A 57,671-nucleotide genomic window follows, 5' to 3' on the forward strand; every position below is an offset into this window, starting at 1 on the left:
TCATAGCACAAAGATATTATTTTACACTTTCCTCCCCAACTTTTAACGTTGATCCATTATAACCCTATAAATACTACATAATTATGAAGCGTGTATTTTCTTTTCTTTTATTATTTGTTTTAGTTAGTTTTCAGTGTATTGCTCAAGATATTAATGTATCAGGGAAAAGCTTATTATGGGAAGTTTCTGGAAAGGGCTTGAACAAGCCTTCTTATGTTTTAGGTACATTTCACATTTTGTGTAAGGATGAATTAATTATTAGTGACAAAGTTCAAAAAGCTTTAGATAGCGCAGAGCAATTAGCTTTAGAGGTTAACTTTAGTGATCCTGTTGAATTGGCATATATGCAAAAAATGTTTGTTTCAGAGCAATCTTTATCTTCTCAATTGTCCCAGGAAGAGTTAGCTGTGTTTGGGGCTATTCTGAAGGAAGAATATAATTTAGAACTAGAGCAAGTAAATAACTTTTCAACTATAGCTTTAGTTGGATTAATGATGTCTAAGTTAGTGTCATGTGAAGTTAAAGGATATGATTTAGAACTTTTTGAGAAAGCATTGCAAGCTAATAAATCAATAATTGGTTTAGAATATTTCATTGATCAACAGAAAGTGATGGAAAGTATGTATTCTCCTAAAGAATTGGTCAATCAATTTAAAGAAGTTAACGCATATAAGGAGAATTATAACGAGATGAAGCAATCTTTCTTAGATGAGGATATTGAAGCATTGTATGAGTTTGGAACAGACCCTAAGTTTGTACCAATTGAGTTTAAGAAAGACTTATTAGATAATAGAAATATTAAATGGGTAGCTAAGATGCCAGAAATAATGAAGGAGAAGTCAACAGTATTTGCAGTAGGAAGTGCACATCTTGGTGGAGAGTATGGAGTTCTGAAGTTATTAGAAAAAGAAGGATATCAAGTAAAAGCTGTTTATAATTAGTTAATGTGAGCAAGATTTTAGAACGAACCTTTCTAGATCAAATTGAAAAGCATAAAGGTATTTTATATAAAGTATCTAAGATGTATATGGATAACCAAGAGGATCAAAACGATTTGTATCAAGAAATTGTTTTACAATTGTGGAAGTCTTATACTCGTTTTCAAGGGCAAAGTCAATTCTCTACTTGGATGTATAGAGTGGCTTTAAATACAGCTATTACTTATTTTAAGAAAGCTAAGCAAGTAGTTGAACGTAATGAAGCTTTTGATGAGAAAATGAAGAGTATACAATCAAGTGAAGTTGACATGGTTGTAGAAAGCCAAGTAGAATATTTGTACAGAGCTATCTATTTATTAAATGACGTAGAGAAGGCACTGATATTTCTGTATTTAGAAGGATTCTCTCATCAAGAGATAGGTAGTAATCTTGGTATTTCTGAGGGAAATGCTAGGGTGAAGTTGAATAGAACTAAAAGTAAATTACAAGAAATTATTAAAAATCAAGGCTATGAATTTAGATGATTTAAAAAAATCGTGGCAAGAACAAGATACCTCTAATGTAAAAGTTGGTTCAAAAAAAATAGATGTTACAGCAAGTCGTCTACCATTAGAAAAAATTAGAAAGAATGTTGTAAAAGACATTTGGGCACAGGGATTAAGTATATTGGTTTTGGCTTTTATGCCGTTAGGATATTCCTTATCAGTTGAAAGTTTACACTTCTATTATGTCATATATTTTCTATTTGCTGTTATTACGATTTATTTTTTAGTCAAAATGTATTTGTTTTATCGTACTTCAGAATCTTTTGCAATGAATTCTAGAGATAGTTTGTATGAGGTTTATTTTAGTGTACGGATGTACATTCAACTGTACGAGAATTTTTGTTATTCACTATTACCATTTGTTTGTGTATTTATTCCTCTTTTTGTTGGAGCAAAAAATGATAGTTATTCTGATCTATTTATGAATAAAATATTTATTATAGTATTTGTGATTTTTTTTACTTTAACTTTAATGCTAGTCAAGTATTGGATTAAAAAACTATATGGACAATACTTAAAACAGATAGAAGATACCTTAAATCAGTTTAAGGAACAAGAATAAAAAAATCCCGATTACTATCGGGATTTTTGTTTGTATTAAGGTTATATAAACTTCATCTTTTGAATTCTTACAGCATTAAGGATTGCTAGTAAGGCAACTCCTACATCTGCGAATACAGCTTCCCACATCGTAGCTATTCCACCTGCACCTAGTATAAGTACTATGACTTTAACCACTAAGGCTAGTGTAATATTCTGAATGACTATTTTACGTGTTTCCTTACCTATATGCATTGCAGTCGCAATCTTAGAAGGTTGATCAGTCTGTATCACGACATCAGCTGTTTCTATAGCTGCATCACTTCCTAATCCTCCCATTGCAATACCTACATCACTTAGCGCAAGTACAGGTGCATCATTTATTCCATCTCCTACGAATGCGATTGACATATTCGGATGTTCTTTTTTAAGCTTTTCTACTTGCTCTACCTTACCTTCAGGTAGCAAACCTCCTAATGCTAGATCTATATTGGTTTCTTTGGCTACTTTTTGAGTGATAGTATTTTTATCACCGCTTAGCATTACAGTTTTCTTCACTCCAAGAGATTTCATCAGCTTGATTGCATCCTTAGAGTCAACTTTAATCTGATCAGCAATTGTTATATATCCACTGTATTCTTTATTTATAGCAACGATAACGATACTTTCTACTATATCGTCTATCTCCGTTGGGTAATTAATGTTATAGTGCTTTAAAAGAGCTGTATTACCAACTAGTACTTCTTTGCCATCTACTTTACCCATTAATCCTTTTCCAGATATCTCATGTACCTCTTCTGCAGTTTTGGAAGTAGGATAAGCTTCTACAATTGCCTTCGCAATAGGGTGTGTAGATTGTTTTTCAATAGCAGACACAATATTAACGAATTCAGTTTGTTCAACAGTAGTTTCTACTTTTTGAACTTTGAATACTCCTTCTGTTAGTGTCCCTGTTTTATCCATTACTACGATGTCTAATTTAGCCATTAGTTCTAAGTAATTTGATCCTTTAAACAAGATACCGTTTCTAGAAGCAGCCCCTATTCCTCCAAAGTATCCTAATGGAACGGAGATTACTAAAGCGCAAGGACAAGAAATTACTAAGAATACTAGCGCACGCTCTAACCATGTTTTAAACTCATATCCTTCTCCTAATACAAAATAAGGGATAATCGTCAAAGCAACAGCTAGAAAGAATACGATAGGAGTATATACCTTAGCGAATTTTCTAATATAAAGTTCAGTTGTAGCCTTACGAGCACTTGCTTCCTGTACCATTTGAAGGATTTTAGCAAGAGAACTATCTTGATATAACTTTGTTGTTTTAACCTCGATTACATTCTGTAAGTTAATCATCCCTGTAAGAACAGTTTCTCCTTTCTCGTAAGTACTTGGCTTACTTTCACCTGTTAAGGCAGAAGTATTAAAGCTACCTTTATCCGTTAATAACTCTCCATCTAATGGAATCTTTTCACCTACTTTTACTTGGATAATCTCTCCGATACTTACTTGTTCAGGATTGACAACAGTGTATTCATTGTTTCTAAATACTGTTGCTTCATTAGGACGTATGTCTAGTAGAGCCTTGATATTACCTTTAGCTTTATTTACAGCGCTCTCTTGGAATATTTCACCGATGGTATAGAATATCATTACAGCTACTCCTTCAGGGTATTCACCTATAAAGAAAGCTCCTAACGTAGCTACTCCCATTAACGAGAACTCATTAAAGAAATCTCCTTTGCCTCCTAACTTCACAGCTTCTTTTAGAACAGGGAATGCTACTGGTAGATAAGCGACGATATACCAAGATAACCTCAGTGTATTATTGTTGATAAACCAATCTGCTTTTATAATATTAGCAAGAAAGACTCCTATAAGTAACATAACTAAACTGAAGCCAACAAAGAGCTTCGTGTTTTCTCCTCCGTGGCTGTGGTCATGATCATGGTCGTGTCCATGATTATGATCACTATGGTTATGCGAGTGATTATGATTTGAATGTTCTTGACACATAATTTGATGATTTTTTGTTTTTGTTTAAAGCAAATGTACCACCTTATAATCATTATAAATAATGTCAAGCCATGTTTGCAATGCTGTTGCATTGCTTACTTATCTACGTAATTCTTTTTAAATAAGTACATTAAAGGGAAGCTTCTACAGCACATCCACACTCCGAAAGCAATCCACACACTGTATAATTTGAAATCTAAGTAATCAAACAGTAAGAGGGTAGGAATGAATCCACAGAAGGTGGCAAACAGTAAATTATTGCGAAGTACTTTAGCATCTCCCATACCTTTAAAGATGCCGTCAAAGATATAAGCGAGAGAATTGATAGGTTGCATAAATAGGACTAGCCAAAACACGCTTATAAATACCTTGATAACTTCTGGATCTTGATTGAATAGTAAGCCAATTGGCTTATAAAATGCTGCACAGATAGCTATTAATATCAGAGAAATAATAATAGCGTATTTACTGATACTTTTAGAGAGTGACCACATGGTTTGGTAGTTTTTTTCACCTGCTAGCTTTCCAGACATAGCATTACCAGCACTTGCATAGCCATCTATAAAGAAAGAGAAGAATAACCAGATATTCATCAGTATACTTTGTGCCGCGATGTAACTCTTGCCATAACCTGTGGCATAAGCATTAGCTAAATATATGGCTACATTAAGTGTTGCAGTACGAATAATGAAGTTAAAGCTCATAATGATTAATGGCTTTAGCGAAGGGTTAATCGTTCTTCTTACTCTTAGGTTAAAAGGAGTATGTTTAAAGAAGTAATAGAATGCCATAAGTAACATAATCGTCTGTGCAATCACACTAGCATAAGCTGCCCCTTTGATATGCATAGCGGGCAATATCCCCTCTATACCAAAGACAAAGTAGTACGTTAATACAACATTGATAATAGCTCCAGTTAAGCTACATTTCATTGCCCACATTGTATTCTGTAATCCCCTAAAAACCCCATATAGAGCGAAGGTAATTAGAGTAAGCGGAAATCCCCAAGCACGTATTAAGTAATATTCTTTAGCATAGGTTAGTAATAAGCCTTCTGCATTATAAGCGATAAAGATTTCGTGTACGAAGAAAGTAGTGAATATGAATAGCAGAACACTAAGACAAAAGTTAAACAATATAGCCTGTGGTACTAGGGTCTTTACAGCGAATATTCTATTGGCTCCTAGATGTTGAGATACGGTAGCAGATATAGAAGTTTTAGTTTGTGCTACGATCCATATTATCGCAGATAGAAAAGAACCTACTAAGCCTACAGCACCTAATGCCTCTACACTATTTTCCTTTACATTACCGATGATGGCGATGTCAGTTAGAGAAATTAAGGACTCTGATACCCCTGCAAAAATAGCGGGTATAGCTAGTTTATTAATTTCTTTAAAACTGATTGTAGTTTGCATATCTTATTGTTTTCAATAAAGTTGCAAAGGTCGGTTAAATAATAGACAATAAAAAACCAGCCTCCTATGCAGTACATAGAAGGCTGGTAAAAAAAAATGTCTCATTAAATAATTAAAAACGCATTCCTACACCAAAACCAATTAACATTGGATCTAATTTTACTTTTGCAGGAATATTTAACTGATCAACACCTGTTACACCTGGAGCCACTAAGTTAGTAGCATCAACAGTAACATCTGTTTTTAAGAATAACTTTTTGAAGTCAACGTTGATAAAGAATTTCTCTGTTAAATCAATATCAAAACCGAATTGGTAACCCCAACCAAATTTGTTGTCATATTTTATATCTTTCGCTACACCAGATTTTTCGTTATAGAAAATAGTGTAGTTTACCCCAACCCCAACATAAGGTTTAAATACTTCACCAAATTTGTGGTGGTATTGGAACATTAATGTAGGAGGTAATAAGTATACACTTCCTAAATCTACGTTAGCTGTGCTAGGCCCTTGAGTAATTGGGTTGTCTAAACTTGACCCAATAGTTCCTACAGTATGTCTAGTAGTACCTAAGATTAACTCAGCAGCTAAGTTTTCTGTGAAGAAGTAAGTGAAATCTAATTCTGGGATAAAGTTGTTATTTACATCGATTTGTCCACCGATGATTCCGATATCTGCTCTGTTATGAGGAATAACACCTACTCCACGTAGACGCATTTGCCATTTATAATCTTGTTTCTCAGGTGCACTAGTCGTTTCTTGTGCGAATGTAGAACCGCTTACGAATAATGCAGCTCCTAAAATTGAAAGTAGTAACTTTTTCATAATTGAGATTTTAAATTTCTAGAGTAAAATTACTGTTAAATTTATATCTGAAATATGACTTTTATCATTTATATACTTTTTGTTGTAAAAAAAGTTTAAATATTAGCTAAATTTATAAAATATAATTTATTAAACTAAGTAGATTAGCTTCTAAATATAATATGTTTTGATATATCTATGGTTTAATTTATGTATTTGTGTGATTAATCTGTTAAAAATATAAAAATTATGAAAACATTAGTTGTAGGTGCTTCTTTAAAAGAAGAAAGGTATTCTAATAAAGCAATAAAGATGCTTAGAGAATATGGACATGAGGTAATAGCCCATGGACTAAGAGAAGGAATGGTAGAGGATGTCAATATCCATACTAAATGGTACACAGGAGAAGATATCGATACAGTGACCTTATATCTTAATCCTGCAAGGCAAGTAGAGTACTACGATGAGATTATAAAACTAAAGCCTAGACGTGTAATCTTTAATCCAGGTACGGAGAATAATGAGTTTGTTCAGAAACTATCTGATGCTGGTATTAAGTCTGAAGAAGCCTGTACATTAGTATTACTACGTACAGAGCAGTTCTAGGGATAAAACAATAAAGGTCTTATGAATGCATAAGACCTTTATTGTTTTAATTTATTTTATTTAATGCTTTGCTTTGACTAGTGGAGAGTAATAATAGTACTGTGATTAATCCATTGACAAGTATTAGCTCATTGTCAAAAACATATCCACCTAATAAAGTAGCAGAGTTGTTACTCAACCATAACGTTAAAAACGGCGCTAGTATACATATAATAGGTACTAACTTATCTTTGACAGTTCTATTATTAAATAGAATGGCGAAGGCAAACAGACCTAATAGTGGTCCGTATGTATAAGAGGCTATCTTGAAAATCATACTTACTACAGAGGCATCGTTAATAGTATTGAATAATATAATCACTAAGAACATTAATAAAGAGAACACTAGGTGTACTACCTTTCTCTTCCATACATTAGACGCATCGTCTTTCTTCTTATCCATGTGCAAGAAGTCTATACAGAATGAGGTAGTCAATGCCGTCAGAGCAGAGTCTGTAGTAGCAAATGTAGCCGCTGTCAACCCTAATAAGAATATGATAGCAGGTACTATATTTAGATAGTTAAAAGCAATCTCTGGGAATAGTAAATCTGTTCTAGGCTTACCAGTAGCTAGATCTAGTGGTACTTGGATGCCGTTCTTCTCTGCGTAGATGTATAATAATGCTCCTACACCTAAGAAGAATAGGTTAATCACCACAAAGATGGCTGTGAAAGAATACATATTCTTTTGTGCTTCTTTGATGTTTTTACAACTTAGATTTTTCTGCATAAGATCTTGATCTAATCCTACCATCGCTAGTGTTACAAATATTCCTCCTATAAATTGCTTTAAGAAATGGTATCTAGAAGAGATGAAATCCTCAAAGAAGAATATCTTAGAATAATTGCTGTTTTTTATGGTTTCGAAGGCTTCTACGGCCGAAAGGTCTAGACTGTGACAGATAAAAATAATGGTAAAGATAACAGAGGCAATTAAGAAGAAGGTCTGTAACGTATCTGTAACGATAATGGTTTTTAACCCACCTTTATAAGTATAAGCATAGATCAGTAATAGGGCGATCAGTACCGTAGCAAAGAAAGGTACTCCGAAATAATCGAATACATAGCGCTGTAATACGATAACGACTAGGTATAGTCTAAATGCAGAACCAATCGTTCTACTCAACAAAAATATAGAAGCCGCAGACTTATAACTATAATGCCCAAGCTTCTTCTCTATATAGGTATAGATAGAGACTAAGTTATACTTATAATATAAAGGAAGTAAAACAGAGGCAGTTAATAGAAAACCGACAGCATTACCTAAAACAAATTGAAAATACTTAAACTGTTCACCGTTAGGAGAGCCTACTTCTCCTGGCACGGATATAAAGGTTACCCCTGATAAGGCTGTCCCTATCATCCCAAAAGCGACTAAATACCATTTAGCATTTTTATTAGCACTAAAGAATGCGTCATTACTACTATCTTTTTTACTGATATAATGAGATATACCTATCAGTATTCCGAAGTAGATAATAATAATCGTGATAATGGTTATTGGAGTCATAATAAGTTAATTGTTTTATATGCTTAGAATCCAAAAGTAATTCTTTTTTAGAAATATCAACTATTGCTTTTACAGCTATCAATTATAGAATAGGGCGAGTGCATAAGTCTAGTAGTAGTTTAGAGGAGTAGAGTTATTTATTAGTTTATTTTTTATCTTTGCAGTTATGGAATTTCCTTCAAAATTATTAGAAAAAGCAGTCGAAGAAGTATCACAATTGCCTGGGATAGGTAAGCGTACCGCATTACGACTAATGTTACATATATTAAAACAACCAGAGGAACAAACTCTACACTTAGCAGAAGCCCTATTAAAGCTTAGAAAAGATATTATCTTCTGCAAGAGTTGTTTTAATATATCAGATACAGAGCTATGTGATATCTGTGCTAACGAAGCACGCGATCACCAGACGATATGTGTCGTAGAAGATGTACGCGATGTAATGGCGTTAGAGAATACTCAGATATTTAAAGGAATATACCATGTGCTAGGAGGTAAGATTTCTCCTATAGATGGTATCGGACCTAGCCAGTTAAATATTCAATCTCTAGTAGAAAAGGTAAAAGCAGGGGAGGTAAAAGAAATCATCTTTGCGTTGAGTTCTACTATGGAGGGAGATACGACCAACTTTTATATCTATAAACAGATAAAAGATACGGGTGTCATCACCTCTACTATCGCTAGAGGTATAGCAGTAGGGGATGAGTTAGAGTATGCAGATGAAGTGACCTTAGGTAGAAGTTTAGTACACCGTGTACCTTTTGAGAATGCATTTAAGGCTGTATAGTAGTACAATTTTTAAAAGTTAATCATAGAAGAGTAATTAGTAATTCATACCAATTACTCTTTTTTTATGGATTTAAGTCTGAGATACACGTTGTCTCGTTTAGAAAAGTTTTTTTAGAGCATAGATACATTGAGATTAGTAAGTAATAATATACTTTATCCTAACTTTATATAGGTTGTTTTGTAGATCATAAGATTATAAAAACAAGTGTACAGTTAAAAGCAGGATTATAAACAAGATCTGTACAGCTATAGTAGGACGTGACCCTATTTTTCAGGCAGTGGTCGCATAGTGGTCGGCTTGTGGTCGCATAATGGTCGCATAGTTTTGGCTATTTTTAATGCGACCACTATGCGATCATTACCCTATAAGTATGGTAGAATATAAAGTAGCTTTGTAATGATGTGTATAATGGTAGAGTAATAAATTGTATTATAATAAGATAGTATGAAAGGCTTGTTTATGATAGCTGTATTGGCTTTCTAGCTTATAAATAGACTCATAACCTTAAATTAGAATGTTTTTATATAGAGGTTTTAACACTAAATTAATTGTTAGGCTTGTCTAATTTTGTAATTTTACACATCTAAAGAAAATTGTAATGAATTTATCAGAACTAGCTAAAGGAGAAAAAGCTACTATACAAGGTATAAAGCGAGGATGTCCTGTGGAGGTACATCAGCGTTTCTTAGACTTAGGGTTTGTTCCTGGTGCTGAAATATATATCCATAATATCAGCCCACTAAAGGATCCTGTAGCTTATTCTATCTATAATACTATCATTTCGTTGAGAAAAGAGGATGCAGAGATGGTATTAGTGACTTTAGCTAATTAAATTATAAAAGAAGGGAAAAAAATTATGGCGCAATCAGCCTGTGATATTTGTGATCTTAATGCAACAGCAGAATTAAAAAAACTAGGGGAGTCATCTGGTAAGTTTGATTATACTATCGCTCTAGCAGGAAATCCAAATACAGGTAAGAGCACAATCTTCAATGCTCTTACTGGTCTAAAACAACATACTGGAAACTGGCCAGGAAAAACAGTTACACGTGCAGAAGGAAACTTTCAGTTTAAGGATAGTAAGTATAAGATAATCGACCTTCCGGGTACTTACTCACTGATGTCTACTTCTGAAGATGAAGAGGTAGCACGAGATTTTATTTTATTTGGTCGCCCTAATGTCACTGTAGTAGTGGTAGATGCTGGTCGACTAGAACGTCATCTTAGCTTAGTAGTACAGATACAGGAGATTACGAATAAGGTGGTGGTGTGTCTGAATCTGATGGATGAGGCTCAGCGCCATGGTGTAGAAATAGACGTGAGAGGGTTATCTCGTGATCTAGGAGTACCTGTGATCCCTACTTCTGCAAGAAGAAAAGAAGGTATTACAGACTTATTAGTAGCAATAGATCAAGTAGCAACAGGTAAATATGTGCCTGAGCATAAGACAATATCTGGTATATCTGGAGAATCTCGTGAGGCAGTACAGCAGGTAGCTTCTAAGTTATTAGCTATAGATGCGGATTTGCCTAGTCCGTCATGGCTAGCGATGAGATTGATACAACAAGATACTACTATTCAGTCCGCTTTAGTGAACCAAACGTTATCTACTAAAGTCAATAATGAAAATATAAAAGAGGTGATAACGTTAGCAGCTCATTATCATGAGAAGCTAGGATTAGACTATTCTGATAATGTGGCTGGGGCTATCTTCACTCAAGTATCGAAGACAGTGAAGAGCACTGTAAAATCAGATATGAATCAGCGCGCGTTCAGAGTAGATCGAATGATCGATAATGTAGTGACGAGTAAGCGATTTGGCTTTCCTATTATGTTATTGATGCTTGGAGGTATTCTATGGCTGACTATTATCGGGTCTAACTATCCATCTAGTGCATTATCAACATTGTTATTAGAAGAGTTATATCCTATATTAAAGAGTGGAGCAGAGAGTCTTCATTTTCCATGGTGGTTATCAGGGTTTTTAGTAGATGGAGTATATCTAGCTACAGCTTGGGTTATAGCAGTAATGTTACCACCTATGGCTATATTCTTCCCTCTGTTTACCTTATTAGAAGATTTTGGGTATCTACCAAGAGTAGCATTTAACCTAGATCGACTTTTTAAAGGGGCAGGAGCACATGGTAAGCAAGCTTTGACAATGAGTATGGGATTCGGATGTAATGCTGCTGGAGTGGTCTCTACTCGTATTATTAATAGTCCTCGAGAAAAGCTAATCGCTATCATTACGAATAACTTTTCGCTGTGTAATGGTCGTTGGCCTACACAGATATTGATGGCAAGTATCTTTATCGGAGCCTTAGTACCATCGTATTTGTCTAATACTATCTCTACGCTTGCAGTAGTGGGAATCGTGGTATTAGGAATAGGATTTACATTCTTTACTTCATGGATGCTGTCTAAGACTATGCTAAAAGGGCAGGCTTCTTTCTTTACCTTAGAATTGCCTCCTTATAGACCGCCGAGAGTATTACAGACGATCTATACATCATTAATTGATAGAACACTTATTGTATTATGGAGAGCTATTGTATTTGCAGCACCTGCAGGAGCAGTTATTTGGTTGATCTGTAATATTGATATAGGAGATAAGAGTATAGCATTATGGACTATACAAGGTTTAGATCCTATCGGTATCTTCTTAGGGTTAAATGGAGTTATTCTATTAGCTTATATCGTAGCTATTCCTGCTAATGAGATTGTTATTCCTACGGTATTAATGTTGACTGCTATGGTATTAGGAGATGCTTCTATCGGTGAAGGCGCTGGTGTGATGTTTGAGGTATCGGATGGAGAGATAGCGACTATCTTGCACATGGCAGGGTGGACTACATTGACAGGAGTGAACTTGATGTTGTTCAGTTTACTGCACAATCCATGTAGTACTACGATATATACGATATATAAAGAAACGAATAGTGTGAAGTGGACTACTATAGCTTCATTATTACCAGTTCTTTTTGGAGTTATTGTGTGTTTTGTCGTAGCGCAGTTATGGTATTTATTTACCTAATTTAGTAAGAGTATAATTATATTTATTATAGTATCCCCTTCTTCATTTGATATGGAGAAGGGGATTTTCTTTATATGATTATAGAATTACTTTATTATTGGGCGAATCACGAGATTATATGATGGATAATATAGGTTCTCTTAGTGTAAGTACATATTTTATGTGAATTAACTCTTTATGTTTGTCACCTTGTATGCGAATTGTTTTATTTGACTAATGATCTTTATAGAGATAGAGGTCATTTTTTAATTTTAAAAAAATGAGCTATGAGACGAGTTTTAGTATTAGGAGCATTGCTAGTCTTTACTAGTATATATGCGCAATCACCTAAGAATAGTAAACAGACAGATTATGAAGTAAGTGCTTCGGAGTTATTAGATAAAGGAGAGTATTACAAACTAACAGAAAGTCAAAGGACTAAGATTATAGAACGAAAGCGTACTATCGGTAGAGAGTTTGAAGCGATAGGACGTGACCGTTCACTGTCAGGTAGAGAAAAAGGTTTAAAAAAGAGAGAGTTAGCAAGGAGTTTTAGACAGGATATTTATATTATCCTTAATGACTCTCAGAAGGTGAAGTGGGATAAGGCATCTCATCATAAGTATCAAAATAAAAGCTATAAGAATGATATAGAGCACCAGTTAGATATGTTAGAGATAGAGTATGAAAGAGATATTAAAAATATCGAAATCATCTATAAGGACAATGATTCTAAAAGAAAGATAGCAAAGAATAATAGAAAAGCGGAATATAAACAACAGAAAGCGACACTTAAGAGACAAAAAGATAAGCTGTAATACTGTTTTTATAATACAACATGTTAGAAATACCCCCTTAATAAACGGTTTGTTTGTTAAGGGGGTATTTTCGTTTAAGAGATATGTAAAAAATGTACAAAATGTAAAGGTGTGATAAGGAGATTAGTCAGTATTGAGATTTTTGTGATAGGTCGCTATCATAACAAAATGAAGTAAATCAAATATCAAGTAGGTATGCTTCTAATTTGTTTTGTGTAAAATAGTTGATTAATACTAGCAAAGAGTTGAATAGTAGTATGGTTGCCTCATAAAAAATATTCTTTCACCCATTTATTTATGGTTTTATTGACTTTGGCACGATGTGTTTGAATAGTATAAGTGTTTTTTGAATTTTATTTATTTATATGATCTAAATTTGTGTTAAAAATACACGATAAAATATTTGTATAACATAAAGTTTTGAAAAATGAATAGATATCTACTTGTTTTAGTATGTGCAGTATTAACTTTCTCTGCTCATATAAGTTTCGCTTCTAGTCCTAAAAAAGAAGCAGCTCAATGGAAATATGATATTGAGTGTGCAGGTACAGGAAGTGAAGGAACATTCTTAGTAAAGATATGGACGTACAGTAATAAGGCTGTGATTCCTAATGAAGAGGCTAAGAAAAATGCTGTACACGGAGTTTTGTTTCGTGGTTTTGCAGCGAATGGAGTAGGGTGTGTTTCTCAACGTCCTCTTATAAAAGATGCTTCAGTTCAACATGAAAAAGCAGATTACTTCAATACTTTCTTTGGTAAAGAAAGTCCTTATTTAAAATATGCTTCTATTTCTTCTTCAGTTCCAGAAGTAATCAAGGTAAGTAAAAAAGAATACAAAGTAGGATATGTGGTATCTGTATCTAAAGATTTATTACGTAAAGACTTAGAAGTAGCAGGTATCGTTAAGAGTTTATCTGCTGGATTCTAATCAACTTATATGTACGCTGGTACTACTAATTAAAAAAATAATAGGATGATCAATAAAGTAATTCGGTTATCCGTACTATCTCTAATACTCTTAGTTCTGTCGTGTAAAAGCAAGCCTACTAATACTATGGCTAGCTTCTATACTGGTAAGACAGTAGAGTGTGTGAGTGCAGATATGTACGGTAATGAAGTAGTACAAGTATATGCTACTGGTAAGAATAGGAGTGCGGCTATCGCTGAAGCTAAAGAGATGGCTATAAAAACAGTAATGTTTCAGGGAATCGTAACGGATAAAAGAGAGTGTTCTGTAAAACCTATCGTAACTGAGCCTAATGCTGAAGAGAAGTATAAAAAGTACTTCGACAAATTCTTTAAAAAAGGAGGTAAGAATAGAAAGTATACCTCTGTAAAGAGAGCAGCATTTCAAAGTAATGTGGTTAAACACGGAATCAGTTATGAATCTTATAGTGTAGAGGTAACTGTAGCTCGCAAAGAGATAATTAAAAAACTTGAAAAAGATAAAATTGTAAAAATAAAAAGCTATGAAAAATAAATTTTTGACTATTTGTCTATGCCTTTTGAGTGTAGGAATGTTTGCACAAGCTAAGAAACCATCTTTAATGGTGGTTCCTTCTGACTCATGGTGTACAAAGAATAGAGTAATGGAAGTATATTATAACCAAGGGGTAGAAGAATATATTCCAGATTATAAATTAGCACTTTTACATTCTGATTTGATGAATGTAATTTCTAAGATTAATATTCTAATGGCAGATAGAGGATTCCCTCTTAAAGACTTATCTGCAACGATGAAAGCTATTAATAAAACTAATGCTGAGAATAACTTGATTACAAGTAAAGCTTCTGGTGCAGCATTAGCAGAAAGCCCATTAGATAGAGTAAGACGTACAGCTAAGTCTGATATTATATTAGAGGTAGATTGGACTATCAATGCTACAGGACCTAAGAAGTCTATTACTTATAACTTAAGAGCTTTAGATGCTTATACAAGTAAACAAGTAGCAGGTGCTCAAGGTACTGGAGCACCATCTTTCTCAGCTGATGTAGCTGTGTTATTAGAAGAAGCTGTATTAGTGAATATGGACAGTTTCGTTAATCAGTTACAAGCTCACTTCGATGACTTATTAACAAACGGAAGAGAGGTAACACTAGATATTTTAGTATTTGACAATGGATCAGGTGTTGATTTAGAAACTGAGTTTGATGGAACTGAGTTAACAGAGGTTATTGATAACTGGTTAGCAGAGAAAACAGTTAATCACCGTTTTAGTAAAGCAGATGCTACAGAGACAATGACTTTATATGAGAGTGTACGTATTCCTCTTTATAAAGCTAATGGTATGGCTCAGGACACCGATGGTTTTGCTCGTGAGTTAAGAACTTTCTTAAAGAAAGCACCATATAATTTAGAAGCTAAATTAATCAACAGAGGATTAGGAAGAGCTGCTTTAGTCATCGGAGAGAAATAAGAAGTACAATGAATAGAGTTATAGGAAAAGTATCTGTAGCCTTATTGTTATTCACAAGTTTGTTTACGTATGGACAAACGGATAAATGTGAGATATCATTAATGGCTTCTATACCAGAGCAGACAGATGGTTTGTACTCTGGAGCCGAGGGGCAACTAAAGACTAAGTTAAAAAGTATAGTTGCAGCTAATGGATTAGGTTCTTCAGATGGTTATGCTCAGTTTGCTATTACACCTGAGTTTAATGTAGTAGAAAAGAATATACTACCTGGCCCACCCAGATCTTTTGTATTAGACTTAGAGATGAATTTGTTTATTGGTGATTCTTTTGGGCAAAAGGTATTTGCATCAACTTCAGTAAACTTAAAAGGAGTCGGTGAGAGTGAAACTAAGGCTTATATCAATGCATTTAAAAAGCTAAATGCAAAGAATAAAGATGTAGTTGCTTTTATAGAAGATAGTAAGAAGAAGATTATAGCATACTATGATGGGAATTATACTACTATAATCAAGAAAGCAGAAAGCTTAGCTAACCAAAAAAACTTTGAAGAAGCGATGTTTTTATTAACAGCGATTCCAGAGTGTAGTAAAGGTTATGATGCAGGTATGAAAGCTGCTGAAAAAGTTTATCAGTTGTATGTAGATCATGCTTGTATGGAAAACTTTAATAAGGCTAAGGCTGCATGGAATGCACAGCAAGATGCTTATGGAGCACATGAAGCTGGTCAATACTTAGTAACTATTTTCCCAGAATCTAAGTGTTATTCAGCTGCGATAGCTTTACAACGCGAGATGAAGGCACAGGTAAAAGCTGATCTAGACTTTGAAATTAAAATGTACAATGATGCAGTAAGTTTAGAGCAACAAAGAATCGAGGCATGGAAAGCTGTTGGTACTGCATTTGCTAAAAGAAAAGGAGACACTTATGTTGTCTTAAGAAGATAATACTCAAAAAAAAATACTAATATGAATAAAATAACATTTATGATTACTGCTTCATTAGTAGTATCATCAATTGCAGCTTTTGCTCAAGATAAAAAACAAGTAGCTGATGACTATATGCGTAGTTCATTATATACTATCATCGTGGATGACCACGGTATTAATGGAAATGGGAACTTAAAAGGACAAATCATTAAAGAGACATTCTTTAAAACACCTCTTCCAGAGAAGTTTAATGACCATAACTTAGATAAGTCTTTACGTTCTTTTAAACCTAGTCAATATCCAGTAACAGAAGCAGAGATTGCTGCTGTTGGAGGAAAAGAAGACTCTGGTAAGAAAAAAGGAGGATTAGGTAAGTCTCTAGGTAAATTCGGTAAGAGTGTAGCTAGTGATAACACTGCAGGTGTGGTAGATACTACTAGTACTGATAAAGTAACAGCTCAATTTATCAAGTTCTTAGCTCAGAATAATGTTGGAGATAAGTTAGTTGCTAAATGGTTTAATGCAGGTAAATATGATGCGTCTACTCAATCTCCTTATAATATGGAGTTGATCAAAGAACGTGGATTATACAATGCTTCTGTATTTGATAAAGATATTGCTGATAAATCAACTAGAGGTAAAGCAATGTTAGAAGATGCAGGAGAGAACTTAATTTCTAATACATTCGTAGTAGGAGTACGTTTTAACTATATCAGTAAAGAAGAAATGGCTAGACAATTGTCAGCTACGACTGCTGCTGTTACTGGATTAATTGGAGGTAAAGCAGCTGCAACTACTAACTCTGCTGTACAATCAGGAGCTTCTGTAGCAGGTAAAGGATATGTAGTTAAAGCAACAGCATTCTTATTCCAATTAGATTGGACTGAAGAAGCTGCAGCTACATTCTATACAAAATACTACAATGCAAACAGCGCTGATCAGTTTATCAAATCAGGATTATTTAAATTAAAATTAGTAGGAACAGAAACTGCTTGGGCAGATATTCAATCTACTACTTTCTCTAAAGTTTCTGAAAAAGAATTGGTAGAGCGTGCAGCTGTTCGTTCTATTGATAATGTAATTGCTAAATTACAGAAGAAATATGAGCCTTTCCGTACTAAAACTCCTCTTGCTACAACTGAGTCTGAAATTACAGCATTCATTGGTATGAAAGAAGATGTAGAGGCTGGTGATAAATTTGAAGTATTAGAGAAAACAGAAGATCCAGAAACTAAGGTTACAAAATATAAAAGAGTTACAGTTATTAAAGCTGAGAAAAATAAAATATGGGATAACCGATTTGAAGCTGATGTAGAACAAGCTGAGAATGCTGCAAATAATGCAGGTGAAGTACAAAAGATTAAAGCTACTTCATTCTCTGGTAACGCTAAGAACATTTACCCAGGTATGTTAATTAGACAAATTAATTAACATTCGAGTATTTTGTTAATATTTTTTTGCGCACAAAGTCCCTGATCTTTCAGGGACTTTGTTTTTATAGAAAGAGCTCAAGGTTATTTATCTTGAGCTCTTTCTTGTATTATACCTTCTCCTATTTGAACAGGAGCTCCTAGGTGTTTAGGCTTTTTGTTGATTAGGTTATCTAATAATACCTTTACTCTAGCGAACTTTTCTCTAAGCATGGTTTTAAAACCAAAGTTACGAGAGACATCTTGTGCGTTATAAGCAACTGTTTTAAGATCAAGATGGTTAGCTATGTAGACAGCTCTTTCATTGTGAAAGGGTTGAGAGATAATTGTAAAACTATCTTGTCCAAAGATAGCTTGCATTCGATAGACAGAGTCTAATGTACGTAGTCCTGCATAATCTAGGTATATCTTTTCTTTAGGAACACCCTGTTCTATTAGGGCTTGTTCCATATCTTTAGGTTCGTTATAGTCATTGCGACTGTGGTCACCACTTACTACGATATAATCTATTTTGCCTGCTTTATAGAGAGCTGCTGTAGCTTCTATTCTATAGGTGAAGTAGTAGTTTACATAACCACTAGCAAGCAACTTAGTAGTTCCGAGTACCATACCCACTTTGTTGTGAGGTATTTCATTTACAGAGCTATACAGTTGTTCTTTGGTAGTATTAGTTACTCTATAGTTTGCAAACCATATAAGGAATAAGGCGAGTAGTGCTAAGTAGAAAGTGTATTTAAAGATCTTTTTCATAGTTGTATAATAGCAATTGTTAAGATCAAATATAAAGCAAAAAACGTTAGTACTAATACCAACGTTTTTTATTCTTTTTAGAGTTTTCTGATTTACGAGAATTGTTTTGTCCAGGTTTTTTTCTGTAATCTTTTTTAGGAGTTTGACCATCTTTAGTGGTAGTCTCTTTCCAAGGGAAAGGATGATCCGTAACAATCTTTGGTTGTAATCTACCGAACTTACAAATAGCCTCCCAATAAGTCTTCTCAGATTTATCACAGAAAGAGATAGCTACTCCATCATTACCAGCTCTACCAGTACGCCCGATACGGTGTACAAAGGTTTCTGGGATATTCGGTAAGTCGTAGTTAATTACAACAGGTAGATTATCTATATCGATACCACGAGCAGCTATATCAGTAGCTACTAGTACTTTTGTTTCTTTGTTTTTAAAGCTATCTAAAGCAGCTTGTCTAGCTGTTTGTGACATATCTCCATGGAATGGCTCTGCATTGACGCCATTCTTTTTAAGTGATTCTACTACAGTATCAGCACCTGCCTTTGTACGAGTAAATACCAGTACATCAGATAACTTTTCGTTACGGATGATATGGTATAATAGCTTTTTCTTGTCTCCTTTCTCTACGAAGTATACTTTTTGTTTAACAGATTGTGCCGTTGAAGAGATAGGATCTACTGCTACATATTCTGGTTTTTGTAAGAATTCATGAGCTAACTCTCTAATAGGGAGTGGCATCGTAGCAGAAAATAATAAGGTTTGTCTATTAGAAGGAGTAAGTTGTATTAACTTTTTGACATCATCAATGAACCCCATATCTAACATTAAGTCAGCTTCATCTAATACTAAGAAGTGTAGATGATCTAAGTCTAAATGTTTTTGTTTGTATAGATCTAATAATCGACCAGGAGTACCAATGATAACATCTGCTCCTTTGTTTAATTGTTCTATTTGAGGTTTGATAGACATACCCCCGTATAGTGTAATATAAGTCACATTTGTATACTTAGCATACTTTTCGAAGTTATCACCTATCTGAACAGCTAGTTCACGAGTAGGAGTTACGATCAGTACTTTAGCTTTCTTTGCTTTTTTAGTATTTCCAAGTTTGTGTAAATAGTGAATAATAGGCATTGCAAAGGCAGCTGTTTTACCTGTACCAGTTTGTGCACATCCTATCAAATCCTTTTCAGCTAAGATAAAAGGGATTGCTTTTTGTTGAATAGGAGTAGGTTCTTTGTAACCTAGCTCATCTATGGCACGTAATATATTCTTATTTAATTGTAAGTCTTCGAATGTCATATACTTCATCTATTTATGAATACAAAGGTACTTTATTTTATTTTTATTACACGAAGTGCTATTGATAAGCTTTTTTCTTTTTGTATTGTATGTAGAGGAATGCTCTTTATTGTCAGTATGTATAGTAACTAGTCTATTTTCTAAGCATCTATTTTTCGTATTAATAAAAAAATGATTAAATTGTAATGTAAATTACTTTATTATGGTCAGACAACTTGAAAAAATATACTATCCTGCAGCAATTATTATGATTGTCATAGTTATATATGCAGCTATTCAGGATATGATTTATCTATTATTATTTATACCTGTATTACTACTTTTAGCAATGATTAAGGTCTACACCACTAATCAGCGTTTAAAATATGCAGGGATAACCACAACAGCTAAAATAGTACAATATGAATCATACCTAAACTTCGATGAAGACCTAGCTACTAGCCGTAGAGGAGATGTGAAAAAAGAGATTCTTATCGTAGAGTTCACTACTAAAGACAACAAAATAGTGCGTGGTAAACCTATGCAGTATAAATTGAATAAACCAGAACTAGAAGATACTGACTTCGAGTACCCTTATAATGAAAAATACATAGCTCTACGAGACTATAACCCTGTAGGAGAAGAGTTCGATATTACTTACGATAGAGATAGACCTGATACTTTTACAGCAAAACAGTTTGTAATGGAAGATTTAGGATGGATGCTTAAGTTTATCTATATCTTAAGTGTTATCGTAGTGATATGCTTAGTATCTGTATTGATAGAATATAATGTAGTAGATACTATAAAAGGCCTTTTCTAAAGAAGATAATCAGGGAGACAATCTATTAGTACTGTAAAGTCTAACTACTAGTATTATATTTATTTTATGAAAGACTTATTCTACGCTGTAGTTTATGTACTATTATTCTACTTCCTTGTTATCGTTAGTTTTATACTTGGTCTTAGTGTCTTTGTTGAGGCATCAGGTATACTTTTTTGTTTATTGCTTACATTAGTGGTAAGTGTTGTTATTCTAACCCTATATAAACTTAACAAAAAGTACCTCGTTTATAGTCTGGCAAAAGTATCAATGAAAAAAAGATGGTTGTGGATAGCTGTATTATTATCTCCATTTATAGTTGCAATTATTTTGGCTATAATACAGTATAAAATTTTAGTCATACTGATATATACAAGTCCATTGTTTATCACGAATATAGTTTTTATTCGGATGAATTATAAAAAAGTAAAAGCTCTTCAGAATCACTGAAGAGCTTTTACTTTTTATAACCATATGATGATTACATATCATTACCTAATAGTATTTCTAACATTGTAATTGCTGCATCACTGATTTTAGTACCAGGGCCAAATACAGCTACTGCGCCAGCATCGAATAAGAATTGGTAATCTTGAGCAGGAATAACCCCACCTACGATAACCATAATATCATCTCTACCGTATTTCTTTAACTCCTCTATTACTTGAGGAACTAACGTTTTATGACCTGCAGCTAGAGAAGAAACTCCTAATGCGTGTACATCATTTTCTACAGCTTGTTTAGCAGCTTCTGCAGGCGTTTGGAATAACGGACCTATATCCACATCAAATCCAACGTCAGCATAACCAGTAGCAACTACCTTAGCTCCACGGTCATGACCATCTTGCCCCATCTTCGCAATCATAATACGAGGACGACGACCTTCTACTTCAGCGAATTTATCAGCTAGTTCACGAGCTTTCTTAAAGCTCTTATCATCTTTTATTTCTTTGCTATACACACCACTTACAGATTGGATTTGTGCTTTAAATCTTCCGAATACGCTTTCTAACGCGTCACTTATCTCTCCTAATGTAGCTCTATGTGTAGCAGCTTCTACTGCTAGAGCTAGTAGGTTACCTTCTCCAGTCTTAGCTGATTGTGTTAATGCAGCTAGTGCTTCAGCTACTTTAGTATTATCACGAGTAGCTTTAATATGGTTTAGACGATCTATCTGAGCCTTGCGCACAGTCTGATTATCTACTTCCAAGATATGTAATGGATCTTCTTTTTCAAGACGATACTTATTTACTCCTACGATAACATCTTGTCCACTATCAATACGAGCTTGTTTACGAGCAGCTGCTTCTTCTATACGAAGTTTAGGAATACCTGCTTCGATAGCCTTAGTCATCCCACCTAACTCTTCTACTTCTTCTATCAGCGCCCACGCTTTCTCAGCGATCTCTTGTGTAAGACTCTCTACATAATAACTACCTGCCCAAGGATCTACTGTTTTACATATTTTAGTCTCTTCTTGTAAGAATATCTGTGTATTACGAGCAATACGCGCAGAGAAATCTGTTGGTAAGGCGATAGCCTCATCTAGCGCATTCGTGTGTAGAGACTGTGTCCCACCGAACGCAGCCGCAGCAGCTTCTATAGCAGTACGAGCCACATTGTTAAACGGGTCTTGCTCTGTAAGACTCCATCCAGAGGTCTGACAGTGTGTACGCAGAGCTAGTGATTTATCAGATTTAGGTTCGAACTGTTTTAGCAACTTAGCCCATAGCATACGACCTGCACGCATCTTAGCGATTTCCATGAAGTGGTTCATTCCTATCGCCCAGAAGAATGACAGTCGAGGAGCGAAGTCATCTATCTTCATACCAGCATTAAGTCCAGTACGGATATATTCTAGTCCATCTGCCAAGGTATAAGCTAACTCAATATCTGCTGTAGCACCTGCCTCTTGCATATGATATCCAGAGATAGAGATAGAGTTAAACTTCGGCATATGAGTACTCGTGTAGTCAAAGATGTCAGCGATGATCTTCATAGAAGGAGTAGGAGGGTAGATATATGTATTACGCACCATAAACTCTTTTAGAATATCATTCTGTATCGTACCTGACAATAGTCTCTTATCTACTCCTTGTTCCATAGCAGCTACAATGTAGAAAGCCAGAACAGGAAGCACAGCTCCGTTCATCGTCATAGATACAGACATCTCACCTAGAGGTATCTGATCGAATAAGATCTTCATATCCTCTACGCTATCTATCGCTACTCCAGCTTTACCTACATCACCTACTACGCGCTCGTGATCCGAGTCATACCCACGGTGAGTAGCTAAGTCGAAGGCTACAGATAGTCCTTTTTGTCCAGCAGCCAAGTTACGTCTGTAGAATGCATTACTCTCTTCCGCAGTAGAGAATCCCGCATACTGACGTATAGTCCATGGGCGGCGTACGTACATGGTAGCATAAGGACCACGTAAGTTAGGCGCAAACCCTGCTCCGAAGCCTATGTGTTCTACTTTATCTAAGTCAGCTTCACTGTAGACTTTATTTATATCGATACCTTCAGCAGTAGTGAAGTCAGATGCTTCTGACTGTGTTCTCACTGTTGAGGTATTTATAGTCAAATGTTGTAAGTCCTTTCTTTTCATGCCTTATTGTTTAGTTGATTTTTCTTCCTCTAATCTATTTTGTTCATAGCTTTCTGCCAGTCGTTTCTCTATAATCGGAACGATAAGCGTCTTACGAGGATTCTGTTTAACAAAAGGGAATAACTCAAGGTCGTGACTCATCACATCTTGAGGATTAGGATACTTATTAGTACCTAATAGGACTTCTTTACCATTGTTGAAAAGCTCTTGTTCTTTTTGAGCACTTTCATTTATTTTTTTCTGGATTGTTCCTTCGATTAGAGAAGTGATTAATCCATCTGCTTTTTCTATTGATTTAAACAGCTCTAATGCTTTCTCAGCTAATTGAGCAGTAAGTGATTCGATATAGTATGCCCCTTCAGCAGGATTGTCCACTGCATCGAAATAACTTTCTTGTTTTAAGATTAAGAGTTGGTTACGAGATATACGATCTCCGAATTCATTCTCTTTGTGATAGATAGCATCATAAGCTAAGTTACTAATCAAGTCAGCACCTCCTAATACAGCACTCATACACTCCGTAGTAGTACGTAGCATATTCACATTATAGTCATATAATGTTTTGTTTCGTTTAGTAGGGATAGCGATGATGTGTATCTTCGCATCTGTGTTGTATTCTTTAGTTACTAGCTCTGCTAGTAAGCGAAGTGCACGTAGTTTTGCTATTTCGAAGAAATAGTTGGTTCCTACAGCTGTTTCTATATAAATAGGAGTATTCTTTAGCTCTACTCTGTTGAGGTACTCATTTAGATGAGCTAGTGCGTATGCTAACTGCTGCGTCATATTAGCACCAGCATTTTGGTACACAGTAGCATCCACATGAATAGCTACATTATTAGCTATACCTACACATTCATTTAGATTACTTAGGTCGCTGTTCAGGTTAGTGTACCAGTTACCATCAGTTGTTAGTTGGTGTATAGGGTCTAATAAGATTGTTATCTGATATCCATTGCTAGTAGCATAGGTAGATAACTTTCTAGTATATGCAGTATCTAGGAAGTTAAATACGAAGAAGTATTGGTGCGTTTTTGGTAGTGCAGTTAATAATTCTGTAGCATCTATAGAAGGATTGTCTATCGTGAAGTAGATCACTTCAGCTCCTCTATTAAGTGTATCAAGCGTCTTTGCTATCGATCTCTCAATATCAAAAACGTATACCCTCTGTACAATGTTAAAATGAGAGGTACTAGTCTGTACAGGAATCGGACGGTGATCAGCATCATTGTGATAGAATGGCTTTACCTTAATTCCCTCTAAACTTTCCCAAACAAGTGTTTCATTGTAGTCAGCGCCTTTTAACTCAAACTGTATTTGGTTTTTCCACGCCTTAGAAGAAACTTTTTCAAATTCTTCGAATAATTGGTTAGTCATAATTTTTGGTTGGTAGTGAAACTTATTGTGCAGACAGTGTGTCAAACTCTATAATAAAGACATCTTCATTCTCCCGCTTCATATAATAATTTTCACGAGCATATTTTTCTGTAGCGTCTCCACTTTTTAGACCTTTGATAGCCTGTCTATCTTTTGCTATTTCGTTTTCGAAGTACTTCTTATTGTCCTCCAGCTTGTTAATCTCTTGATCTATAACCCGCTGTTCTAATAAAGAAGAACTGTCAAAAAATATTATCCAAATTACAAATAAAAGACCTACTAAAAAAAAAGGATTTTTTAGTAGGCTTACATATTTATAATTTTTTAGGGTCTCAACTATTTTCATAGCCTAAAGATAGTAAATTAACCGATTTTTTCATTAATAACTGTACGAACAATATCGATAGCAACAGTATTATAGGTATCATTAGGGATAATGATGTCTGCGAATGCCTTAGAAGGCTCGATAAACTGGTCGTGCATCGGCTTTAAAGTTGTTTGATATCTGTTTACCACTTCCATCATATCTCTACCTCTATCAGCTATATCTCTCTTTAATCTTCTAATCAGACGCTCATCAGAATCTGCGTGAACGAATATCTTAATGTCACACATATCGCGTAGCTCTGGATGACATAGAATAAGAATACCTTCTACGATCATTACTTTACGAGGGTGAGTTAAGATATAATCATCAGTACGATTGTGTTTCACGAACGAGTAAACAGGTTGGTTAATACTGTTTCCTTCTTTTAATTCTTTTAGGTGTTTTACCAATAATTCAAAGTCAATTGAACGAGGGTGGTCAAAGTTAATTAACGTTCTTTCTTCTAACGAAAGATTATCAGTCGCCTTGTAGTATGAATCCTGTGATATAACTCCAACTTCGGTTTCCGGTAGTTCATTTATAATTTGTTGAACTACTGTAGTTTTACCACTTCCAGTACCTCCTGCAATTCCTATAATAAGCATGTTATAATATATTTTTAGCAAAAGTATAAATTAATAATCTTGCATAGAAACATTTTTTATCGATTCACTGTTTTTTGGCTTTTATTATCAAAAGTTTAATAAGCTTCTATATGCTGATTCAGACTCCTTATATTGAGCTGTATTTTAAAAAAGGATTGTTGTTTTTTTGTTTTTAATTCCTTTTTGAGCTTTAAAATCTTCTTTTTATAGAATGTATACCCTCTTTTTTTTCTAAAAAGTAGTTTTTAGTGGTCAATATGATTGTTTTTCAAAATAAATGATATGCTTTTTTTTAAGTATATATTTTGTTAATTAATTGATTTATAGTTGCTTGCTTTGTTTTTGTGTTTTTTTACTGTATTGATTATATGTTGCTTACCCCTTGTAAAATATAGGGTTGTATAGAAATTGCTCGACAATACATGGACAATAAGCCGAGTTTAGTGGAGCTGAGGTATTGTTTGTCGAAGGAGTGATCTTTTAGTATCCAAGTATTCTCCTCTAAGGATTATATAAAGGATACGAAATGGAAAATAGAAGTAATTATAAGGTAGTATAGTAATGTCATTAAGGATAGTGATAGAGAAAAAGAAGAATAGATCAGAAGGAGAGTTAGCGTATATACTGAGGTAAGTAATAATAGGAGGATACTACTAGTGCTTCTAGATTAGAACGAATTGGACAATAAGAGGGTAGTATTGGATAAAATACTGATTTAACTAGTTGTTTATATTGAATCTAAATAAAAAAGCTATATTTGTGTGATTTAAAGAAATAGAACCAAAGAATAAAACAACAATATGGCAAAGAAAGGTAACATACAGCGCAAAGTATTTACATTAAAGAATAGAGAGTATATCACGCCACATTATATACGTATTACATTAAGTGGTAATGATGTAGCAGATTTTAAGAATACAACGATAGGGGTAAATAATAAGATATTTATCGCTCCAGAAGGATGTGCTGAGGTACACTTACCAGAGTTTGACTTCGAGAAAGGGGCATGGAAGCCTCAAGAGGAATCAATCAAACCTTATGTACGTACTTATACACATAGAGGGATAGATTTAGAAAAAAATGAGTTATACATAGATTTCGTAGCACATGGTGATGAAGGGCCAGCTTCTAACTGGGCTATTAATGCTGAGATCGGTGATCCGCTAGGTGTAGCTATGGGATGTGATCCTAGTGAGTTATATCCTGAGGCAGCATGGTATATACTAGTAGGAGATGGTACAGCTATACCTGTATTAGGAGCTATATTAGAGTCTCTACCTGTAGATGCTAGAGTGAATGCTGTGATAGAGGTAGAAAGTGCAGAGGATATACAAGAATTACCTACTCATGCAGAGTCTAAAATCGAATGGCTGATCAACCCTACTTCGGGGCAAAACTCTGAATTAGCGAAGAGAGCAAAAGAAATCATAACAGAGCACAGTGATGAGATGTCTAAGTTCGGATATGTAGCGGCTGAGTTTGATACAGTAAAAGAATTGAGAAACTACCTTCGAAAAGAATTAAACTGGACAAAGGATGAGTTGTACGCTTATTCTTATTGGAAGTTTGGTAAGGCAGAGTCTGCTTCTGAAGCTGACCGTAGAGCTGAAAAAGCGAGCCTAGAATAATCAATTTCTGATAGAAATACTTCATCTTTGTTGTCTTAAAAAATAGAATGATGAAAAGAAGTGTTGTGGTAATATTAACCGCTTTATTAGGCGTGTTTTTCTCACAGTGTAAGGATAGTAAAGAAGTAGAGCAAACTATAGAAGTGCCTACTCCAACAGAACAAGGTAGTATAACTCCTACTGAAGAAGGAGTAGAGGAGAAAGAGGTGCTATATGGTACTTATGCAGGAAAGTTTCCTTGGACAGAAGAAGGAGAAGATATGGAGGTACTCCAAGTATCTGCTCAGATTAAAGAAGGTAATAAGTATGTCTATAGAGTCATTAGCTCTACAGGTACACATCATGAAGAAGGAGAGTGGGAGCTAGAGCAGGATAGGCTGTACCTGAGAGAAGATGAGTATAGTGCTGCACATGCGTTCTTAGTAAAAGAAGGCAAATTATACTTTCTAGATAGTGAAGGAGATGTGGTGAATGAGCATGAATCTGGAGATTATATATTAGTGAAGAAATAAAATAGTTTTCCATAAATTGAACAAAAAGAGATGATACGATATTGTTGTATTGTCTCTTTTTTTTGTTTTAAAGAGGACACTACTTTATTAACTAAGAGTAAGGTTATTCTTTTTAGTTATCTCTTATATGAGAATAGAGAAGAGATATTATGGTAAGATTTTTTAAAACATATGGGATTAAGCTTTACAGTTTATTTAAAAAAGTTGTTTTAAAGTATTGGTTATTAAATAAAGTGTTTATATTTGTCCCAAATCAATGAAGAAAATGTTTATATCAATTATAAAGAAGGGAAAGAAACAGTACTTACGTCCGACGTCGTGAGCAGCTTTCCTATGGATATGAATTAAAGATATACTAAAGGGGCTTGTCATCACGACAAGCCCCTTTTTTTGGTTTATGGTCAGAGGGTATTACAGAATAGTATAGTTTTTGATCTGAGTAAAGAGAATACATTTAATAACAAATTAATTTTATATGAAAGTTTTAAAATTTGGAGGTACTTCAGTAGGAAGCCCAGAAAGGATGCAACAGTTGTTGCCGATTATTCATTCGCAGCAAAGCGATCGTCATTTAGTAGTCTTATCTGCTGTGTCAGGTACTACTAATGCCTTAGTAGGAATAGCAGAAGCGTATACTAATGGCAAAAAGGAGGATGCAAAGAAACAAATCGATAACCTATATGCTACTTATAAAACTTTCATAAAGCAATTATTTAAAACAGAGGAGGGTCTGCGGATGGCGACAGAAGTGATAGATCACCACTTTAATTTGTTAGAGTCTTTTAGCAATGATCTATTTACTGCCATAGAAGAAAGAATAGCATTAGCACAAGGAGAGTTACTATCTACTACGCTATTTCACTTTTACTTAAAAGAGATTGGGGTAAGCTCTGTATTACTTCCAGCACTTGATTTTATGCGTATCGATGAAGAACAAGAACCTAATCTTGACTATATCCGTACTCAAGCAAGTGCTCTATTAGCACAGTATCCTAAAGATACCTTATTTATTACACAAGGGTATATCTGTCGCAATGCTTTTGGGGAGATTGACAACCTAAGAAGAGGTGGGTCTGACTATACAGCTTCTCTAATAGGGGCAGTGTTACAAGCAGAAGAGATACAGATCTGGACAGATATAGATGGATTCCATAATAACGATCCTCGTTATGTACCGAATACCAAGCCTATTGCTAATCTGAGCTTTGATGAGGCAGCAGAGTTGGCTTATTTTGGAGCAAAGATTTTACACCCACAGAGTGTATTCCCTGCGAAGAGATTTAATGTGCCTGTACGATTATTAGATACGATGGAGTTAAGTGCACCAGGTACTTTAATCTCAGATAATTGTCAGAACGATGATCAGATTGTAGCGATAGCAGCTAAGGATGGTATTACGGCTATACGTATTCACTCTTCGCGTATGTTATTAGCATACGGATTTTTAAGAAGAGTATTCGAAGTATTCGAAAGATATAAAACGCCGATAGATATGATCACTACGTCTGAGGTAGCTGTATCACTAACCATAGATAATACGCAGTATCTAAAAGAGATCATAGAAGAGCTAAACTTCTTCGGTCATGTAGAGGTAGATACAGATCAGGCTATCATCTGTATCGTAGGAGATTTTAGAAATAATAAATTAGGACATGCTACTATTGTCTCTGAAGCAGTGAAGCACTTGCCTATCCGTATGATATCGTATGGTGGAAGTGAGCATAATATTTCTATTTTAGTTCCAGCTAGTCAGAAGTTAGAAGCATTGAGATCATTACACAGTAGATTATTTTAAACAAGGAATAGGATGACAAGAGAGATAATACAAGAATTAGAAGGAGTAGAGACTCCTTTATATTACTACGATTTACCACTTTTAAGAGAAACACTATCTGTCGCTAAGAGTGCAGCAGATCGTTTTGGTTATCATATTCACTATGCTATAAAGGCTAATAATAATCCGCGTATCTTAAGAGAGATTAGTGCTCACGGCTTCGGTGCAGACTGTGTGAGTGGGCTAGAGATAGAGCGCTCCATAGCAGAAGGCTTCTCTCCATCAGATATCGTGTTCGCAGGAGTAGGTAAGACTGATAGAGAGATATTAATCGGGTTAGAGAATCAGATTATGTCGTTTAATGTAGAGTCTGTACAAGAGTTACAAGTGATAGGTAATTTGGCTACTAAGCATCAGCTAAAAGGGCGTATCGCTTTGCGTATAAACCCTAATGTCGATGCAAAGACCCATCACTATATCACTACGGGATTAGATGAGAATAAGTTTGGTATCATGATGCATGAGTTAATGAACTGTATCGAGATCATCAATAAGAATGAATATTTAGAATTAATAGGATTGCACTTCCATGTGGGATCGCAGATCACAGACCTGAATGTGTTCAAACGTCTATGTCTAAAAGTAAATGAGTGGAATACTTGGTTCTATGAGAGAGGACATGATGTACCTGTGTTAAACTTAGGTGGAGGATTAGGGATTAATTACAGCGAACCTGATGAAGAAGCTATTGTTAACTTTTCTAATTTCTTCTATTTGTTCCACGAGTTTTTAGACGTGAGACCACATCAACAAATTCACTTTGAACTAGGGCGTTCTATCATTGCGAATAGTGGGACTCTGATCAGTAGAGTGTTATATATAAAGGAAGGACTGAAGAAGAACTTTGCTATTCTAGATGCAGGTATGACAGAGTTGTTAAGACCTGCCTTATACCAAGCGTATCACAAGGTAGAATTACTATCTGATAAATATGCGGATGAGGTGACTAACGAAACAGAAGTGAAGTATGATGTAGTAGGGCCGATCTGTGAGAGTAGTGACTGTTTTGGCAAAGATGTTTTACTTCCAAAATTAAAAAGAGGAGACCTAATCGCTATTCGTTCTGCAGGAGCTTATGGAGAGGTGATGTCATCGCGTTATAACTTGAGACAAGAGTTAGAATATTTTTTCAAAGAATAACATTAAAATAGTTTCATATTAAGAATAGTTTGTTAAATTTGAGTTCGAACAATAGAAAGTTATAAATTTAAAAAAGAGTAATAATGACATTAGGAGACATTGATGTAGCAGGAGAAATAATTGATTTAAATTTTCAATTATTAAGAACACAGATTTTATTAGAAGAAGTTTTAAAGCACAATGCAGAAACAATGAAATTGCCTTCACCAGAAGCAATGAATGAAATCAATGAGTTCGCTTTGAAATCTATTCAACAAAAATTCCCAAATATGAATATTGGAAGAAAAGAAGACGAGCCTCAAGCAGAGCAAGCTGAATAAGCTAAATAATACAAAAAAAGTCATACTAGATAGTATGACTTTTTTATTATAGTTAATTGAGGTAATGTATGTCTATATATTATAAGCAGTAATCAGCTCCCCAGTCTTGGTGACCTCTGTCTTTCCAGCATTGGTAACTTTCTTTAATACCAAGTACTCTAAAAGTGTCTTTTTTCTTCTCCACAGTCATGATTACTTTCAAAGCTTTTAACGAATCATCATTGATCCCATCTTCTAATAAAGAAAGGGTAAATTTATTAGGATCTGTTGTCGTTGCTTTCGTGATGATATAAGTGTAATTGCCTTCTGCAGCCATATCTTCTGGTGCATATTCTTGCATGATCTTTTCGATAGAGTTTAAATTCTGCTCTATAATAGTCTTATTCAGAGTGTTGATTTCACTCTGTTCGATTATTCTAAACTCTCTATCTTCTGCTGTCATAGAAGTCAATAAATTCGGTTGATCTACAGGAGCATTGCCTGCAGTAGCACTATTATTTCCACAACCCATAGAAATGAAAGCAAAAATAAAACCTACTACAACGATAATCTTTTTCATACTTATTTAATTTTAGCTTTGAATTATGTTTCAAAAGTAAACAATAAGAACTTAAAGTTTGGTTATAGTAGGTTTGATAAATTACTAAATAATAGTTAATTATTTAGAGGTTGTATTTTTGATAATAATAAATTATTGACATTTTTTTTATTATATTCCTATTTCGAACTGTAGTCTAAAATACCAATTGTTCTTCGTAGGACCTTGGTAGAACTTCTGTTTATCATACGTTAACTCAGCTTGTAACTTAAAAGTATGTTCCCAAAGGTATTTGTTGGCTCCTAGTGAAAACTGTGTTGTATTTGGTAAATTGAAGTCTGTGTTTTTGTGTAATTGGTCTTTCATAGTTTGAGTAGATACTCGACCTATGATTTCATAGTTGCTAGGGAAGATATAACTTAGCTGGTAGTCCATTCCTTGACCGGCAAAGATGTAGTTATATCCATCTGTAGGATCTTCAAGATTGTTTAATGACAATGCATCGTCTAAGGTTCTGTTCATATAAGATACCATACCAGCCCATCCATTATATTTAACGATACCGTCTAGCATTAATGAGTTGAATGACTTTGCTTCTCCTAGTTTATTCCCTGTTTGTCCTTGTGATTTCATTGCATTATTATTGCGATGGAAGGTACCTGATAACATTAATTTAGGAGTTGCTTCTCTAGCTAAGTCACCTTCAAAGAATGCACCATTCTTAGAGAAACTACCTAAAGGGAATAATTCTACTCTACCTGTTAATGCGTAGCTATCGCTTTCGCTCCCTGAGAAGTTACGACCTCGACCTGTAGATACGGCAGTTTTAATATTATATCCGAACTCATTCTTCTTCTCACGTAAGTAATAGGCTTGTATACCGAAGTCACGATCGATGTTGAACTTAGAGTTGTTAATAGAACGATCTGTTAACTGTAGGGCTCCTGATGAGTTAATACGCTGTCTGTTACCTGGTAGTTTAGTCTGTCCGAAGATAAAGTTCCAGTTTTCGTTAGGACGATATGTTAAGGCAGCATCACGGATGATATTAATAGGTTCATTCTCTTTGGTTGTCCCTAAATCTTTAGGAGCAAAAGAAAGCTGAATTACATATAAGAACTTAGGGCTACCTACGAAACCGTCAAGTCTTAGACGCAATCTTCTGATTTCTCCTTCATAGGTGTTTTTCTCACCATCGTTTTCATTGAAGGTTAATCTGTTCTGCATTCTGAATCGGATATTCAACTGGAAGATACTGTCTGCAGAAGTCATTCCTAGTCCTTTACCATAGCTATAGTATGGTAATTGTTCTAATTTTAATTCGTTACTAGTGGTTTCGTGCTTGATGTCTTGTGCCATTATCAGCATTGGACAAAGCAAAAAAAGACATTGTAAAAGCTTTTTCATAGTGCGTTGTATTTATTTGTGCAAAAATAACATTAGTTTTGCAATAGAAATACTTATGTTGTTACTTCAATGTAAAGATAGTGTTACCAAAAGGTTAAGGAAACAGATTTAATAAGAAATTATGGTATATATAGGTTATCATTTTAATGTAGAACCAAGAGAACTTGGTACAGAAATACTGATTGCGGAATTAGGAGAAAAGGCATTTGAGAGTTTTGAAGAGACAGCAACAGGTGTTAGTGCTTATGTTCAAAAAGATTTGTGGACAGAGGATATTTTAGAAGATGTTTTTATTTTACAGTCAGAACAGTTTACAATTACTTATAGAAAAGAAGAGATAGCTCAGGTAAACTGGAATGAGGAGTGGGAAAAGAACTTTGACCCGATCGATGTAGATGGTATATGTTATGTAAGAGCTCCATTTCATGAGAAAACAAGTGCTCAGTATGATATCGTTATAGAACCAAAGATGAGCTTCGGTACAGGACATCACGAGACTACCTTTATGATGATTCGCCAGATCTTGAATAACGATATGCAAGATAAGGTAGTGCTAGATATGGGATGTGGTACAGCTATCTTAGCGATATTAGCTGCTATGCGCGGAGCTAAGCACGTAGATGCTATCGATATCGATAACTGGTGTTATCTTAACTCTATAGAGAATGCAGAGAGAAATAACTGTGCTAACGTAGAGGTATTCGAAGGAGATGCTTCTATCATTAGTAAAGAGCCTAAGTACAATGTAATCTTAGCTAATATCAACAGAAACATCCTATTAAATGATATGGACAAGTATATTGCTAGTTTATATCAAGGAGGTGAGATTTACTTCAGTGGATTCTATACAGAAGATATTACAGCGATTAAAAATTGTGCAGAAAAGATTGGTTTAGTTTTTGAAAGTTCTTTAGAAAAGAATAATTGGGTATCTTTGAAGTTTATAAAAGGATAAAATTTCATTACTATATAATATATTATGAGTACACAAGAGCAAATTCAGGAAAATGTAGATGTATCTGAATTACTGAATGGAAACAGTGAAATTGTTTTGTATAATGACGATGTAAATACTTTTGATCATGTCATCGATACGCTTATTCGCGTGTGTGATCATACATCTGAACAAGCAGAACAATGTGCTGTATTAGTACATTATACGGGTAAATGTACGGTTAAAACTGGGGAGTTTAAGAAACTTAAATCTCAGTGTTTACAATTATTAGATGCAGGTTTAAGTGCTGAAATTATCTAATAATTATAAGGTATAGAAGCGTAACAGGACTGAGGTACTGTAGAAAATATAAAAAGGCTACTCATATCATATGAGTAGCCTTTTTTGTGATTATTTCTCTCTAAATTTTATGCCAATGAAAGTTCGAGTAGGGTTACCCCTTTCTACTTTCGTTTGGTTTAGCCACGTATTCTTTTCTTCTAGTTTGACTTCATTTAATGCCATATTCTGAAGTTTATCTAGTATTCTTTCGGTGGCTAATTTTTTGTTTTGGTGCTGAGATCTACTATCCATTGCTAGTACAGTAATGCCTGTAGGCAGATGAGTAGCTCTTACAGCCGAGCTAACTTTATTGACATTCTGTCCGCCAGCTCCAGAACTGCGTACAGCTTGGTATTGAATATCACGGTCAAGAATCGCAGGATCACTTGCTTTAGTGCTTTCAAAAATACCGATGTACCAATTCTTTCTTTTGTGTTTAGGTCTAAAGGGACTTTCGCAAATCCACTGTATTGTACCTAACCAAGTTCTCAAAAAAGTATCAACTTCTTTAGACGTTTCGACGATTTGGATAAAGACCGACGCGCCATGTGCGTCGGCTTCATCCTGTATTGGATCAACTTTAATATTGGATTTGACTGCGTCGTCTATAAAAAGTTGTGCGATCTTCTTAACGGCAAAATCACACTCTTGGGGACCTCTACCTGATGTAATCTGAATAACTGTTGCCATAATTACTTATCCATTCTTACAAATTTAGGGGTAAAGCTTCCCAATACTTTTACTAATTCGCTTTGAGCTTGCATCACTGCATTGATGTCTTTATAAGCCATTGGGGCTTCATCTACGCTACCTCCTATAAGTTGAACACCTGTAGAGCTAAGCTCTTTCTTAATCTCACTCTTGGTAAACTTCTGTTTACATGCCGCGCGTGAGTGTAGGCGTCCTGCTCCATGAGAGGCAGAGTTTAAGCTCTCTGCATTTCCCAGACCTTCGACTATATAGCCATTAGTAGTCATCGATCCAGGTATTATTCCTAATTGTCCTTCTGCAGCAGGAGTAGCTCCTTTGCGGTGAACAATTAATTCTTTGTTATTAATCACCTCTTTCCAAGCGAAGTTATGATGGTTTTCGATAGTGAAAGCTATCTGCTTACCTAATGCTTTAGCAATGCGACGGTGTATATCATCGTGACATGCCTTTGCGTAATCTCCTGCAAGATTCATGGCTAACCAATACTCTTGCCCATCATGTGTGTTGAGGTCTAACCAAGCTAAATGTTGTGCATTGCTTGGTAGAGGGCATTGTTTAGCTGCTAAATACGTATAGTGCTTAGCGATATTAGCTCCAAGACCTCTCGATCCACTATGTGAAAGAACTGCGATATATTCTCCAGGTTCTAATCTCCACTCAGGTTTAGTCTCCGTTAATCTAACGATACCAAACTCTACGAAGTGGTTACCACTACCTGATGTTCCTAATTGTTTGTATGCTTTATCTAATAAGCCTTTTACAAAAGGAATGTTTTTAAACTCTTCTCTACTGAATACTTCATGATCAGCTTTGACTTTATGTGTGTCATACATACCGAACTTGGTGTGTTCTGATAATATGTTTAACAACATATGGTCTTTTCCTTTTAGGAAGCTGGCAGGTAGATTAAAGACTGACATACTCATACGACATCCTATATCTACACCTACTCCATAAGGAATAACAGCATTGTCAGTAGCTAACACTCCTCCGATAGGTAAACCATATCCGTAATGAGCGTCAGGCATTAATGCCCCCTGTACTGCCACAGGTAATTTTAAAGCAGTGAACAGTTGGTATTTCGTCTGTTCGTCTATAGCGTCTTCTCCATAGATAGAGAATGGTACTCTATTGGTATTCAGTTGATGCTTTTTGACTTCTACTTGTTTTATCATACTCTCTGCTACTTTGCCCCAGATACCGTCTCCTATGTAAGAATCAGGATTCTTTAGTACAAGCTTAGCTTCTTCAAGTATGTTGTTTTTATTCTCTTTTTTCTTATATCTATTTACTTGCCCTAAGGCGATGTTTATTGTATTGTTTTGAGGAAAGCCTATTTTAATAAAGTCTCTCCCAGAAAGTTTCCTTCCCATGATGTAAAATTTAAATTGACTAAATGCTCAATTGTTAGTTTACAATTGATCTGTTTTTTACTGAAGATCTTTAGCATCTATCAGTCAATTCGGGTTTTAATGACGTTAAGGGTCCGGAATAAACACAAAAAAGCCCGAATTTAAATCTTCGGGCTTTTCATTTATATATAAAATTAGATATTCTAAATAAAAGTAGCACGAAGATACACCCCAGCAATCCCTGCTGATGCGAATGATGTAGAAGTATAATTTAGTACAAACATTTTCTCTTCGTTTTTAATTGTTAAACTTTATTTCAGTGCAAAGATTGTATAAAAGATTTGAATTGTGCAAGGGAAAAGAGAAAAATATTTTGTAAATAAAATATTTATAAGGTATTTAGATACTAATATCCTAAACTTGGGAGGGAGCAGCTGATACTGTGTTTTTTGTGTAAATGGTTTTAAGATAGGTTGTTAATTTAGTTTTATTTTGAAAAGTATCAATCAAGATCAGCAGCGATTACTTTGAATTTTATAAAAGCAGGAGAAGGAATAGATCAGTTCTATCCTCACTTAATAATTAATAGAGGACTTAAGAATACAAAGGATCCTAAGACAGTAAAATAGTCTATTCTATAAGAAATTAAAAAACGCTTAAAATTAATAGTATAATTTTATTTAAGACAGCAATAAGTCATTATGATTTATTGCTGTTTTTTGTATGGTCATATTTTATCAGTGATTTAAAAGTTTACCTTTGTGTATCACAAAAAAAATAAAACAAATGAAAAAGATTTATTTATTCCTTCTAGGATTGAGCTTATCACTTCAGTCATGTGTGACGAAGGAAGAAATGTACGTAAAAGATAACGGGGCGGTAGATTACACCTTTAAGATGGACTTTAAAGAGTTGTTACAAAATGTGCCTGATAAGAATGCTATTTTTAAAGGAGATGCCGAGAAGTTAGAATTGATTAGCGGACAGGAATTAAGCATAGATCAGATACTTGATTTCGCTATGTTAAAAGAAAAGAATGGAGAGCAGAAGAAAGATAGTATTATTAAAGCAAACAAAGAGTTATTTGACAATACTAAGAATGTACGCTTTATGATTAATATGAAAGACTCTTTAGCTGATTTTAATTTAAAAGTAATTGCAAAAGATATGGCAGACTTGAATCAATCACTTATAAATATCAATAAGATAACAGATAAAACAAGTGAGCTAGATAAGAAGCAAAATGGGAAGAAACAACCTCCTTTATTAGTGGAGAGTAAGTATAGCCTAGACAGTAAACAATTCGAAAGAAAGGTTAGTGTAAAAGATACTGAAGAAGCTAAGAAATCGAATGAGATGGGAGGAATGGAAGCGATGTTTACTTATGTTCTAAAAACAAGTTTTGACAAGAAGATTAAGTCTGTATCTTATGAAGATGCCGTAATCAGTAAAGATGGTAAATCTTTTGAAAAGAGATTCTCTATGTCTGATATTATAGCTAATCCTAAAGTGTTAGAATATAAAGTGGAGTTCAAATAAGAGCATAAAGATTCTATTTTGAACATCTAAAAATAAAAAGAGGAATTTACTAAGTGTAAATTCCTCTTTTTTTGTATTATAATTTATTCATATTTCCAGCTAAAGCTTCAATGAATTTACCGATAGGTCCTTTTACCATCATCGCCATCATTGGGTTAAAGCTACCTTCGAATTGAAGTTGTATTTCAGAGTTATTAGCATCTACTTCAGTAATATTTCCAGTTAATGTAAAAGGAAGTTTATCACTAGCAGCACCTAAGACAACTTTAGAGTGAGGAGTTTGATCTTTTTGTTTTAATTTAATCTCTGGCATTCCTTTTAATGCAAAGATAAAAGAATCATCTCCTGTAACTTCAAACTTAGCAATTGACTCAGGCATTAGTTTTTCAAAGTTCTTAACGTCTGTCAAAGCGTTGAAGATATATTCTGCTGATTTAGCAACAGTTACTTTTTGACTTTCTAAATTCATATATTCTAGTATTTAGGATATTATTATTGATTCCATTCAGCAGGGTTCTTTCTCCACTCTTGTAGTGTGTCTAGATCACTATCTGAAATATATTTTTGGTTTACTGCATTTTCTAATAAAGAAGAGTAGTTACTTAGTGTAGTTAGTTCTATTCCTGCATTTTTGAAGTTGTCTTCAGCTACTTGGAATTCATAAGTAAAGATAGCAGCCATACCTAGGATATTAGCTCCGTTCTCTTTTAGTGCGTCAACGGCTTGTAAGCTACTTTTACCAGTACTGATAAGATCTTCGATAACAATAACTGATTTACCAGCTTCTAATTGTCCTTCGATTTGATTTTGTCTTCCGTGTTTTTTAGGTTCAGGACGTACATATACAAAAGGCAGTTCTAAAGCTTCTGCTACTAGAAGGCCTATACCGATAGCTCCTGTAGCTACTCCTGCGATTACATCCGGTTTACCATATTTAGCTACAATGTTTTCAGCAAATTCTTTTTGTAAGAACTTTCTAATCTCTGGATAAGACAATGTGATACGGTTATCGCAATAAATAGGTGATTTCCATCCTGAAGCCCAAGTAAAAGGATTTTTAGGATTTAATTTAATTGCGTTAATTTGCAGAAGTGACTCGGCAGTTTTGTGTGCTGTTTCTTTATTAAAAATCATAATACAAATGTATAAAGTTTTTGTAAACGACAAACCATTGTTCTTAACAGATAAAATCGAGAAAGAAACCGATTTTCAACTGTTCTTATTAGATAGTGTCGATATTGACAAAATTATCATTAAATATTTTCAAAATAAAATTGAGAAGGCTTTTTTATATCATCCAGATGAAAAAGAGATCTTAAAGAAGATAAAAGAAAAGATACCAGTACAGAAAGCAGGAGGTGGAGTTGTGTTTAATCCAAAGGGAGAAATTCTTTTTATTCTTAGAGGTGGTAAGTGGGACTTACCTAAAGGAGGAATTGAGAAAGGAGAAGAAATGGAGGAAACAGCTATACGAGAGGTAGAGGAAGAAACAGGTGTGTCTAAACTTAAGATAGTGCGTAAATTGCCTAAAACGTATCATATCTTTAAAAGAAATGGTAAGTATAGATTGAAAATTACTACTTGGTATAAAATGACTTCTACTTTTGACGGACCATTAGTAGGTCAGATAGAAGAAGATATAGAACAAGTAGCTTGGTTAAATAAAGAACAAATCCGAGAGGCAATGAATAACTCTTATGAGAATATTAAGTTGCTTATAGATGAACTAGGAATATTAAAAGATGAATAATTTAAAAAGCCTATCTAAATCGATTTAGATAGGCTTTTTTAGATTCTATATTGGATTAGAATTTTACTGTAGGAGGAACTAGTTTAGAATAGTCTCCTTTATTACGGATAACATCTCTCACTATACTAGAGCTAATAAATGAAGTACTAGCAGCTGTTAGTAAAAAGACAGTTTCAATTTTTGTCAAGAAACGGTTTGTATGTGCAATTGCTTTTTCAAACTCGAAGTCAGCTGGGTTTCTTAGTCCTCTAAGAATGAACTGTGCTCCTACTTTAAAACAGAAATCAGTAGTTAATCCTTCGTAAGTAGCTACTTTAATTTTAGGCTCATCTTTAAATGTCTCTTCTATAAAGCGCTTTCTGTCTTCTAGTGAAAACATATATTTTTTATCTGAGTTTACTCCGATAGCAACAATAATCTCATCAAATAGAGGTAATGCTCTTTGGATAATATCATAGTGGCCATTTGTAATAGGGTCAAAAGAACCTGGTAAAACTGCTCTTCTCATGGTATCTAAAATTAATTTGCTTTCTGCAAAGCTAAAACAATTGCATTGTCAAACAAGTCAGCTAGGGCAATATTAGCCGCTTTTGCTTGTTGTGGTAGAATACTTTCGTTCGTTAAACCTGGTACAGTATTCATTTCTAATAAAAATGGAACTCCATCCACTATGATGAATTCACTGCGAGAGAAGCCTTGCATATTTAAAATTGTATAGACTCTACTAGCTATATCTGCTACTTTATCTTTAACTTTATCATCTATTCTAGCAGGAGTTATCTCTTGAGATTTACCTAAGTATTTTGCTTCGTAGTCAAAGAAATCGTTTTCAGAAACTATCTCTGTCATAGGTAGTACTTTTATCTCTCCTTGATAGTCAATAACCCCAACAGATACCTCAGTACCATTTAAAAAACTTTCGATTATAATCTCGTTATCTTCTTTATAAGCTACGTCTATGGCAGTAAGTAATTCTTCTGTAGTTTTTGCTTTAGATATACCAAAGCTAGAACCAGATCTATTTGGTTTCACAAAACAAGGCAATCCAACACGTTGAATAATTTCTTCAGTATTGATAACATCTCCTTCATTTAGATAATAAGAGATTGCTGTTTTAATACCAAAAGGTTTTAAGACAGAAAGCATATCTCTTTTATTCATCGTTAAAGCAGCTTGGTAATAGTCACATGAGGTATGAGGCATTCCGATAAGAGAAAAGTAAGCTTGCATTAAACCATCTTCTCCAGGAGTACCGTGTATAGCATTAAATACAACGTCAAAAGTGATTTTATTTCCTTTATAGTTTACTGAAAAGTCATTTTTATCAATAGGGAATTCATCATTGTTATCATCTACATATACCCATTTGTTTTCAAAAATATGTATAGGGTAAGGAATATATTTAGAGCGGTCTAGTGTTTCACATACTACTTTACCACTTGTCAATGAGATTTTGTATTCACTAGAATATCCCCCCATAATTACTGCTACGTGCTTCATATAGAGCTAAATTTTAATACATTAGTATGAATTACTAGTTTGTATTTGTTCAAAACAAATTTATAATAAAACATAGAAACAAAAAATGTTTTCGATTTTATATCTTTGCTCAAAATAAGTAGATATGAAATTAATGGATTTTCTAAAAAGTAGAGCCTTTTTTATTTCCTTAGCGAGTGCAGTCGTAATCGTTATACTAGGTGTGTTCTTAGCGCTTAAGTGGTTGGCACATACGACTAATCATGGAGAAAAGATAGAAGTACCAAGTTTAATTAAGTTAGATACTGATCAAGCGTTACAACTGTTGCAGAAGAATGAGTTGAACATGGTTGTATTAGATACACTTGATTATGATAAAGACTTTCCTCCGTTAAGTATTGTGGAGCAAGACCCTGCTCCGAAGACGGGTGTAAAAACGAATAGAAAGATATATGTGAAGATTAATGCATCGGGTTATGGTAATGTAAAATTGCCAAAGCTTGAAGAATTAACTTACCGTCAGGCCTTAGCGACTATTAAGTCATTAGGTTTAAAAGAAGGAACTATTACATACCAGACTTTCATTGGAAAGGATGTTGTGCTTAAAGTTTATCAAAAAGGTAAAGTCTTAAATGAAGGGGATAAAATAGCAAAAGACTCTAGAATTGACTTTGTTTTAGGAGATGGTAGAGCGGGTTACTCAGAAGAAGAGCTTGACGTAGCGCCAGCTATCGAAGATGCGAATGGCAATTCTAGTAATTCTAGTGAATTTGATTTTTAAAAGATTTAAATAAGATTAATGCAAGAAGATAATGTAGAAATGTTCGATGACTTAGAAGGTGAGTTATTTGAGCATTATAGATTTGAAGCAGGGAAAGGACAAGCTCCTTTAAGAGTGGATAAGTTTTTAATGAACTTAGTAGAGAATGCTACACGTAATAAAATACAACAAGCAGCTACTAATGGAAATATATTCGTGAATGATATACCTGTAAAATCAAATCACAAAGTAAAAGCTAATGATGTGGTGCGTGTGTTGATGAAACAACCACCATTCGAAAATATCATTATACCAGAGAATATTCCTCTTGATATAGTATATGAAGATGATTCATTATTAGTAGTGAATAAACCAGCAGGACTAGTAGTACACCCAGGACATGGTAACTATACAGGAACTCTAGTAAATGCTTTAGCATATCACTTTGAGAATTTACCCCTAAATAGTAGTGAAAGACCAGGATTAGTCCACCGTATTGATAAAGATACTAGTGGTCTGTTAGTAGTAGCAAAGACAGAATGGGCAATGACCGAACTGCAAAAGCAATTTGCAGAAAAGACATCTGAGCGTGAGTATGTCGCTATGGTATGGGGGAATGTAGAAGAAGATGAAGGTACGATAGAGAGCTATATCGGCCGTCACGTCAAAGATAGAATGCAGATGGCTGCCTTTGATGATGAGAGTATGGGGAAATGGGCTGTGACGCATTATAAAGTACTTGAGCGCTTAGGATATGTTACTTTAGTATCTTGTCGTCTAGAGACAGGTCGTACGCATCAGATACGTGTTCACATGAAACATATTGGACATACGCTGTTTAACGATGAACGTTATGGAGGTAACTTAATTCTTAAGGGAACGACATTTACCAAATATAAACAGTTTGTAGATAATTGTTTTGCTGTTTTACCTAGACAAGCTCTACATGCTAAAACACTAGGATTTACACATCCTATAACTAAAGAAAGAATGAGGTTTGACTCTGAGATACCTACAGATATGGTAGAATGTATTGAAAAATGGAGAACATACGCACAAGCTTCTAATTTTGGAAATAAAGTAGATGGATTATAGTTAATTTAAGATATCAAAGCCTCATTGTTAGATGAGGCTTTTTTTATTTGCTTTATTTTATTTGCTATAAAATATCATTTAAAAAAGAAGGAAAAAGTCTTAATCTAGGTTAAAAAAACATAAATAAGGAGAAAGTAATTAAATTATTTTAGTTACTTTGTTGACTTTACTAGAAGATGTTTAATCAGTTTAAATTACATATAGAGAATAACTTCAGAGAGTTATTAGAAGAGCCATTATTACTTGCAGTAAGTGGAGGGATAGATAGTATCGTTTTAGTGCATTTATGTCATAAGTTAGGACTAGACATAACGATAGCACATTGTAACTTCCATTTAAGAGGAGAAGATAGTAATGGTGACCAAGAGTTTGTAGAACAATTAGGAGAGGAGTTAAGCATTCCAGTTTTTGTTGCAGAGTTTGATACAGTACAATATGCCACAGAGCACAAGGTGTCTATACAGATTGCAGCTAGAGAATTGCGATATGATTGGTTTAGAGAACTAGCTACACAACAGAAGAAGACCTATCTATTAACTGCTCATCACTTAGATGATTCTATGGAGACTTTCTTGATTAATTTATCTAGAGGTACGGGTATAGAAGGGTTATTAGGAATACCAGCTAGAAATGGCTACATCAGAAGACCAATATTGCCATTTACTAGAGAGGATATCGCTCATTATGCAGAAGAGAATCAGATTACTTGGAGAGAAGATATAACAAATAGTCAGACAAAATATTTGCGTAATAAAATTCGTAGGAATATATTGCCACTTCTAAAAGAGACGAATGAACATTTTTGTCAGTCTTTTTTACAGACAATGGAGTATTTGCAGCAGTCAGTAGATTTGAGTGAAGATGCTAGTAAATATTATTACAGTCAGGTAGTTACAGAACATGACGGTGAGGAGATAAGTATTAACTTAGAGCAGTTAAAAAGTCTTTCTTCACCTAAAGCATATTTGTATAAGTGGTTATCTCCTTTAGGATTTACGGCTTGGTCTGATATCGAAGATTTAATTAATGGAGCATCAGGTAAGATGATTTATTCGCCTACTCATGTACTGTTGAAGAATAGAGGAGAGTTTATAATAAAACCTCTTCCACAAGAAAAAGAGAATAAAGAACAAATATATTTATTAGAGAACAAACAAACATTAACCCAACCACTAACGATTAGTATAACACCTTATGAAGAAAAACAGTTAACAAGTGATGCTTCGACCATTTATGTAGATGGAGATTTATTGACTTTTCCATTGACTATACGTAAATATCGAAGTGGCGATAGATTTATCCCATTTGGGATGAAGGGAACAAAGAAAATGAGTAAGTTTTTTAAAGACGAGAAGTTTAGTCTATTTGATAAAGAGAATACTTGGCTTTTATGTTCAGAAAATAAGATTGTATGGGTTATCGGTAGTCGAATGGATGAACGATTTAAGATAAAAGATACAACAACAAACATTATTAAAATTCAAATTAATCTATGAGAAAATTAGCTTATTTGCTACTTTTTTTATTGTCATTTATATCAGTGCAGGCTCAGATTACTAATCCTGCTAAATGGCAATCTAAAATTGAGAAAAAGTCTGATACAGAATATACCATTACTTGGGATGCTGTAATAGAAAAGAACTGGCATTTATACTCCCAATATAACCCAGAAGGAGGTTCGCTGCCTTTAGAGTTTATTTATAATAATCAAGAGGGAAATTATACTTTAGAGGGTAAGGCAAAGGAGAGTGAAACAAAGACTTCATTTAATGATGTCTTTGGTGTGGATGAAATCTACTTCGTAGACTCTGCTAAACTAGTTCAAGACATTAAGATAACCAATCCTACTGTGGAAACTATCCAAGTAGAATTAGCTTATCAGGTATGTGATGAAATGTGTATTAGCCAGAGTAACTTATTTGTTTATGATTTAAAGACACTTGAAACCAAGGAAGTAAAGAACTTCGAAGATTTAGCAACTACTGCTGTAGATACTAAAAAGGATAGTGATACAACGGATACAACAGTAGCTACAACGGGGAATACTAAAGAAGAGAAAAAAGGTTTGTTTACTATTTTCTTCTTAGCCTTCTTATCAGGATTTGCAGCATTACTTACACCATGTGTATTCCCAATGATTCCAATGACAGTGAGTTTCTTTACTAAACAGTCTAAGACTAGAGCGAAGGGAATTAAGAATGCAATTATCTATGGATTATCTATCATCCTTATCTATGTAGTATTAGGAACGATAGTGACTGCAATATTTGGAGCAGATTCATTAAACGCACTTTCTACGAATGTGTATTTTAATATTATCTTCTTTTTATTGTTAGTGATATTCGCTACATCGTTCTTAGGAGCGTTCGAGATTATGTTACCTAACTCATGGGCTAATAAAGTAGATTCTCAAGCAGACAGAGGAGGTATCATAGGGATCTTATTTATGGCATTAGCACTTGCTATAGTATCATTCTCATGTACAGGGCCTATCGTAGGAACACTATTAGTAGAAGCAGCATCTAAAGGAGGTATAGCACCTATCGTAGGAATGTTAGGGTTCTCTCTAGCATTAGCATTACCATTTATGTTATTCGCTATGTTCCCAGGATGGTTAAACTCTATGCCACGTTCAGGAGGATGGTTAAATACTGTGAAAGTATCTTTAGGATTCTTAGAGTTAGCTTTAGCATTTAAATTCTTGTCTAATGCAGACCTTGTATTACAAGCACATTGGTTAGAAAGAGAAGTTTTCTTAGCGATCTGGATTGCTATCTTTGGAGCATGGGCATTATATTTATTAGGAAAGATCAGGTTACCTCATGATAGCCCCGCAGATAGTATATCAGTAGGAAGATTATTTATGGCTTTATTAGTATCTGTATTTACGATTTATATGATACCAGGACTATGGGGAGCACCACTTAAGATTATCTCAGGTTTCCCTCCACCGATGACGTATTCAGAAAGTCCTTATGGTGTTGGAGGAAAAGGTGGTAATGCGGGAGGAGTAGCTACTGCTATTCCAGACGGAGCTAAACTAGGAGCACATGATATTATTGCCTTTACAGATTATGAGAAAGGTATGGCTTATGCTAAGTCTGTAAACAAACCAGTCTTACTTGACTTCACAGGATTTGCATGTGTGAACTGCCGTAAAATGGAAGACTCTGTATGGTCTGAACCTAATGTGTTATCAATTTTAAAAGGTGAAATAGTTTTAATATCACTTTATGTTGATGATCCGACGAAGTTACCTGAGAACGAACAATATATTTCTGAAACTACAGGTAAGAAAATAAAAACAATTGGTAATAAATGGAGTGATTTCCAAATGAAACATTACCAAGCGAATGCACAGCCTTACTATATCGTATTAGATAAAGAAGGTAATCGCTTAAATGAAGCTGTTGGTTATATGCCAGACGCACCTGAGTATAAAGCTTGGTTAGAAAGCGGAATTAATAAAGTGAAATAAGTTTTTATAATTATAGTTAAAGAAGCCACGTGAGTTCACGTGGCTTTTTTTATGGTAGTGGTATAAAAAAACAAAGGTGTTTTGATTTAATTTTAAGAAGAAAGTTAATACATTTGATAACCTTCTGAAATAAGGAAACAAAACACAATATTTAATTTAAGTACCTTTTGTTAATCACTAATAGAGAATGTATTCTTCAGAATATTAGATGATTAATTAGAGCGTATAAAATAAGCTAAGAAAAATGAAAAGAAGTTTAGTTGCATTATCATTTGCATTGTTTGCACTGTGTACACAAGCACAAGTTCACACTCCACCTACAAGTACAAAAGCAGAATCACATCAAGTAGTAGGGCTTACGGATATCAAGATTGACTACTCAAGACCGAATATGAGAGGGCGTTTAGTATTTGGTGATTTAGTTCCTTATGGAAGAATGTGGAGAACAGGGGCGAATATGAATACGGTAGTTACTTTTGGTAATGATGTAGAGATAGGCGGTAAGAAATTAAAGAAAGGATCGTATGCATTATTTACTATTCCTAAAGTAGAAGAATGGGAAGTAATATTCTATGCAGATACGAATAACTGGGGATTACCAGAGAAATGGGATGAGAGTAAAGTAGCTTTATCGACTAAGGTTAAACCTATTGGTTCTGATCGCAAATTCGAGACATTAACTGTAGCAGTGAATAATGTGAACATAGACTACGCGGACTTAGAGATTATGTGGGAGAAGACAGTTGTGCCTGTTCGTTTTAAAGTACCAACAGATCAACTGGCAATGCAGAGTATTGAGGAGACATTTGATGGACCTACAATCGTTGATTATTACGGAGCAGCAGAATATTATTACCTAACAAACAAAGACCTTGTAAAAGCTCTAGATTGGGTAAATAAGGCTATTGAGAAATCAGGAGAGAAAATACCTTACTACTTTGTACGCTTAAAATCACAGATCCAAGCTAAAGGAGGTGATAAAATAGCTGCTGTAGAAACTGCCAAATGGGCATTAGAGTTAGCAGAGAAAGCGAATAACCTTGATTATATCAAGATTAATAAAGACGCTATCAGAGAGTGGAGCAAGTAATTTTAATCAAGAATTAAGATTGTGCTTAAAACACTGATTTCTGAAAACTTATAGCTGAATATATAAAGAAAAAGATAGTTCTAATGAGCTATCTTTTTTTGTTTCTATGAAGTTGTCTTTTGTGAAATCGTGAAGTTGTGAAATCGTGAAGTTGTGAAACCGTGAAGTTGTGAAACCGTGAAGTTGTGAAATTGTGAACTGTCAATTAACCATATCTCTAATTCCCATTACCCTATGCCGTAGGCAAACAACAAAAAAAACACCATCACAAAAAAACACCATCACAAAAAAACAAACCTACTATCAACTATCTTTTTTATTTAAGATACTTTGATTCTGTATCGAATGCTTTATCTTTGTGTCTTAACAACACAATCTAAAATATGCTAACAGAATTAAATGCTATTTCGCCTATCGATGGGCGTTATAGAGGTAAGACCAATGCACTAGCTAATTATTTCTCAGAAGAAGCATTAATCAAGTACAGAGTATTAGTAGAAGTAGAGTACTTTATTTCTCTATGTGAGCACAATGTCCCTCAATTAGCCAATGTCCCAAGTTCTATCTTTCCTGAATTGCGTAAACTGTATCAAGAGTTTACCACAGAAGATGCTTTGTGGATCAAGGAGATGGAGAAAACGACGAATCACGATGTGAAGGCAGTAGAGTACTTTCTGAAAAGCGCATTTGACATTTTAAAGTTAGAAGAGTATAAAGAGTTTATTCACTTTGGACTAACTTCTCAGGATATTAATAACACCTCTATACCTTTATTGACTAAAGAAGCGTATGAGGATGTGTATAAACCATCTTTACTAACTGTTATCAATAGATTAAAAGAGTTGAGCATAGAGTGGAAGGATGTACCTATGTTAGCACGTACACATGGTCAGCCTGCTTCTCCTACACGTCTAGGTAAAGAGATTTACGTATTTGTGGAGCGTTTAGAACAGCAGTTAGCATTATTAGAGCAAGTACCTTTTGCTGCTAAATTCGGTGGTGCTACAGGTAACTTTAATGCCCACCATGTAGCTTACCCAAAACAAGATTGGAAACAGTTTGGAACTGACTTCGTAGAATTGACTTTAGGGCTTAAGCATTCTTTCCCGACTACACAGATAGAGCACTATGATCACTTCGCAGCATTCTTCGATGGATTAAAACGTATAAACACGATACTGATAGACTTAGATAGAGATATCTGGACGTATGTATCGATGGATTACTTTAAACAGAAGATTAAGGCAGGAGAGATAGGTTCTTCAGCTATGCCTCATAAAGTAAATCCTATTGACTTTGAAAACTCAGAAGGAAACTTAGGTATCGCTAATGCTATTTTTGAACATTTAGCGGCTAAGTTACCGATATCACGTCTTCAACGTGACTTGACAGACAGTACAGTGTTGCGTAATATAGGAGTGCCTTTTGGACATACGCTTATTGCATTTGAGTCTACATTAAAAGGATTGAATAAGTTATTGCTGAATGCAGATAAGTTTGCTCAAGACTTAGAGAATAACTGGGCTGTAGTAGCAGAAGCTATTCAGACTATCCTAAGAAGAGAAGGATACCCTAATCCGTATGAAGCATTAAAAGATTTGACTAGAACGAATACAGTGATTAATAAAGAATCAATGCATAATTTCATCGAGACATTAAATGTATCTGATGCGATTAAAACTGAACTTAAAGCAATCACACCAGCTAATTATTTAGGAGTAGATATTCTATCATAAGAATTTACTATAAAATGAATAAGCGAGTCTTTCGAAAGAAGGACTCGCTTTTTTATTTCATGGTTAGAACACTGTTTCTAGAATAGATAAATAAAAAACGGGCTACCTTAAGGCAGCCCGTTTCTATATATTGAATAATCTAATTCTTATAAGTGGATTACTTCACCGTAAGCATCAGCTACAGCTTCCATCACAGCCTCACTCATAGTAGGGTGTGGGTGAACAGCTTTAAGGATTTCGTATCCAGTAGTTTCTAATTTACGAGCAACTACAGCCTCAGCGATCATATCTGTAACACCAGCTCCGATCATGTGGCATCCTAACCACTCACCGTATTTAGCATCGAAGATAACTTTAACGAATCCATCAGGAGTACCAGCAGCTTTTGCTTTTCCAGATGCAGAGAATGGGAATTTACCTACTTTAAGTTCATAACCAGCCTCTTTCGCTTTAGCCTCAGTCATACCTACAGAAGCGATCTCTGGAGTAGCATAAGTACATCCTGGGATATTTCCGTAATCTAATGGCTCTACATGGTGTCCAGCGATTTTCTCAACACATAAGATACCTTCAGCAGAAGCCACGTGAGCTAACGCTTGTCCAGGTACTACGTCACCGATAGCATAGTATCCAGGTACGTTAGTTTGGTAGAAATCGTTTACTAAGATTTTATCTCTATCTGTAGCGATACCTACTTCTTCTAATCCGATGTTCTCGATATTCGTTTTGATACCTACAGCAGATAATAAGATATCAGCTTCTAATACCTCTTCACCTTTAGCTGTTTTTACATATGCTTTTACTCCTTCACCTGTAGTGTCGATACGCTCTACAGAAGAGTTAGTCATAATGTTGATACCATTTTTCTTTAAAGAACGCTCAAATTGTTTTGAGATATCTTCATCCTCTACAGGAACGATATTTGGCATAAACTCAACAATAGTTACATCAGTACCCATTGATTTATAGAAGTAAGCGAACTCAACTCCAATAGCTCCAGAACCAACAACAATCATTTTCTTAGGTTGTTGAGGTAATGTTAATGCTTGTCTGTATCCGATTACTTTTTTACCATCTTGAGGTAAGTTAGGTAACTCTCTAGAACGAGCACCTGTAGCGATGATAATATGGTCAGCAGATAGTTCAGTTACTTTTCCATCTTTGTCAGTAACGTCTACTTTCTTACCTGGTTTTACTTTTCCGAATCCGTCGATAACTTCGATCTTATTCTTTTTCATTAAGAATTGAACTCCTTTGCTCATTCCTTCAGCTACGTTACGAGAACGTGCGATAACAGCATTGAAATCTTTATCTACATCACCATTGATAGTCAATCCGTAGTCAGAAGCGTGTTTAAGGTACTCAAACACCTGTGCCGATTTAAGAAGAGCTTTCGTTGGGATACATCCCCAGTTTAAGCAGATACCTCCTAAATTTTCTTTTTCAACAACTGCAACTTTAAAACCTAACTGAGAAGCTCTAATCGCAGTAACGTAACCTCCAGGGCCACTTCCTAAAACAATAATATCGAATTTCATATATCTATATATTTCTATATTTTATGCTACGAAAATAATCATTTATTTCTGTTATTGAAACTTTCAATACGAAAAGTTGATAGGCTGTAACTAAGGTAATTGCAAGGAGTGTGGCTTATTTGGCTATTAAGACGTGACAATTATTATCAAAAAGGCAATATTGTTGATAATCTTTTAAAAAACTAGGAGAGAATAGCGTACTAAAAAATATTGAAATTTTAGAACAAAAGTATTTCTACTCTTCGGAAGTTTTCGTCTAATTCATTTTAGGTAGAGAAACCATCTTTATAATGAACAATAAAAAAGCGATAGATTCATATCTATCGCTTCTGTATATTGAGCTATATTTGTTTGTTAAACTGTGACTCATGTAGATTTTTATAGTATCCGTTTTGGATTTCTAATAGGTCTTTATGAGTTCCTTTTTCTACTATTTTACCTTTATCCATTACGATGATTTGATCAGCGTTTACTATCGTTGCTAATCGGTGTGCTATAATGATAGACGTTCTATCTTTAGTCAGATAGTCAGTCGCTTTCTGTAGTAATTCTTCTGAATGTGTATCGATAGAAGAGGTAGCCTCATCTAGTATCAGAATACTAGGATTACTAACATACGCACGTAAGAAAGCGATCAACTGACGTTGTCCAGATGATAGCATGACACCGCGTTCCTTCACATTATAATCATATCCACCTGGGAGTTGTAAGATGAAGTCGTGTATCCCTATTTTCTTAGCAGCTTCGATGACAGTCTCTCTTGTGATGCTCTCATCGTGTAGCGTGATATTGTTGTATATCGTGTCACTAAATAAGAATACATCCTGAAGTACCACAGCTACTTCTTTGCGCAGTGTAGCTAGTCTATAATCATTGATATTAACACCATCGATACAGATTGTACCACTGTCTATATCATAGAATCTATTTAATAGATTGATGATAGTAGACTTACCTGCACCAGAACTTCCTACAATCGCAATGGTGCTACCTGGTGCTATATCTAGGTTAATCCCTTTCAGTACCTCTGTTCCTTCGATATAACTAAAGCGAACATCTTTTAGTTCTATTTTACCATTGAACTGTGGAGCAGTGACTGTACCGCTATCGTCTATCTGTTCTTCTGTTTCTAATACTTCGAATACGCGCTCTGCCGCGATAATCCCCATTTGCATGACATTGAACTTATCAGCTATCTGTCTCAATGGATTAAATAACATCGTGATCAACATCGTATAGGCGAATAAATCTCCGAAAGAAGTAAGGTTGTCTCCTTGTACAATAGACATCCCTCCATACCAAATCACAAAACCAAGTGTAAGAGAAGATACGATATCCGCTATCGGAAAGAAGATAGAGTTATACAGAATATTCTTTAGCCAAGCCACATTGTGTTTATGGTTAATCTCTTTGAATTTTTCGTATTCTATTTCTTCTCTCGTAAAGAGTTGTACGATCTTCATTCCCGTTAATCGCTCTTGTACGAATGTATTTAGATTAGATATCTGTGTACGTACTTCTTGGAATGCAGTTTTCATGTGTCGTTGGAACTCTCGAGTAGCATATAATAGAATAGGCATAGCTATCAATACGATACAGCTCAATTTCCAGTTCATATAGAACATAATACACAGTACCACGAACATCTTTAGTAAGTCACTGACGATCATAAAGAGTCCTTGACTGAAGATACTAGCGATAGATTCTATATCAGATACTGCACGTGTCACTAATTTTCCTACGGGTTCGTTATCGAAATAACGCATTCTGAAGTTGATAATTTTATCAAATAGTTTCTCTCGAATGTCTTTTACGATATCCTGTCCTAACCAGTTCGCCCAATAGGTAAAGAAGAATTGTGAAGATACTTCTAGTACGAGTACTAATCCCATTAGTAGGATATAGAGTAGCAACCCAGATTGATCTTGTTTCTGTACGTATTCATCTACAGTTATCTTTAGCATATACGGTCGTATAGCAGCGAATATAGAAAGGGAAATCGCAAATACAACTACCCAATTAAATCGTTTTTGATACGGCTTAGTATATTGTAATAATTTCTGTAGAGATAATGATTTTAGCTTTTTCATAAATAAGGGTAACTAACTTGAGTTAAATAAAGACCTTTTCCAGGTACAGAAAAGCCAGCTTTGCCTCTGTCTTTACTTTCTATTATCGTTCTGAAGTCATCTAGTGTTATTTTTTCATGCCCTACATTGACTAAAGTACCCACTATCGCTCTGACCATATTGCGCAGGAAGCGATTAGCAGAGATGGTAAATACTAGTCTGTTATCAGGTAGAATATCCCAATGTGCTTTATAAATAGTACAATTGAAGGTGAATACATCTGTATGTGTCTTAGAGAAACATTCGAAGTCTTCATACTCAAATAAGATTTGAGCAGCTTGATTCATTAATTCTACATTCAGCGGTCTAAAGTGGTAGTAGCTACCCGCGTTACAAAACGCATCTTTATATTGATGAATGTGATACTCGTAGGTACGTGCTGTCGCATCGAAGCGTGCGTGGGCATCATCTGCTACGGTATGTATATTATAAATAACAATGTCTTCAGGTAAAAAAGAATTCATTCGTTGTACTAAAGAATCTTTGTCAAAAGGTAACTCGTGATCAAAGTGTGCATACATCTGTTTAGCATGTACTCCAGCATCTGTCCTACCTGCTCCCACTAGCTCTATAGGGGTGCGTAGTAGAGTAGAGATAGCTTTAGTCAGTACTTCCTGTACTGATATAGCATCAGGTTGTAATTGCCATCCGTGATAATGTGTTCCGTTATATGCGAATTCTAAAAAGTATCTCAATGTAATTCTCTTTGTTTTGTAAAACGCAAATATACTTTAAAATCGGGACTAGGTAGTTGATGTTATTATAAAATTAGGAATATGGAGAGAATGAAAAATCGTTATAGAGTCGTAATAAAATTAGACGATACCCAGCCTCTGATGTTTTGTAGTTCATTATGGATAGCATGAGAGGCATAGTTAGTAGATAGTTGTTTAGATTCTACTTCTACATAATACCACTTGCGTTCTTCACTATATCGCTCTCCTATAATCTTTATTTTTGAATTTTTCTTTAGTTTACCTAGTAGATTGTCTGCAAAGTAATTGTAGAATTCATCGCTATCTGGGTACTTGTTTTCTACAGAGGGATAAAGGCGTAGGTTGTATGCTTCGTTCTGAACAACTCCCCATAAAGTAGAATGGATTAACTCGTTTTTTTGAATATCTGATTCAGGAATATCAAGGTTTACGATTGCGTAATTTTCTTTGATTTCAACACCTTTTTCATTTAATTCTAGTACTACATTTCCTTTTAAAGGACTTTCTCCACAACAGCTCGTTTCTGTGTAAGTTATTGTACGATAACGAGGAGATAAGTAAAAATAGTTAAAGAAACTAGTTGTAACTAGTGAATAACTTTCTTCGTTTTTGTCATAGTAAAATAAAAAGAAACAGTCTTGTTCTCCATATGCCAGTATATAAAGGAGGTCTTTTTTGGATTTAGTGAATCGTGTATAGGTTTTAGTATAGCCAGCCATATAAGTATCACCAACAAGCTCATCAAAATAACGATCAATATCTTTTTCTGTTTTAAATGTATATTCTTCTATTTTATTCTCATAATACTCATCATAAAAAGTGTTTGTTTGAGCTTTAGAATGAAAGAGAAAATAGAGAGAAGTGTAAACCAAATAATTTGTCTTGTTTTCATGCTTTTTGGATTAAAGATAAAGAAAAATAAGGTATTGATTCATAGAGGGATATTTTGTTTTTGATGGATTAATGGAGGTATTGTTTTTTAATATTGTTTATAAGTATATCTGTATTGCTAGAATAGTGATCGTGGTTTGATGCCATAGTGGTCGCATAGTTTTAGCCCTTTTTTATGCGACCACTATGCGATCACTATCCGACCACTATGCGACCACCTCAAAAAAAATCCCTTTTCCGATCAGTTATAATTATGTACTTAATATGTATAACTCTAGTGTGAACGGTGGATTAGTGGGAGGGTTCTGATAAGTTTGCGTTGCTCATATTAGAAAAATTAGTTCTAAAGAGAGGTCAATTAAATCGATCTGAAGTAAACAACGTTAAAAGCAAGAGATAGTTTAGAAATATGTTTATTTTTACGACTTGACTTGTTGTGACAAGTAATTAACCCAATTAACCTAACTATATTAATAATGAAAAAACTACTAGTATTACTGAGCTTGTGTATAGGCTCTTATGTACAGGCACAGGATTTTAATCAATATTTTGAAGACAAAACATTGCGTCTAGATTATGTATTCGGAGGAAATAACGAGAGACAATTTATTTTATTAGATGAATTAATTTCTTTGCCTTCATGGGCTGGACGTACGCATAACTTAGGAGAGAATGCCTTAAAAGGAAATGGACAAGTGCGTGTATATGATGAGCAAACAAATATATTAATCTATACCAATAGCTTCAGTACACTATTCCAAGAGTGGTTATCTACAGAGGAGGCACAGAAGAATACAAAGAGTTTTGAGAATGTATTCTTAGTACCATTTCCGAAAGATAAGGTGCGTATAGAACTAATCCTATTCGATGCTGATGGAAAAGAAAAAGATAAATTAGTACATCATGTAGATCCTAAAGATATATTAATCCATACTAAGGGAACTAAGGATGTGACTAAACATGAATATGTACATAAAGCGAAAGACAATGCTAAGGCTATCAATGTAGTGTTCGTAGCAGAAGGATTTAAAGAAGAAGAAATGGGGAAATTTATGGATGCTGTAAAGGTGTCTATAGAACAATTATTAGCACATAAGCCTTTCGATAAATTTGCTGATAATTTTAATTTTATTGCTGTACAGAGCGCTTCTAAAGACTCAGGGGTAAGTGTCCCAAGACAAGGAGATTGGAAAAAGACAGCTGTAGAGTCTAATTTTGATACTTTTTATTCGGAGCGTTATTTGACTACGAATAGAATTAAGAAGTTACACGATGTACTAGCAGGTATTCCTTATGAACACATTATCATTCTAGCGAATACAGATGTGTATGGAGGAGGAGGAATCTATAATTCTTATACATTGACGACTACAGGACATAAGGACTTTAAGTCTGTGGTAGTACATGAGTTTGGGCATAGCTTTGCAGGATTAGCAGATGAGTATTTTTACCCTAATGATGTGTTGAGTGATTTAATTTCTAATCAGACAGAACCTTGGGAGCAGAATATAACTACATTAGTAGACTTCGATAGCAAGTGGAAAAAAATGCTTAAAAAGGGAACTCCAGTACCTACATTAGAAAAAGACAGTAAAAAATACCCACTAGGAGTATATGAAGGACTAGAAGGACGCAAGGTGTATAAAGGTACGTTAGACTGTAGAATGAAAACGAATCAGTATCCAGAGTTCTGTCCAGTTTGTCAGAATGCAATAGAAGAATTAATTTTGTTTTATACAGAGTAATCATAGTATAGCCTCTCACTAAGAGAGGCTATCTTATTATAAATAGATAGAGGTGAAAAAAATATTATTATTATCGGATACACACGGCACTATAGATGAGTCTATCCTGAAGTATGTCAGACAGGCAGATGAGGTGTGGCATGCAGGAGATATAGGAGACTTAGTAGTGACTGATACCATAAAGGCGCTAAAACCACTTAGATGTGTATGGGGAAATATAGATGGTAAAGAGGCTCGACTAGAATTTTCTGAAGAGTTATTCTTTGAGTGTGAAGGGATGAAGGTCTATATGATCCATATAGGTGGATATCCAGGGAAATATAGAGCTAATGTAAGAGAGCGAATCAAGCAAGAGAAGCCTGCTATCTATATCTGTGGGCACTCACATATACTGAAGGTACAGTATGATCAGATGATGGGGGTACTACATCTAAATCCTGGTGCAGCTGGTATAAGTGGTTTTCATCAGGTGCGTACGATGTTGCGTTTTGCGATAGATAACGGAGCGATAAAGGATATGGAAATTATTGAATGGCCTAAAAACAAAAAAGCCGAACTCATATAGGTTCGGCTTTTTTAACGCACTAATAAACTAAGATGTTAGGTTTATCGTAAACGATCCACAGATTTTACGAGATCTTCATCCTTCTTAATGGCTCTGTTCGCTAAGACAAGGAACAGGATAGAAATAATAGGGAGGAACATCCCAATACCTTTCTCAGAAATAGCTTCCGCAGTTTCTCCAGATACTGTTAGCGCACGATATACAAATAATCCTAATAGTATAAAGTTTGATATTATATTCAATCTATTAATTACAAACTGTCTCTTTCTATTTTTATACCCCATAATAGCTACTACTGTAAGAGCAGTAGATAATCCGAATAGGATAGTAGATGAAGGTATCATCATGAAATAGATAGGTTCATTCGCACCATTTGTCCATAATGGGATGAAAAAAGGTAGTACTCCCATAATGATAAAGACAAGAATCAAATAAACAGTCTGTATTCTCTGTAACATAATTGTAAAAATGTATGAAGTACAAAAATAGTGTTTCTTTTTTATAAAAACCTATTGTTTATAAAATTTTATTCGTAATATTGCATCAGTACTGTCGTAAGTTCTTCATAATACGGCAATTCTATTTTAAATTTCCATTCTTATTTAAAATTACACAACTCAATATTTTTATAATCTATAAACATTTATATGTTTGAAATTTCCGAACTAAAAAAAATGAAGGTCGCAGATCTTCAGGAGATTGCTAAAAAAGCAAAAATTGCTAAGGTGGCTTCTTTGAAAAAAGACGAACTTATAGGGCAGATATTAGAACATCAACAAGCGACAAATGCAGAGGAGAAAAAAGCACCTGTAAAAGCTAAACCTG

55 protein-coding genes (1 of these 55 running past the window's edge) are annotated in these 57,671 nt (G+C 34.6%); 32 read left to right on the plus strand and 23 right to left on the minus strand.

Features of this window, described 5'->3' with window-relative positions; translation table 11 throughout:
• The first annotated feature begins 83 nt into the window (after nucleotides 1-83).
• The 3 genes from AABL87_RS14070 (at nucleotide 84) to AABL87_RS14080 (ending at nucleotide 2,045) form a co-directional block, all read left to right on the plus strand.
• Nucleotides 84-941: a TraB/GumN family protein gene (locus tag AABL87_RS14070; protein ID WP_341277518.1), complete on the plus strand. Its 858-nt coding sequence runs from the start codon at nucleotides 84-86 to the stop codon at nucleotides 939-941.
• Between the two features lie 80 nt (nucleotides 942-1,021).
• Complete coding sequence (locus AABL87_RS14075; protein ID WP_006266403.1) at nucleotides 1,022-1,462, plus strand: RNA polymerase sigma factor; 441 nt, start codon at nucleotides 1,022-1,024, stop codon at nucleotides 1,460-1,462.
• On the plus strand, nucleotides 1,449-2,045 hold the full coding sequence (locus AABL87_RS14080) for a hypothetical protein (protein ID WP_341277519.1): 597 nt from the start codon (nucleotides 1,449-1,451) through the stop codon (nucleotides 2,043-2,045). The genes AABL87_RS14075 and AABL87_RS14080 overlap by 14 nt, the downstream gene beginning before the upstream one ends.
• A 41-nt stretch (nucleotides 2,046-2,086) precedes the next feature.
• Here the strand turns inward: AABL87_RS14080 and AABL87_RS14085 are convergent, their stop codons facing one another.
• From AABL87_RS14085 to AABL87_RS14095, 3 genes are all read right to left on the minus strand, one after another.
• Complete coding sequence (locus AABL87_RS14085) at nucleotides 2,087-4,039, minus strand: heavy metal translocating P-type ATPase (protein ID WP_341277520.1); 1,953 nt, start codon at nucleotides 4,037-4,039, stop codon at nucleotides 2,087-2,089.
• 95 nt (nucleotides 4,040-4,134) lie between these two features.
• Nucleotides 4,135-5,457: an MATE family efflux transporter gene (locus AABL87_RS14090; RefSeq protein ID WP_341277521.1), complete on the minus strand. Its 1,323-nt coding sequence runs from the start codon at nucleotides 5,455-5,457 to the stop codon at nucleotides 4,135-4,137.
• 112 nt (nucleotides 5,458-5,569) lie between these two features.
• A complete protein-coding gene (locus AABL87_RS14095) occupies nucleotides 5,570-6,280 on the minus strand; it encodes an OmpW/AlkL family protein (RefSeq protein ID WP_006257166.1) in 711 nt (236 codons plus the stop codon).
• Nucleotides 6,281-6,508: 228 nt separating this feature from the next.
• On the opposite strand from AABL87_RS14095, the gene AABL87_RS14100 reads away from it, so the two are divergent.
• Nucleotides 6,509-6,865: a CoA-binding protein gene (locus AABL87_RS14100; RefSeq protein WP_006257165.1), complete on the plus strand. Its 357-nt coding sequence runs from the start codon at nucleotides 6,509-6,511 to the stop codon at nucleotides 6,863-6,865.
• A gap of 46 nt (nucleotides 6,866-6,911) precedes the next feature.
• Here the strand turns inward: AABL87_RS14100 and AABL87_RS14105 are convergent, their stop codons facing one another.
• Entirely contained in the window at nucleotides 6,912-8,414 is a 1,503-nt protein-coding gene (locus AABL87_RS14105; RefSeq protein WP_341277522.1) for a sodium:solute symporter, read from the minus strand.
• A 166-nt stretch (nucleotides 8,415-8,580) separates the two neighbouring features.
• Here AABL87_RS14105 and recR point away from each other — a divergent pair, with 166 nt between their 5' ends.
• The 9 genes from recR to AABL87_RS14150 all read left to right on the plus strand — a co-directional run bounded on the left by recR (nucleotide 8,581) and on the right by AABL87_RS14150 (nucleotide 17,809).
• Nucleotides 8,581-9,201 carry a recombination mediator RecR gene (gene recR, locus AABL87_RS14110; protein WP_006257163.1) on the plus strand — a complete coding sequence of 207 codons (621 nt, stop codon included), beginning with the start codon at nucleotides 8,581-8,583 and terminating at the stop codon, nucleotides 9,199-9,201.
• Nucleotides 9,202-9,802: 601 nt separating this feature from the next.
• Nucleotides 9,803-10,036: a FeoA family protein gene (locus AABL87_RS14115; protein WP_006257162.1), complete on the plus strand. Its 234-nt coding sequence runs from the start codon at nucleotides 9,803-9,805 to the stop codon at nucleotides 10,034-10,036.
• Between the two features lie 24 nt (nucleotides 10,037-10,060).
• Nucleotides 10,061-12,238: a ferrous iron transport protein B gene (gene feoB / locus AABL87_RS14120; RefSeq protein WP_006257161.1), complete on the plus strand. Its 2,178-nt coding sequence runs from the start codon at nucleotides 10,061-10,063 to the stop codon at nucleotides 12,236-12,238.
• A gap of 266 nt (nucleotides 12,239-12,504) precedes the next feature.
• Entirely contained in the window at nucleotides 12,505-13,035 is a 531-nt protein-coding gene (locus AABL87_RS14125) for a hypothetical protein (RefSeq protein WP_341277523.1), read from the plus strand.
• Nucleotides 13,036-13,462: 427 nt separating this feature from the next.
• On the plus strand, nucleotides 13,463-13,963 hold the full coding sequence (locus tag AABL87_RS14130; protein ID WP_006266408.1) for a hypothetical protein: 501 nt from the start codon (nucleotides 13,463-13,465) through the stop codon (nucleotides 13,961-13,963).
• A gap of 45 nt (nucleotides 13,964-14,008) precedes the next feature.
• On the plus strand, nucleotides 14,009-14,515 hold the full coding sequence (locus AABL87_RS14135) for a hypothetical protein (protein ID WP_341277524.1): 507 nt from the start codon (nucleotides 14,009-14,011) through the stop codon (nucleotides 14,513-14,515).
• Nucleotides 14,505-15,452 (plus strand): DUF6175 family protein, encoded by a 948-nt coding sequence (locus AABL87_RS14140; RefSeq protein WP_006266410.1) that lies wholly within the window; start codon nucleotides 14,505-14,507, stop codon nucleotides 15,450-15,452. The genes AABL87_RS14135 and AABL87_RS14140 overlap by 11 nt, the downstream gene beginning before the upstream one ends.
• Nucleotides 15,453-15,460: 8 nt before the next feature.
• Nucleotides 15,461-16,396: a hypothetical protein gene (locus AABL87_RS14145; RefSeq protein ID WP_016649854.1), complete on the plus strand. Its 936-nt coding sequence runs from the start codon at nucleotides 15,461-15,463 to the stop codon at nucleotides 16,394-16,396.
• Between the two features lie 21 nt (nucleotides 16,397-16,417).
• Nucleotides 16,418-17,809, plus strand: coding sequence for a hypothetical protein (locus AABL87_RS14150; RefSeq protein ID WP_006257155.1), 1,392 nt, complete (start codon nucleotides 16,418-16,420; stop codon nucleotides 17,807-17,809).
• An 83-nt stretch (nucleotides 17,810-17,892) separates the two neighbouring features.
• Here AABL87_RS14150 and AABL87_RS14155 read toward each other — a convergent pair whose 3' ends face one another.
• Both AABL87_RS14155 and AABL87_RS14160 read right to left on the minus strand, forming a co-directional pair.
• Nucleotides 17,893-18,558, minus strand: a complete 666-nt coding sequence (locus AABL87_RS14155) for a SanA/YdcF family protein (protein WP_006262908.1) — start codon at nucleotides 18,556-18,558, stop codon at nucleotides 17,893-17,895.
• Between the two features lie 52 nt (nucleotides 18,559-18,610).
• Nucleotides 18,611-19,858, minus strand: a complete 1,248-nt coding sequence (locus AABL87_RS14160; RefSeq protein WP_006262909.1) for a DEAD/DEAH box helicase — start codon at nucleotides 19,856-19,858, stop codon at nucleotides 18,611-18,613.
• A 202-nt stretch (nucleotides 19,859-20,060) separates the two neighbouring features.
• Between AABL87_RS14160 and AABL87_RS14165 the strand changes: the two genes are divergently transcribed.
• The gene (locus tag AABL87_RS14165) at nucleotides 20,061-20,660 is read left to right on the plus strand and encodes a hypothetical protein (protein ID WP_006257152.1); all 600 of its coding nucleotides are present in this window, start codon (nucleotides 20,061-20,063) and stop codon (nucleotides 20,658-20,660) included.
• Between the two features lie 481 nt (nucleotides 20,661-21,141).
• On the opposite strand, the gene scpA is transcribed toward AABL87_RS14165, so the two are convergent.
• Genes scpA through udk form a run of 4 tightly spaced genes read right to left on the minus strand, consistent with a single transcriptional unit; the run spans nucleotide 21,142 to nucleotide 25,617 of the window.
• Nucleotides 21,142-23,271, minus strand: coding sequence for a methylmalonyl-CoA mutase (gene scpA / locus AABL87_RS14170; RefSeq protein WP_016649853.1), 2,130 nt, complete (start codon nucleotides 23,269-23,271; stop codon nucleotides 21,142-21,144).
• A 3-nt stretch (nucleotides 23,272-23,274) separates the two neighbouring features.
• Nucleotides 23,275-24,645 (minus strand): methylmalonyl-CoA mutase subunit beta, encoded by a 1,371-nt coding sequence (locus tag AABL87_RS14175; RefSeq protein WP_006257149.1) that lies wholly within the window; start codon nucleotides 24,643-24,645, stop codon nucleotides 23,275-23,277.
• A 22-nt stretch (nucleotides 24,646-24,667) separates the two neighbouring features.
• Nucleotides 24,668-24,991, minus strand: coding sequence for an FtsB family cell division protein (locus AABL87_RS14180; RefSeq protein ID WP_006257148.1), 324 nt, complete (start codon nucleotides 24,989-24,991; stop codon nucleotides 24,668-24,670).
• A 17-nt stretch (nucleotides 24,992-25,008) separates the two neighbouring features.
• Nucleotides 25,009-25,617, minus strand: coding sequence for a uridine kinase (gene udk / locus AABL87_RS14185; RefSeq protein WP_006257147.1), 609 nt, complete (start codon nucleotides 25,615-25,617; stop codon nucleotides 25,009-25,011).
• 800 nt (nucleotides 25,618-26,417) lie between these two features.
• Here udk and AABL87_RS14190 point away from each other — a divergent pair.
• The 5 genes from AABL87_RS14190 (at nucleotide 26,418) to AABL87_RS14210 (ending at nucleotide 31,051) form a co-directional block, all read left to right on the plus strand.
• Nucleotides 26,418-27,245 (plus strand): siderophore-interacting protein, encoded by an 828-nt coding sequence (locus AABL87_RS14190; RefSeq protein ID WP_006257146.1) that lies wholly within the window; start codon nucleotides 26,418-26,420, stop codon nucleotides 27,243-27,245.
• Between the two features lie 47 nt (nucleotides 27,246-27,292).
• Complete coding sequence (locus AABL87_RS14195) at nucleotides 27,293-27,757, plus strand: hypothetical protein (RefSeq protein ID WP_244154047.1); 465 nt, start codon at nucleotides 27,293-27,295, stop codon at nucleotides 27,755-27,757.
• A 475-nt stretch (nucleotides 27,758-28,232) separates the two neighbouring features.
• A complete protein-coding gene (locus AABL87_RS14200; protein WP_006260611.1) occupies nucleotides 28,233-29,552 on the plus strand; it encodes an aspartate kinase in 1,320 nt (439 codons plus the stop codon).
• 12 nt (nucleotides 29,553-29,564) lie between these two features.
• Nucleotides 29,565-30,731: a diaminopimelate decarboxylase gene (gene lysA / locus AABL87_RS14205; protein ID WP_006257143.1), complete on the plus strand. Its 1,167-nt coding sequence runs from the start codon at nucleotides 29,565-29,567 to the stop codon at nucleotides 30,729-30,731.
• An 83-nt stretch (nucleotides 30,732-30,814) separates the two neighbouring features.
• Complete coding sequence (locus AABL87_RS14210) at nucleotides 30,815-31,051, plus strand: hypothetical protein (RefSeq protein WP_006257142.1); 237 nt, start codon at nucleotides 30,815-30,817, stop codon at nucleotides 31,049-31,051.
• A gap of 79 nt (nucleotides 31,052-31,130) precedes the next feature.
• On the opposite strand, the gene AABL87_RS14215 is transcribed toward AABL87_RS14210, so the two are convergent.
• The gene (locus AABL87_RS14215) at nucleotides 31,131-31,610 is read right to left on the minus strand and encodes a hypothetical protein (RefSeq protein WP_006257141.1); all 480 of its coding nucleotides are present in this window, start codon (nucleotides 31,608-31,610) and stop codon (nucleotides 31,131-31,133) included.
• Nucleotides 31,611-31,760: 150 nt separating this feature from the next.
• The gene (locus AABL87_RS14220; RefSeq protein WP_006266416.1) at nucleotides 31,761-32,996 is read right to left on the minus strand and encodes a porin; all 1,236 of its coding nucleotides are present in this window, start codon (nucleotides 32,994-32,996) and stop codon (nucleotides 31,761-31,763) included.
• 121 nt (nucleotides 32,997-33,117) lie between these two features.
• Between AABL87_RS14220 and prmA the strand changes: the two genes are divergently transcribed.
• Together prmA and AABL87_RS14230 are read left to right on the plus strand one after the other, a co-directional pair.
• A complete protein-coding gene (gene prmA / locus AABL87_RS14225) occupies nucleotides 33,118-33,951 on the plus strand; it encodes a 50S ribosomal protein L11 methyltransferase (protein WP_006257139.1) in 834 nt (277 codons plus the stop codon).
• A 24-nt stretch (nucleotides 33,952-33,975) separates the two neighbouring features.
• Nucleotides 33,976-34,251, plus strand: a complete 276-nt coding sequence (locus AABL87_RS14230; RefSeq protein ID WP_006257138.1) for an ATP-dependent Clp protease adaptor ClpS — start codon at nucleotides 33,976-33,978, stop codon at nucleotides 34,249-34,251.
• A gap of 90 nt (nucleotides 34,252-34,341) precedes the next feature.
• On the opposite strand, the gene prfH is transcribed toward AABL87_RS14230, so the two are convergent.
• Together prfH and AABL87_RS14240 are read right to left on the minus strand one after the other, a co-directional pair.
• Entirely contained in the window at nucleotides 34,342-34,962 is a 621-nt protein-coding gene (prfH, locus tag AABL87_RS14235; protein WP_006266417.1) for a peptide chain release factor H, read from the minus strand.
• Between the two features lie 2 nt (nucleotides 34,963-34,964).
• Nucleotides 34,965-36,356: an RtcB family protein gene (locus tag AABL87_RS14240; protein ID WP_006262921.1), complete on the minus strand. Its 1,392-nt coding sequence runs from the start codon at nucleotides 36,354-36,356 to the stop codon at nucleotides 34,965-34,967.
• A 765-nt stretch (nucleotides 36,357-37,121) separates the two neighbouring features.
• On the opposite strand from AABL87_RS14240, the gene AABL87_RS14245 reads away from it, so the two are divergent.
• The gene (locus AABL87_RS14245; protein WP_006257135.1) at nucleotides 37,122-37,874 is read left to right on the plus strand and encodes a hypothetical protein; all 753 of its coding nucleotides are present in this window, start codon (nucleotides 37,122-37,124) and stop codon (nucleotides 37,872-37,874) included.
• Nucleotides 37,875-37,950: 76 nt separating this feature from the next.
• Here AABL87_RS14245 and AABL87_RS14250 read toward each other — a convergent pair whose 3' ends face one another.
• Together AABL87_RS14250 and pyrE are read right to left on the minus strand one after the other, a co-directional pair.
• A complete protein-coding gene (locus tag AABL87_RS14250) occupies nucleotides 37,951-38,343 on the minus strand; it encodes a hypothetical protein (protein ID WP_006257134.1) in 393 nt (130 codons plus the stop codon).
• A 23-nt stretch (nucleotides 38,344-38,366) separates the two neighbouring features.
• Nucleotides 38,367-39,008 carry an orotate phosphoribosyltransferase gene (gene pyrE, locus AABL87_RS14255; protein WP_006257133.1) on the minus strand — a complete coding sequence of 214 codons (642 nt, stop codon included), beginning with the start codon at nucleotides 39,006-39,008 and terminating at the stop codon, nucleotides 38,367-38,369.
• 7 nt (nucleotides 39,009-39,015) lie between these two features.
• Between pyrE and AABL87_RS14260 the strand changes: the two genes are divergently transcribed.
• Nucleotides 39,016-39,624, plus strand: coding sequence for an NUDIX hydrolase (locus tag AABL87_RS14260; protein WP_006257132.1), 609 nt, complete (start codon nucleotides 39,016-39,018; stop codon nucleotides 39,622-39,624).
• A 55-nt stretch (nucleotides 39,625-39,679) separates the two neighbouring features.
• Here the strand turns inward: AABL87_RS14260 and coaD are convergent, their stop codons facing one another.
• Complete coding sequence (gene coaD, locus AABL87_RS14265; protein ID WP_006260618.1) at nucleotides 39,680-40,132, minus strand: pantetheine-phosphate adenylyltransferase; 453 nt, start codon at nucleotides 40,130-40,132, stop codon at nucleotides 39,680-39,682.
• Between the two features lie 11 nt (nucleotides 40,133-40,143).
• Nucleotides 40,144-41,124 (minus strand): D-alanine--D-alanine ligase, encoded by a 981-nt coding sequence (locus tag AABL87_RS14270; RefSeq protein WP_006266420.1) that lies wholly within the window; start codon nucleotides 41,122-41,124, stop codon nucleotides 40,144-40,146.
• Between the two features lie 124 nt (nucleotides 41,125-41,248).
• Here AABL87_RS14270 and AABL87_RS14275 point away from each other — a divergent pair, with 124 nt between their 5' ends.
• From AABL87_RS14275 to purB, 6 genes are all read left to right on the plus strand, one after another.
• Nucleotides 41,249-41,884 (plus strand): PASTA domain-containing protein, encoded by a 636-nt coding sequence (locus AABL87_RS14275; RefSeq protein ID WP_006257129.1) that lies wholly within the window; start codon nucleotides 41,249-41,251, stop codon nucleotides 41,882-41,884.
• An 18-nt stretch (nucleotides 41,885-41,902) separates the two neighbouring features.
• Entirely contained in the window at nucleotides 41,903-42,958 is a 1,056-nt protein-coding gene (locus AABL87_RS14280; RefSeq protein ID WP_006257128.1) for an RluA family pseudouridine synthase, read from the plus strand.
• 176 nt (nucleotides 42,959-43,134) lie between these two features.
• A complete protein-coding gene (gene tilS, locus AABL87_RS14285; RefSeq protein ID WP_341277525.1) occupies nucleotides 43,135-44,454 on the plus strand; it encodes a tRNA lysidine(34) synthetase TilS in 1,320 nt (439 codons plus the stop codon).
• Entirely contained in the window at nucleotides 44,451-46,436 is a 1,986-nt protein-coding gene (locus AABL87_RS14290) for a protein-disulfide reductase DsbD family protein (RefSeq protein WP_006257126.1), read from the plus strand. The genes tilS and AABL87_RS14290 overlap by 4 nt, the downstream gene beginning before the upstream one ends.
• A 244-nt stretch (nucleotides 46,437-46,680) precedes the next feature.
• Complete coding sequence (locus AABL87_RS14295) at nucleotides 46,681-47,526, plus strand: DUF2911 domain-containing protein (RefSeq protein ID WP_006257125.1); 846 nt, start codon at nucleotides 46,681-46,683, stop codon at nucleotides 47,524-47,526.
• A gap of 383 nt (nucleotides 47,527-47,909) precedes the next feature.
• Nucleotides 47,910-49,262 carry an adenylosuccinate lyase gene (gene purB / locus AABL87_RS14300; protein WP_006257124.1) on the plus strand — a complete coding sequence of 451 codons (1,353 nt, stop codon included), beginning with the start codon at nucleotides 47,910-47,912 and terminating at the stop codon, nucleotides 49,260-49,262.
• Nucleotides 49,263-49,408: 146 nt separating this feature from the next.
• Here purB and lpdA read toward each other — a convergent pair whose 3' ends face one another.
• The 4 genes from lpdA to AABL87_RS14320 form a co-directional block, all read right to left on the minus strand.
• A complete protein-coding gene (gene lpdA, locus AABL87_RS14305) occupies nucleotides 49,409-50,800 on the minus strand; it encodes a dihydrolipoyl dehydrogenase (protein ID WP_006257123.1) in 1,392 nt (463 codons plus the stop codon).
• Nucleotides 50,801-51,141: 341 nt separating this feature from the next.
• Nucleotides 51,142-52,890 (minus strand): ABC transporter ATP-binding protein, encoded by a 1,749-nt coding sequence (locus AABL87_RS14310; protein ID WP_006266422.1) that lies wholly within the window; start codon nucleotides 52,888-52,890, stop codon nucleotides 51,142-51,144.
• Nucleotides 52,887-53,624 (minus strand): tRNA pseudouridine(38-40) synthase TruA, encoded by a 738-nt coding sequence (truA, locus tag AABL87_RS14315; RefSeq protein WP_006260628.1) that lies wholly within the window; start codon nucleotides 53,622-53,624, stop codon nucleotides 52,887-52,889. The genes AABL87_RS14310 and truA overlap by 4 nt, the downstream gene beginning before the upstream one ends.
• A gap of 101 nt (nucleotides 53,625-53,725) precedes the next feature.
• Entirely contained in the window at nucleotides 53,726-54,517 is a 792-nt protein-coding gene (locus AABL87_RS14320) for a hypothetical protein (RefSeq protein ID WP_341277526.1), read from the minus strand.
• 495 nt (nucleotides 54,518-55,012) lie between these two features.
• On the opposite strand from AABL87_RS14320, the gene AABL87_RS14325 reads away from it, so the two are divergent.
• Both AABL87_RS14325 and AABL87_RS14330 read left to right on the plus strand, forming a co-directional pair.
• Complete coding sequence (locus AABL87_RS14325) at nucleotides 55,013-56,281, plus strand: M64 family metallopeptidase (RefSeq protein ID WP_341277527.1); 1,269 nt, start codon at nucleotides 55,013-55,015, stop codon at nucleotides 56,279-56,281.
• Between the two features lie 52 nt (nucleotides 56,282-56,333).
• A complete protein-coding gene (locus AABL87_RS14330) occupies nucleotides 56,334-56,846 on the plus strand; it encodes a metallophosphoesterase family protein (RefSeq protein WP_041889321.1) in 513 nt (170 codons plus the stop codon).
• A gap of 41 nt (nucleotides 56,847-56,887) precedes the next feature.
• On the opposite strand, the gene AABL87_RS14335 is transcribed toward AABL87_RS14330, so the two are convergent.
• Entirely contained in the window at nucleotides 56,888-57,304 is a 417-nt protein-coding gene (locus AABL87_RS14335) for a DUF4293 domain-containing protein (RefSeq protein WP_341277528.1), read from the minus strand.
• Nucleotides 57,305-57,493: 189 nt separating this feature from the next.
• On the opposite strand from AABL87_RS14335, the gene rho reads away from it, so the two are divergent.
• A protein-coding gene (rho, locus tag AABL87_RS14340; protein ID WP_006262930.1) for a transcription termination factor Rho crosses the window boundary here: on the plus strand, nucleotides 57,494-57,671 show its start. 1,733 nt of this gene lie beyond the right edge of the window; 178 of the gene's 1,911 nt are visible here — the first part of the coding sequence; its start codon is at nucleotides 57,494-57,496; its stop codon lies off the right edge, out of view.

This window comes from Myroides sp. C4067, from assembly GCF_038039665.1.
GTDB lineage: Bacteria > Bacteroidota > Bacteroidia > Flavobacteriales > Flavobacteriaceae > Flavobacterium > Flavobacterium odoratimimum.

Excerpts from the sequence above, each read along its gene's own strand:
- AABL87_RS14070 (WP_341277518.1), top strand. The coding sequence starts at position 84 with ATGAAGCGTGTATTTTCTTTTCTTTTATTATTTGTTTTAGTTAGTTTT.
- AABL87_RS14075 (WP_006266403.1), top strand. The coding sequence starts at position 1,022 with ATGTATATGGATAACCAAGAGGATCAAAACGATTTGTATCAAGAAATT.
- AABL87_RS14080 (WP_341277519.1), top strand. The coding sequence starts at position 1,449 with ATGAATTTAGATGATTTAAAAAAATCGTGGCAAGAACAAGATACCTCT.
- AABL87_RS14085 (WP_341277520.1), bottom strand. The coding sequence starts at position 4,039 with ATGTGTCAAGAACATTCAAATCATAATCACTCGCATAACCATAGTGAT.
- AABL87_RS14090 (WP_341277521.1), bottom strand. The coding sequence starts at position 5,457 with ATGCAAACTACAATCAGTTTTAAAGAAATTAATAAACTAGCTATACCC.
- AABL87_RS14095 (WP_006257166.1), bottom strand. The coding sequence starts at position 6,280 with ATGAAAAAGTTACTACTTTCAATTTTAGGAGCTGCATTATTCGTAAGC.
- AABL87_RS14100 (WP_006257165.1), top strand. The coding sequence starts at position 6,509 with ATGAAAACATTAGTTGTAGGTGCTTCTTTAAAAGAAGAAAGGTATTCT.
- AABL87_RS14105 (WP_341277522.1), bottom strand. The coding sequence starts at position 8,414 with ATGACTCCAATAACCATTATCACGATTATTATTATCTACTTCGGAATA.
- recR (WP_006257163.1), top strand. The coding sequence starts at position 8,581 with ATGGAATTTCCTTCAAAATTATTAGAAAAAGCAGTCGAAGAAGTATCA.
- AABL87_RS14115 (WP_006257162.1), top strand. The coding sequence starts at position 9,803 with ATGAATTTATCAGAACTAGCTAAAGGAGAAAAAGCTACTATACAAGGT.
- feoB (WP_006257161.1), top strand. The coding sequence starts at position 10,061 with ATGGCGCAATCAGCCTGTGATATTTGTGATCTTAATGCAACAGCAGAA.
- AABL87_RS14125 (WP_341277523.1), top strand. The coding sequence starts at position 12,505 with ATGAGACGAGTTTTAGTATTAGGAGCATTGCTAGTCTTTACTAGTATA.
- AABL87_RS14130 (WP_006266408.1), top strand. The coding sequence starts at position 13,463 with ATGAATAGATATCTACTTGTTTTAGTATGTGCAGTATTAACTTTCTCT.
- AABL87_RS14135 (WP_341277524.1), top strand. The coding sequence starts at position 14,009 with ATGATCAATAAAGTAATTCGGTTATCCGTACTATCTCTAATACTCTTA.
- AABL87_RS14140 (WP_006266410.1), top strand. The coding sequence starts at position 14,505 with ATGAAAAATAAATTTTTGACTATTTGTCTATGCCTTTTGAGTGTAGGA.
- AABL87_RS14145 (WP_016649854.1), top strand. The coding sequence starts at position 15,461 with ATGAATAGAGTTATAGGAAAAGTATCTGTAGCCTTATTGTTATTCACA.
- AABL87_RS14150 (WP_006257155.1), top strand. The coding sequence starts at position 16,418 with ATGAATAAAATAACATTTATGATTACTGCTTCATTAGTAGTATCATCA.
- AABL87_RS14155 (WP_006262908.1), bottom strand. The coding sequence starts at position 18,558 with ATGAAAAAGATCTTTAAATACACTTTCTACTTAGCACTACTCGCCTTA.
- AABL87_RS14160 (WP_006262909.1), bottom strand. The coding sequence starts at position 19,858 with ATGACATTCGAAGACTTACAATTAAATAAGAATATATTACGTGCCATA.
- AABL87_RS14165 (WP_006257152.1), top strand. The coding sequence starts at position 20,061 with ATGGTCAGACAACTTGAAAAAATATACTATCCTGCAGCAATTATTATG.
- scpA (WP_016649853.1), bottom strand. The coding sequence starts at position 23,271 with ATGAAAAGAAAGGACTTACAACATTTGACTATAAATACCTCAACAGTG.
- AABL87_RS14175 (WP_006257149.1), bottom strand. The coding sequence starts at position 24,645 with ATGACTAACCAATTATTCGAAGAATTTGAAAAAGTTTCTTCTAAGGCG.
- AABL87_RS14180 (WP_006257148.1), bottom strand. The coding sequence starts at position 24,991 with ATGAAAATAGTTGAGACCCTAAAAAATTATAAATATGTAAGCCTACTA.
- udk (WP_006257147.1), bottom strand. The coding sequence starts at position 25,617 with ATGCTTATTATAGGAATTGCAGGAGGTACTGGAAGTGGTAAAACTACA.
- AABL87_RS14190 (WP_006257146.1), top strand. The coding sequence starts at position 26,418 with ATGGCAAAGAAAGGTAACATACAGCGCAAAGTATTTACATTAAAGAAT.
- AABL87_RS14195 (WP_244154047.1), top strand. The coding sequence starts at position 27,293 with ATGATGAAAAGAAGTGTTGTGGTAATATTAACCGCTTTATTAGGCGTG.
- AABL87_RS14200 (WP_006260611.1), top strand. The coding sequence starts at position 28,233 with ATGAAAGTTTTAAAATTTGGAGGTACTTCAGTAGGAAGCCCAGAAAGG.
- lysA (WP_006257143.1), top strand. The coding sequence starts at position 29,565 with ATGACAAGAGAGATAATACAAGAATTAGAAGGAGTAGAGACTCCTTTA.
- AABL87_RS14210 (WP_006257142.1), top strand. The coding sequence starts at position 30,815 with ATGACATTAGGAGACATTGATGTAGCAGGAGAAATAATTGATTTAAAT.
- AABL87_RS14215 (WP_006257141.1), bottom strand. The coding sequence starts at position 31,610 with ATGAAAAAGATTATCGTTGTAGTAGGTTTTATTTTTGCTTTCATTTCT.
- AABL87_RS14220 (WP_006266416.1), bottom strand. The coding sequence starts at position 32,996 with ATGAAAAAGCTTTTACAATGTCTTTTTTTGCTTTGTCCAATGCTGATA.
- prmA (WP_006257139.1), top strand. The coding sequence starts at position 33,118 with ATGGTATATATAGGTTATCATTTTAATGTAGAACCAAGAGAACTTGGT.
- AABL87_RS14230 (WP_006257138.1), top strand. The coding sequence starts at position 33,976 with ATGAGTACACAAGAGCAAATTCAGGAAAATGTAGATGTATCTGAATTA.
- prfH (WP_006266417.1), bottom strand. The coding sequence starts at position 34,962 with ATGGCAACAGTTATTCAGATTACATCAGGTAGAGGTCCCCAAGAGTGT.
- AABL87_RS14240 (WP_006262921.1), bottom strand. The coding sequence starts at position 36,356 with ATGGGAAGGAAACTTTCTGGGAGAGACTTTATTAAAATAGGCTTTCCT.
- AABL87_RS14245 (WP_006257135.1), top strand. The coding sequence starts at position 37,122 with ATGAAAAAGATTTATTTATTCCTTCTAGGATTGAGCTTATCACTTCAG.
- AABL87_RS14250 (WP_006257134.1), bottom strand. The coding sequence starts at position 38,343 with ATGAATTTAGAAAGTCAAAAAGTAACTGTTGCTAAATCAGCAGAATAT.
- pyrE (WP_006257133.1), bottom strand. The coding sequence starts at position 39,008 with ATGATTTTTAATAAAGAAACAGCACACAAAACTGCCGAGTCACTTCTG.
- AABL87_RS14260 (WP_006257132.1), top strand. The coding sequence starts at position 39,016 with ATGTATAAAGTTTTTGTAAACGACAAACCATTGTTCTTAACAGATAAA.
- coaD (WP_006260618.1), bottom strand. The coding sequence starts at position 40,132 with ATGAGAAGAGCAGTTTTACCAGGTTCTTTTGACCCTATTACAAATGGC.
- AABL87_RS14270 (WP_006266420.1), bottom strand. The coding sequence starts at position 41,124 with ATGAAGCACGTAGCAGTAATTATGGGGGGATATTCTAGTGAATACAAA.
- AABL87_RS14275 (WP_006257129.1), top strand. The coding sequence starts at position 41,249 with ATGAAATTAATGGATTTTCTAAAAAGTAGAGCCTTTTTTATTTCCTTA.
- AABL87_RS14280 (WP_006257128.1), top strand. The coding sequence starts at position 41,903 with ATGCAAGAAGATAATGTAGAAATGTTCGATGACTTAGAAGGTGAGTTA.
- tilS (WP_341277525.1), top strand. The coding sequence starts at position 43,135 with ATGTTTAATCAGTTTAAATTACATATAGAGAATAACTTCAGAGAGTTA.
- AABL87_RS14290 (WP_006257126.1), top strand. The coding sequence starts at position 44,451 with ATGAGAAAATTAGCTTATTTGCTACTTTTTTTATTGTCATTTATATCA.
- AABL87_RS14295 (WP_006257125.1), top strand. The coding sequence starts at position 46,681 with ATGAAAAGAAGTTTAGTTGCATTATCATTTGCATTGTTTGCACTGTGT.
- purB (WP_006257124.1), top strand. The coding sequence starts at position 47,910 with ATGCTAACAGAATTAAATGCTATTTCGCCTATCGATGGGCGTTATAGA.
- lpdA (WP_006257123.1), bottom strand. The coding sequence starts at position 50,800 with ATGAAATTCGATATTATTGTTTTAGGAAGTGGCCCTGGAGGTTACGTT.
- AABL87_RS14310 (WP_006266422.1), bottom strand. The coding sequence starts at position 52,890 with ATGAAAAAGCTAAAATCATTATCTCTACAGAAATTATTACAATATACT.
- AABL87_RS14325 (WP_341277527.1), top strand. The coding sequence starts at position 55,013 with ATGAAAAAACTACTAGTATTACTGAGCTTGTGTATAGGCTCTTATGTA.
- AABL87_RS14335 (WP_341277528.1), bottom strand. The coding sequence starts at position 57,304 with ATGTTACAGAGAATACAGACTGTTTATTTGATTCTTGTCTTTATCATT.